General features: G+C 68.5%; 47 protein-coding genes (2 of these 47 cut by a window edge). 26 read left to right on the top strand and 21 right to left on the bottom strand.

Features of this window, described 5'->3' with window-relative positions; all coding sequences use genetic code 11:
- Positions 1 to 471 carry the beginning of an AraC family transcriptional regulator gene (locus HWX39_RS15795; protein ID WP_175968936.1) on the bottom strand. It extends 564 nt beyond the left edge of the window, so 471 of the gene's 1,035 nt are visible here — the first part of the coding sequence; the start codon lies at positions 469 to 471; its stop codon lies beyond the left edge, outside the window.
- 137 nt (positions 472 to 608) lie between these two features.
- Between HWX39_RS15795 and HWX39_RS15790 the strand changes: the two genes are divergently transcribed.
- From HWX39_RS15790 to HWX39_RS15765, 6 genes are all read left to right on the top strand, one after another.
- Positions 609 to 1,742 (top strand): acyl-CoA dehydrogenase family protein, encoded by a 1,134-nt coding sequence (locus HWX39_RS15790; RefSeq protein ID WP_175968935.1) that lies wholly within the window; start codon positions 609 to 611, stop codon positions 1,740 to 1,742.
- Positions 1,743 to 1,902: 160 nt separating this feature from the next.
- A complete protein-coding gene (locus tag HWX39_RS15785) occupies positions 1,903 to 3,609 on the top strand; it encodes an AMP-binding protein (RefSeq protein ID WP_175968934.1) in 1,707 nt (568 codons plus the stop codon).
- Positions 3,610 to 3,710: 101 nt separating this feature from the next.
- Positions 3,711 to 5,234, top strand: coding sequence for a CoA-acylating methylmalonate-semialdehyde dehydrogenase (locus tag HWX39_RS15780; protein ID WP_175968933.1), 1,524 nt, complete (start codon positions 3,711 to 3,713; stop codon positions 5,232 to 5,234).
- A gap of 18 nt (positions 5,235 to 5,252) precedes the next feature.
- The gene (gene mmsB, locus HWX39_RS15775; RefSeq protein WP_011354325.1) at positions 5,253 to 6,152 is read left to right on the top strand and encodes a 3-hydroxyisobutyrate dehydrogenase; all 900 of its coding nucleotides are present in this window, start codon (positions 5,253 to 5,255) and stop codon (positions 6,150 to 6,152) included.
- A complete protein-coding gene (locus HWX39_RS15770; protein ID WP_175968996.1) occupies positions 6,152 to 6,943 on the top strand; it encodes an enoyl-CoA hydratase in 792 nt (263 codons plus the stop codon). The genes mmsB and HWX39_RS15770 overlap by 1 nt, the downstream gene beginning before the upstream one ends.
- Positions 6,940 to 8,079 (top strand): enoyl-CoA hydratase/isomerase family protein, encoded by a 1,140-nt coding sequence (locus tag HWX39_RS15765; protein ID WP_175968932.1) that lies wholly within the window; start codon positions 6,940 to 6,942, stop codon positions 8,077 to 8,079. The genes HWX39_RS15770 and HWX39_RS15765 overlap by 4 nt, the downstream gene beginning before the upstream one ends.
- Positions 8,080 to 8,109: 30 nt before the next feature.
- Here the strand turns inward: HWX39_RS15765 and HWX39_RS15760 are convergent, their stop codons facing one another.
- Positions 8,110 to 9,039 carry a LysR family transcriptional regulator gene (locus HWX39_RS15760; protein WP_175953217.1) on the bottom strand — a complete coding sequence of 310 codons (930 nt, stop codon included), beginning with the start codon at positions 9,037 to 9,039 and terminating at the stop codon, positions 8,110 to 8,112.
- A 178-nt stretch (positions 9,040 to 9,217) separates the two neighbouring features.
- Here HWX39_RS15760 and HWX39_RS15755 point away from each other — a divergent pair, with 178 nt between their 5' ends.
- Entirely contained in the window at positions 9,218 to 10,756 is a 1,539-nt protein-coding gene (locus HWX39_RS15755; protein WP_175968931.1) for an MFS transporter, read from the top strand.
- A gap of 51 nt (positions 10,757 to 10,807) precedes the next feature.
- Here HWX39_RS15755 and HWX39_RS15750 read toward each other — a convergent pair whose 3' ends face one another.
- The 7 genes from HWX39_RS15750 to HWX39_RS15720 all read right to left on the bottom strand — a co-directional run bounded on the left by HWX39_RS15750 (position 10,808) and on the right by HWX39_RS15720 (position 18,123).
- Positions 10,808 to 12,181: an efflux transporter outer membrane subunit gene (locus HWX39_RS15750; RefSeq protein WP_175968930.1), complete on the bottom strand. Its 1,374-nt coding sequence runs from the start codon at positions 12,179 to 12,181 to the stop codon at positions 10,808 to 10,810.
- 13 nt (positions 12,182 to 12,194) lie between these two features.
- On the bottom strand, positions 12,195 to 14,267 hold the full coding sequence (locus HWX39_RS15745; protein ID WP_175968929.1) for a MacB family efflux pump subunit: 2,073 nt from the start codon (positions 14,265 to 14,267) through the stop codon (positions 12,195 to 12,197).
- Between the two features lie 2 nt (positions 14,268 to 14,269).
- Positions 14,270 to 15,463 (bottom strand): efflux RND transporter periplasmic adaptor subunit, encoded by a 1,194-nt coding sequence (locus HWX39_RS15740; RefSeq protein ID WP_175968928.1) that lies wholly within the window; start codon positions 15,461 to 15,463, stop codon positions 14,270 to 14,272.
- A gap of 334 nt (positions 15,464 to 15,797) precedes the next feature.
- On the bottom strand, positions 15,798 to 16,379 hold the full coding sequence (locus HWX39_RS15735) for an HD domain-containing protein (protein ID WP_175968927.1): 582 nt from the start codon (positions 16,377 to 16,379) through the stop codon (positions 15,798 to 15,800).
- Positions 16,380 to 16,486: 107 nt separating this feature from the next.
- Complete coding sequence (locus HWX39_RS15730; protein WP_175968926.1) at positions 16,487 to 16,696, bottom strand: hypothetical protein; 210 nt, start codon at positions 16,694 to 16,696, stop codon at positions 16,487 to 16,489.
- A 116-nt stretch (positions 16,697 to 16,812) separates the two neighbouring features.
- Positions 16,813 to 17,379, bottom strand: a complete 567-nt coding sequence (locus tag HWX39_RS15725) for a helix-turn-helix transcriptional regulator (RefSeq protein ID WP_175968925.1) — start codon at positions 17,377 to 17,379, stop codon at positions 16,813 to 16,815.
- Between the two features lie 84 nt (positions 17,380 to 17,463).
- Positions 17,464 to 18,123, bottom strand: a complete 660-nt coding sequence (locus tag HWX39_RS15720; RefSeq protein ID WP_175968924.1) for a hypothetical protein — start codon at positions 18,121 to 18,123, stop codon at positions 17,464 to 17,466.
- Between the two features lie 347 nt (positions 18,124 to 18,470).
- Between HWX39_RS15720 and HWX39_RS15715 the strand changes: the two genes are divergently transcribed.
- The 3 genes from HWX39_RS15715 (at position 18,471) to HWX39_RS15700 (ending at position 21,548) form a co-directional block, all read left to right on the top strand.
- The gene (locus HWX39_RS15715; RefSeq protein WP_175968923.1) at positions 18,471 to 19,874 is read left to right on the top strand and encodes a DUF308 domain-containing protein; all 1,404 of its coding nucleotides are present in this window, start codon (positions 18,471 to 18,473) and stop codon (positions 19,872 to 19,874) included.
- Between the two features lie 96 nt (positions 19,875 to 19,970).
- Positions 19,971 to 20,549 carry a hypothetical protein gene (locus HWX39_RS15710; RefSeq protein ID WP_175968922.1) on the top strand — a complete coding sequence of 193 codons (579 nt, stop codon included), beginning with the start codon at positions 19,971 to 19,973 and terminating at the stop codon, positions 20,547 to 20,549.
- Positions 20,550 to 20,816: 267 nt separating this feature from the next.
- Entirely contained in the window at positions 20,817 to 21,548 is a 732-nt protein-coding gene (locus HWX39_RS15700) for a ribonuclease T2 (protein ID WP_175968921.1), read from the top strand.
- A gap of 46 nt (positions 21,549 to 21,594) precedes the next feature.
- On the opposite strand, the gene HWX39_RS15695 is transcribed toward HWX39_RS15700, so the two are convergent.
- Positions 21,595 to 23,055 (bottom strand): fatty acid desaturase family protein, encoded by a 1,461-nt coding sequence (locus tag HWX39_RS15695; protein WP_175968920.1) that lies wholly within the window; start codon positions 23,053 to 23,055, stop codon positions 21,595 to 21,597.
- A 61-nt stretch (positions 23,056 to 23,116) separates the two neighbouring features.
- Between HWX39_RS15695 and HWX39_RS15690 the strand changes: the two genes are divergently transcribed.
- Together HWX39_RS15690 and HWX39_RS15685 are read left to right on the top strand one after the other, a co-directional pair.
- Positions 23,117 to 23,827, top strand: coding sequence for a hypothetical protein (locus tag HWX39_RS15690; protein WP_175968919.1), 711 nt, complete (start codon positions 23,117 to 23,119; stop codon positions 23,825 to 23,827).
- Positions 23,828 to 23,834: 7 nt separating this feature from the next.
- Complete coding sequence (locus tag HWX39_RS15685; protein WP_175968918.1) at positions 23,835 to 24,950, top strand: hypothetical protein; 1,116 nt, start codon at positions 23,835 to 23,837, stop codon at positions 24,948 to 24,950.
- Here the strand turns inward: HWX39_RS15685 and HWX39_RS15680 are convergent.
- Together HWX39_RS15680 and HWX39_RS15675 are read right to left on the bottom strand one after the other, a co-directional pair.
- Positions 24,938 to 25,837: a hypothetical protein gene (locus tag HWX39_RS15680; protein WP_175968917.1), complete on the bottom strand. Its 900-nt coding sequence runs from the start codon at positions 25,835 to 25,837 to the stop codon at positions 24,938 to 24,940. The genes HWX39_RS15685 and HWX39_RS15680 overlap by 13 nt on opposite strands.
- Complete coding sequence (locus tag HWX39_RS15675; protein WP_175968916.1) at positions 25,834 to 26,721, bottom strand: metal-dependent hydrolase; 888 nt, start codon at positions 26,719 to 26,721, stop codon at positions 25,834 to 25,836. The genes HWX39_RS15680 and HWX39_RS15675 overlap by 4 nt, the downstream gene beginning before the upstream one ends.
- Positions 26,722 to 26,816: 95 nt before the next feature.
- Between HWX39_RS15675 and HWX39_RS15670 the strand changes: the two genes are divergently transcribed.
- From HWX39_RS15670 to HWX39_RS15660, 3 genes are read left to right on the top strand one after another with little or no spacing between them, the layout of a single operon-like run.
- On the top strand, positions 26,817 to 27,755 hold the full coding sequence (locus HWX39_RS15670; protein WP_175968915.1) for a fatty acid desaturase: 939 nt from the start codon (positions 26,817 to 26,819) through the stop codon (positions 27,753 to 27,755).
- Positions 27,755 to 29,353 carry a GH3 auxin-responsive promoter family protein gene (locus tag HWX39_RS15665; RefSeq protein WP_175968914.1) on the top strand — a complete coding sequence of 533 codons (1,599 nt, stop codon included), beginning with the start codon at positions 27,755 to 27,757 and terminating at the stop codon, positions 29,351 to 29,353. The genes HWX39_RS15670 and HWX39_RS15665 overlap by 1 nt, the downstream gene beginning before the upstream one ends.
- 4 nt (positions 29,354 to 29,357) lie before the next feature.
- A complete protein-coding gene (locus tag HWX39_RS15660; RefSeq protein WP_244135011.1) occupies positions 29,358 to 30,494 on the top strand; it encodes an aromatic ring-hydroxylating dioxygenase subunit alpha in 1,137 nt (378 codons plus the stop codon).
- A gap of 21 nt (positions 30,495 to 30,515) precedes the next feature.
- On the opposite strand, the gene HWX39_RS15655 is transcribed toward HWX39_RS15660, so the two are convergent.
- A complete protein-coding gene (locus HWX39_RS15655) occupies positions 30,516 to 31,469 on the bottom strand; it encodes a fatty acid desaturase family protein (protein WP_175968913.1) in 954 nt (317 codons plus the stop codon).
- 91 nt (positions 31,470 to 31,560) lie between these two features.
- A complete protein-coding gene (locus HWX39_RS15650) occupies positions 31,561 to 33,090 on the bottom strand; it encodes an FAD-dependent monooxygenase (RefSeq protein WP_175968912.1) in 1,530 nt (509 codons plus the stop codon).
- Positions 33,091 to 33,239: 149 nt separating this feature from the next.
- Between HWX39_RS15650 and HWX39_RS15645 the strand changes: the two genes are divergently transcribed.
- Complete coding sequence (locus HWX39_RS15645; protein ID WP_175968911.1) at positions 33,240 to 33,914, top strand: TetR/AcrR family transcriptional regulator; 675 nt, start codon at positions 33,240 to 33,242, stop codon at positions 33,912 to 33,914.
- A 63-nt stretch (positions 33,915 to 33,977) separates the two neighbouring features.
- Here HWX39_RS15645 and HWX39_RS15640 read toward each other — a convergent pair whose 3' ends face one another.
- Entirely contained in the window at positions 33,978 to 34,613 is a 636-nt protein-coding gene (locus tag HWX39_RS15640; protein ID WP_175968910.1) for an isochorismatase family cysteine hydrolase, read from the bottom strand.
- Between the two features lie 334 nt (positions 34,614 to 34,947).
- On the opposite strand from HWX39_RS15640, the gene HWX39_RS15635 reads away from it, so the two are divergent.
- Together HWX39_RS15635 and HWX39_RS15630 are read left to right on the top strand one after the other, a co-directional pair.
- Positions 34,948 to 35,334, top strand: coding sequence for a VOC family protein (locus HWX39_RS15635; RefSeq protein ID WP_175968994.1), 387 nt, complete (start codon positions 34,948 to 34,950; stop codon positions 35,332 to 35,334).
- 60 nt (positions 35,335 to 35,394) lie between these two features.
- A complete protein-coding gene (locus tag HWX39_RS15630) occupies positions 35,395 to 35,808 on the top strand; it encodes an AAA family ATPase (protein ID WP_175968909.1) in 414 nt (137 codons plus the stop codon).
- 199 nt (positions 35,809 to 36,007) lie between these two features.
- Here the strand turns inward: HWX39_RS15630 and HWX39_RS15625 are convergent, their stop codons facing one another.
- Both HWX39_RS15625 and HWX39_RS15620 read right to left on the bottom strand, forming a co-directional pair.
- Positions 36,008 to 36,385: a cytochrome c gene (locus HWX39_RS15625; RefSeq protein WP_175968993.1), complete on the bottom strand. Its 378-nt coding sequence runs from the start codon at positions 36,383 to 36,385 to the stop codon at positions 36,008 to 36,010.
- 136 nt (positions 36,386 to 36,521) lie between these two features.
- Positions 36,522 to 37,436 (bottom strand): glutaminase, encoded by a 915-nt coding sequence (locus tag HWX39_RS15620; RefSeq protein ID WP_175968908.1) that lies wholly within the window; start codon positions 37,434 to 37,436, stop codon positions 36,522 to 36,524.
- A gap of 219 nt (positions 37,437 to 37,655) precedes the next feature.
- Here HWX39_RS15620 and HWX39_RS15615 point away from each other — a divergent pair, with 219 nt between their 5' ends.
- Both HWX39_RS15615 and HWX39_RS15610 read left to right on the top strand, forming a co-directional pair.
- Positions 37,656 to 38,366 (top strand): response regulator, encoded by a 711-nt coding sequence (locus HWX39_RS15615; RefSeq protein WP_175968907.1) that lies wholly within the window; start codon positions 37,656 to 37,658, stop codon positions 38,364 to 38,366.
- 64 nt (positions 38,367 to 38,430) lie between these two features.
- A complete protein-coding gene (locus HWX39_RS15610; protein WP_175015217.1) occupies positions 38,431 to 39,561 on the top strand; it encodes an ATP-binding protein in 1,131 nt (376 codons plus the stop codon).
- A 32-nt stretch (positions 39,562 to 39,593) separates the two neighbouring features.
- Here the strand turns inward: HWX39_RS15610 and HWX39_RS15605 are convergent, their stop codons facing one another.
- Positions 39,594 to 39,830: a hypothetical protein gene (locus tag HWX39_RS15605; protein WP_175968906.1), complete on the bottom strand. Its 237-nt coding sequence runs from the start codon at positions 39,828 to 39,830 to the stop codon at positions 39,594 to 39,596.
- Positions 39,831 to 39,854: 24 nt separating this feature from the next.
- On the opposite strand from HWX39_RS15605, the gene HWX39_RS15600 reads away from it, so the two are divergent.
- Positions 39,855 to 40,478 carry an NAD(P)H-dependent oxidoreductase gene (locus HWX39_RS15600; protein ID WP_175968905.1) on the top strand — a complete coding sequence of 208 codons (624 nt, stop codon included), beginning with the start codon at positions 39,855 to 39,857 and terminating at the stop codon, positions 40,476 to 40,478.
- 57 nt (positions 40,479 to 40,535) lie between these two features.
- Here HWX39_RS15600 and HWX39_RS15595 read toward each other — a convergent pair whose 3' ends face one another.
- Positions 40,536 to 42,932 (bottom strand): patatin-like phospholipase family protein, encoded by a 2,397-nt coding sequence (locus HWX39_RS15595; RefSeq protein ID WP_175968904.1) that lies wholly within the window; start codon positions 42,930 to 42,932, stop codon positions 40,536 to 40,538.
- A 271-nt stretch (positions 42,933 to 43,203) separates the two neighbouring features.
- Between HWX39_RS15595 and HWX39_RS15590 the strand changes: the two genes are divergently transcribed.
- Positions 43,204 to 44,244 carry a rod shape-determining protein gene (locus HWX39_RS15590; RefSeq protein ID WP_175968903.1) on the top strand — a complete coding sequence of 347 codons (1,041 nt, stop codon included), beginning with the start codon at positions 43,204 to 43,206 and terminating at the stop codon, positions 44,242 to 44,244.
- 235 nt (positions 44,245 to 44,479) lie between these two features.
- Positions 44,480 to 45,139 (top strand): YdcF family protein, encoded by a 660-nt coding sequence (locus HWX39_RS15585; RefSeq protein ID WP_175968902.1) that lies wholly within the window; start codon positions 44,480 to 44,482, stop codon positions 45,137 to 45,139.
- A 542-nt stretch (positions 45,140 to 45,681) separates the two neighbouring features.
- On the opposite strand, the gene HWX39_RS15580 is transcribed toward HWX39_RS15585, so the two are convergent.
- Positions 45,682 to 45,873 (bottom strand): hypothetical protein, encoded by a 192-nt coding sequence (locus HWX39_RS15580; RefSeq protein WP_175968531.1) that lies wholly within the window; start codon positions 45,871 to 45,873, stop codon positions 45,682 to 45,684.
- On the opposite strand from HWX39_RS15580, the gene HWX39_RS15575 reads away from it, so the two are divergent.
- The 3 genes from HWX39_RS15575 (at position 45,815) to HWX39_RS15565 (ending at position 57,122) form a co-directional block, all read left to right on the top strand.
- Complete coding sequence (locus HWX39_RS15575; RefSeq protein WP_175968901.1) at positions 45,815 to 54,400, top strand: autotransporter-associated beta strand repeat-containing protein; 8,586 nt, start codon at positions 45,815 to 45,817, stop codon at positions 54,398 to 54,400. The genes HWX39_RS15580 and HWX39_RS15575 overlap by 59 nt on opposite strands.
- Positions 54,401 to 54,552: 152 nt before the next feature.
- Positions 54,553 to 56,775, top strand: coding sequence for an amylo-alpha-1,6-glucosidase (locus HWX39_RS15570; protein WP_175968900.1), 2,223 nt, complete (start codon positions 54,553 to 54,555; stop codon positions 56,773 to 56,775).
- A 95-nt stretch (positions 56,776 to 56,870) separates the two neighbouring features.
- A complete protein-coding gene (locus HWX39_RS15565) occupies positions 56,871 to 57,122 on the top strand; it encodes a hypothetical protein (RefSeq protein ID WP_011354368.1) in 252 nt (83 codons plus the stop codon).
- 494 nt (positions 57,123 to 57,616) lie between these two features.
- Here HWX39_RS15565 and penR read toward each other — a convergent pair whose 3' ends face one another.
- A protein-coding gene (gene penR / locus HWX39_RS15560) for a beta-lactamase transcriptional regulator PenR (protein WP_175968899.1) crosses the window boundary here: on the bottom strand, positions 57,617 to 57,671 show its end. Its footprint extends 836 nt past the window's final position; 55 of the gene's 891 nt are visible here — the last part of the coding sequence; its start codon lies off the right edge, out of view; its stop codon occupies positions 57,617 to 57,619.

Here is a 57,671-nt window from a genome sequence, read left to right as displayed (position 1 = left end):
GATCAGCCAGCAGGTGAGCCCGTAGACGATGATGAAATAGGTCGCGTACGTGAACATCGCGGGCGTCGCGCCGTTGTTGCGGTGCACGAAGCGCAGCCGCACGCGCTGCGGGTTCACGTCGAGTTCCGCGTGCAGGTCGTCGAGCACGCAATGCATGAAATTCACCGCGCGCGCCATCGCATGCAGGCCGTCGCGCGCGGACAGCGCCGCCTGGCTCATCGCGATGAAGCTGCCGCTGCGCATCGGGTGGCGATCCTGCCCGAAAAACTCGTCGTCGAGCGCGCGCGCGATCGCGTTCCACAGCGCGCCGTATTGCTGCGCGGACACGCGTGCGCGCGGCTGCCCGAGCAGCGCGGGTGCGATGCCGGCTTGCGCGAGCAGCGGCTCGGCCGCGACGCCGCGCCGGGTTGCGAGCGCGACGCTGTAAGCGACGAGGCTGATCGCGACGGTTCCCTTGTCTTCCTGCTTCATCCGTGCCGCCGGTATGGCAAAAACGCTCAGTGTAAATGAGCGACGCGAGCATCGAACAGTCGCGCCTGCTTGCCTACACTTGTTGCATCGAAACGCAAGGACGGTCGCGCCCGGCGGCCGCGGGAGACAGCAGCACCATGGACGAGCTTTACACCGAAGACCAGCGGATGATCCGCGACGCGGCGCGCGCGTTTGCCACCGAGATGCTGGCGCCGAACGCGGCGCAATGGGACCACGATGCGCACCTGCCCGACGCGATCGTCGCGCAGCTCGGCGAACTCGGCCTGCTCGGGATGATCGTGCCGCAGGAGCTGGGCGGCTCGTATACGGATTACGTGGCCTATGCGCTGGCGATGGAAGAGGTCGCCGCGGGCGACGCCGCGTGCGCGACGATGATGAGCGTGCACAACTCGGTCGGCTGCGGGCCGATCCTGGGCTTCGGCACGCCGGCGCAGAAGGATCGCTGGCTGGCCGACATGGCGTCCGGCCGCGTGATCGGCGCGTTCTGCCTGACCGAGCCGCAGGCCGGCTCCGAGGCGAACAACCTGCGCACGCGTGCGGAACTGCGCGACGGCAAATGGGTGCTGAACGGCGCGAAGCAGTTCGTGACCAACGGCCAGCGCGCCGGCGTCGCGATCGTTTTTGCCATGACCGATCCGGAAGCCGGCAAGCGCGGCATTTCCGCGTTCCTGGTGCCGACCGACACGCCGGGCTTCATCGTCGGCAAACCCGAGAAGAAGATGGGCATCCGCGCGTCGGATACGTGCCCGATCACGTTCGAGAACTGCGCGATCCCGGAAGAAAACCTGCTGGGCAATCGCGGCGAAGGGCTGAAGATCGCGCTGTCGAATCTCGAGGGCGGCCGCATCGGCATCGCCGCGCAGGCGCTCGGCATCGCGCGCGCCGCGTTCGACAAGGCGCGCCGCTATGCGGGTGAGCGCGTGCAGTTCGGCAAGCCGATCGCCGAGCACCAGGCGATCCAGCAGAAGCTCGCCGACATGGCCGTGCAGATCAACGCCGCGCGCCTGCTCGTGCATCACGCGGCGAAGCTGCGCACGGCCGGGCTGCCGTGCCTGTCGGAAGCATCGCAGGCGAAGCTGTTCGCATCGGAGATGGCCGAGCGCGTGTGTTCGGACGCGATCCAGATCCACGGCGGCTACGGCTACCTGGTCGATTACGAAGTCGAGCGTCACTATCGCGACGCGCGCATCACGCAGATTTACGAAGGCACCAGCGAAGTGCAGCGGATGGTGATCGCGCGGCAGCTTTGAGCCGCGGCGGTCGCGCCGACAGAAACATCGCGCAGGGCACGAGGGCAGCGCGGTGAACGCGGCACGCAACGACGTGACCGTGCGCCGCGTACAAGGGAATCGGGCATGCGCCGCAGCGTGTGCGCCGGTTGACCGCGAGGCATGGAGACTGGAGACAACGATGACGGTACAGGCATTCCTGGACGCACGCGACTTTCTGCTGCGCCATCGCACCGACTACGACACCGCGTATCGCGAGTTCGAGTGGCCGGTGCTCGACGCGTTCAACTGGGCGCTCGACTACTTCGACCCGATGGCGCGCGGCAACGACCAGCCCGCGCTGTGGATCGTCGACGCGGCGACCGGCACGGGCGATCCGTATTCGTTCGCGCAGATGTCCGAGCGTTCGTCGCGGATCGCGAACTGGCTGCGCTCGATCGGCGTCGTGCGCGGCGACCGGATCCTGCTGATGCTGCCGAACCGCGTCGAGCTGTGGGACGCGATGCTCGCCGCGATGAAGCTCGGCGCGATCGTGCTGCCTGCCACCACGCAACTGTCGCCGGACGACGTGCGCGACCGCGTGCGGATCGGCGGCGCGAAATACGCGATCGTCGACGAGAACGAAACCGTGAAATTCGAACAGCCGGATCTCGGTCTCGCGCAGAGGATCGTCGCCGGTGCGCCGCGCGCAGGCTGGCTCCCGATGAACGACGGCTACGCGGCGAGCGCCGCATTCAACCCCGACGCCGTCACGCAGTCGAACGAAGCGATGCTGCTGTACTTCACGTCGGGCACGACGTCGAAGCCGAAGCTCGTCGAGCATACGCACCGCACCTATCCGGTCGGCCATCTGTCGACGATGTACTGGGTCGGCCTGCAGCCGGGCGACATCCACTGGAACATCAGCTCGCCGGGCTGGGCGAAGCACGCGTGGAGCTGCTTCTTCGCGCCGTGGAACGCGCAGGCGTGCGTGTTCGCGTTCAACTACGCGCGCTTCGAGCCGAAGGTGGTGCTCGATGCGCTCGTCAAGTACCAGGTGACGACACTGTGCGCGCCGCCGACGGTGTGGCGCATGCTCGTGCAGCAGCCGCTCGCGTCGTTCGACGTGAAGCTGCGCGAGATCGTCGGCGCGGGCGAGCCGCTGAATCCCGAGATCATCGAGCGTGTGAAGAAGGCGTGGGGTATCACGATTCGCGACGGCTACGGCCAGACCGAGACGACCTGCCTGATCGGCAACTCGCCGGGCCAGCCGGTCGTCGCGGGCTCGATGGGCCGGCCGCTGCCCGGCTACCGGATCGAACTGCTCGATCCGGACGGCGCGCCCGTGACCGAAGGCGAGGTCGCGCTGCCGATCGGCGCCGACGTGACGCGCCCGGTGGGGCTGATGACAGGCTATGCGAACAATCCCGACGCGACGGCCTACGCGATGCGCGACGGCCACTACCGCACGTCGGACATCGCGATGCGCCGCGACGACGGTTACTACGTCTATATCGGCCGCGCGGACGACGTGTTCAAGTCGTCCGACTACCGGCTGAGCCCGTTCGAACTCGAGAGCGTGCTGATCGAGCATCCGGCGATCGCCGAGGCGGCCGTCGTGCCGAGCCCCGACCCCGTCCGGCTGTCGGTGCCGAAGACCTTCGTCGCGCTGCGGCAGGGCTACGAGGAAAGCCCGGAACTCGCGCTGGACATCTTCCGCTTCTCGCGCGAGAAGCTCGCGCCGTACAAGCGCATTCGCCGCCTGCAGTTCGCGGAGCTGCCGAAGACGATCTCGGGAAAGATCCGCCGCGTCGAGCTGCGCCGCCGCGAGATCGAGCGCGGCGACGACGCAAGCGAACGGATGCCCGGCGAATACTGGGAAGAGGATTTCGCCGCCGAACTGAAGTGACGTGAGCGCGGGCCGCGCGCGCCGCCACTCGCGGCGGCCGCCCGCAGCCGAATTGAACCGGCCGCGCGGCGATATCGCGCTTCGCGGCCCCCTGCAAGGAGATGGGATCGATGAACGCGAATTCGAAAGACGTGCCGACGGTCAAGCTGCTGATCGACGGCGCCTTCGTCGAGTCCGCCACGAACGAGTGGCGTGACATCGTCAACCCGGCGACGCAGCAGGTGCTCGCACGCGTGCCGTTCGCGACCGTCGCGGAAGTCGACGCGGCCGTGCAGGCCGCGCACACCGCGTACGCGACCTGGAAGAACACGCCGATCGCCGCGCGCATGCGCATCATGCTGAAGTTCCAGGATCTCGTGCGCACGAACCAGCAGCGCATCGCGAAGACGCTGACGGCCGAGCAGGGCAAGACGATTCCCGATGCCGAAGGCGACATCTTCCGCGGCCTCGAAGTGGTCGAGCACGCCTGCTCGATCGGTTCGCTGCAGCTTGGCGAATTCGCGGAGAACGTCGCGGGTGGTGTGGATACCTACACGCTGCGCCAGCCGCTCGGCGTGTGCGCGGGCATCACGCCGTTCAACTTCCCCGCGATGATTCCGCTGTGGATGTTCCCGATGGCGATCGTGTGCGGCAACACGTTCGTGCTGAAGCCGTCGGAACAGGATCCGCTGTCGACGATGGAGCTCGTCGAGCTCGCGATCGAGGCCGGCGTACCGAAAGGCGTGCTGAACGTCGTGCACGGCGGCAAGGAAGTCGTCGATGCGATCTGCACGCATCCGCTCGTGAAGGCGATCTCGTTCGTCGGCTCGACTGCCGTCGGCACGCACGTGTACAACCTCGGCAGCGCGCACGGCAAGCGCGTGCAGTCGATGATGGGCGCGAAGAACCACGCGGTCGTGCTGCCCGATGCGAACCGCGAACAGGCGATCAACGCGCTCGTCGGTGCGGGCTTCGGCGCGGCCGGGCAGCGCTGCATGGCGACGTCGGTCGCGGTGCTGGTCGGCGAAGCGCGCGACTGGTTGCCCGATCTCGTCGCCAAGGCGAAGCTCTTGAAGGTGAATGCGGGCGCGGAATCCGGCACCGACGTCGGCCCGGTCGTGTCGAAGGCGGCGAAGGAACGCATCCTGTCGCTGATCGACGCAGGCGTGAAGGAAGGCGCGAAGCTCGAACTCGACGGCCGCGACGTGAAGGTGCCCGGCTACGAGCAGGGCAACTTCGTCGGCCCGACGATCTTCTCGGGCGTGACGACCGACATGTCGATCTACACGCATGAAATCTTCGGGCCGGTGCTCGTCGTGATGGAAGCCGACTCGCTCGACGAAGCGATCGCGCTCGTCAACGCGAACCCGTTCGGCAACGGCGTGGGGCTGTTCACGCAGAGCGGCGCGGCCGCGCGCAAGTTCCAGAGCGAAATCGACATCGGCCAGGTCGGCATCAACATCCCGATCCCGGTGCCGGTGCCGTTCTTCAGCTTCACGGGTTCGCGCGGCTCGAAGCTCGGCGATCTCGGCCCGTACGGCAAGCAGGTCGTGCAGTTCTACACGCAGACCAAGACCGTCACCGCGCGCTGGTTCGACGACGACACGACGGCCGCCCCGGTGAATACGACGATCCGGCTGCACTGAGCGGCGGAGGACACGAACATGAAAATCGGTTTTATTGGCCTCGGCCACATGGGCGCGCCGATGGCGCTGAACCTGCTGAAAGCGGGCCACGAAGTGCACGCGTTCGACCTGAGCGCCGACGCATTGCGCGCGCTGCAGGACGCCGGCGCACAGGTGGCCGCGTCGCCGCGCGATGCGGCATCGGGTGCGACGTTCGTCATCACGATGCTGCCGGCCGCGCCGCACGTGCGCTCGGTGCTGTCCGGCGAGAACGGCGTGCTCGCCGGCCTCGGCGCGGGCGCGACCGTGATCGATTCGAGCACGATCGACCCGGCGAGCGCGCAGGCGTTCGGCGCGCTCGTGCGCGAGCACGGCGGCGCGTTCGTCGATGCGCCCGTGTCGGGTGGCACGGGCGGCGCGGCGGCCGGCACGCTGACCTTCATGGTCGGCGGCAGCGATGCGGATTTCGAGCGCGTGAAGCCGGTGCTCGCGGGCATGGGCAAGAACATCGTCCACTGCGGCGCGACGGGGATGGGGCAGGTCGCGAAGGTCTGCAACAACCTCGTGCTCGGCATCTCGATGGCGGCCGTGTCGGAGGCGATGTCGCTCGGTGTCGCGCTCGGCATCGACCCGAAGGTGCTGGCCGGCATCGTCAACACGTCGACGGGCCGCTGCTGGAGTTCCGATACGTACAACCCGTATCCGGGCGTGATCGATACCGCGCCGTCGTCGCGCGGCTACTCGGGCGGCTTCGGCACCGACCTGATGCTGAAGGATCTCGGCCTCGCGAACGACGCGGCGAAGCAGGCCCGCCAGCCCGTCTATCTCGGCGCGCTCGCGCAGCAGCTGTACCAGACGATGAGCAGCCGCGGCGACGGCCAGCTCGATTTCTCGGCGGTGATCCGCCTGTACCAACCGGCAACGAAGAAGGACGCGTGATGATCGAACTGGACTACGTCGACGATGGCGCGATCGCGTGCGCGACGCTCAAGCGTCCGCCCGCGAACGCCTTTACCGCCGACGGGCTTCGGCAACTGCAGGACACCGTCGCCGAACTGAATGCGAGCCCGCGCGTGCGCGCGCTGGTGATCACCGGTGACGGCCCGAAGTTCTTCAGCGCGGGCGCCGACCTGAACACGTTCGCCGAAGGCGATCGCGCGGTTGCGCGCGCGATGGCGTCGCGCTTCGGCGCGGCGTTCGAGGCGCTGCACGACGCGCGCGTCGTGACGATCGCGGCGATCAACGGCTATGCGATGGGCGGCGGGCTCGAATGCGCGCTCGCGTGCGACCTGCGGATCGCGGAGACGCATGCGCAGATGGCGCTGCCCGAGCCGTCGGTCGGCCTGCTGCCGTGCGGCCTTGGCACGCAGACGCTGCCCTGGCTGGTCGGCGAAGGCTGGGCGAAGAAGATCATCCTGACCGGCGCGCGTGTCGACGCGGCCACGGCGCTGCGGATCGGCCTCGTCGAGGACGTCGTGGCGTCGGGCGCGTCGCGCGATGCGGCGCTGGCGCTCGCGCGCAACGTCGTGCGGCAGAGCCCGCACGCGGTCGCGTACAGCAAGGAGCTGATCGGCCTCGCGCGCCGCGGCGTGCCGCGCGGCGCGGCGCTCGCGGTCGAGCGGGAACGCTTCGTCGACCTGTTCGATACGAACGATCCGCGCGAGGGCGTGGCTGCGTTTCTCGGCAAGCGCGCGCCGCAGTGGCGCACCGACGGAGAGTCGCAACGATGAGCACGCCGGTGACGAATCACGACGCGTTCGCGGAGCGCGCACCCGAGGTGCTGTTCCGCGTGGTGAACCGCGTGGCGCTGATCACGCTGAACCGGCCGGCCGCGCTCAACGCGCTGTCGTACGCGATGATCGGCGAGCTGGCCGCGCGCCTCGAGCGCTGCCGCGACGACGACCAGATCGTCGCGGTCGTGCTGCGCGGTGCCGGCGAGAAGGGCTTCTGCGCGGGTGGCGACGTGCGCGCGCTCTACAGGATGGTCGCGCAGCGCGAAACCTGGCTGCCGTTCTTCGTCGACGAATATCGTCTCGACTACGCGATTCATACGTTCCCGAAGCCGGTGGTCGCGCTGATGGACGGCGTGACGATGGGCGGCGGCATGGGCCTCGCGCAGGGCGCGGCGCTGCGCGTCGCGACCGAGCGCAGCAAGATCGCGATGCCGGAGACGCGCATCGGCCTCGTGCCCGACGTCGGCGCGACGCATTTCCTGTCGCGCATGCCGGTCGAACTCGAGCTGTACGTCGGGCTGACCGGCGCGATGCTGTCGGGCGCCGACGCGCTGACCGCGAAGCTCGCCGATCTGTGCGTGCCGTCCGCATGGCTCGACACGTTCGAGACGCGCATCGAAAGCGTCAAGTGGGAAGGCGATGTGCTGGCGTTGCTGCGCAAGGTGTTCGAGCCGCCGTGCAACGTCGTGCCGCACGCGGCGCTCGACAGCCAGATGCCGTGGATCGTGCGTCACTTCGACAAGCGCTCGACCGTCGAGCGGATCGTCGCGACGCTGACGCAGGATCTTGCGCGCGAGGAGCTGTCGCGCGAGCACCGCCAATGGCTGCAGGCGACGCTCGAAGCGCTCACCGGCCACTCGCCGACGATGCTGTTCGTGACACGCGAGGCGCTGCTGCGCGGCCGCCAGATGACGCTGGCCGAATCGTTCCGGATGGAGCTGGGCATCGTCGCGCGCGCGATCGAGGAAGGGGACTTCTGCGAAGGCGTGCGCGCGCATCTCGTCGACAAGGATCGCAAGCCGCGCTGGGCGCCCGCGTCGCTCGTCGAACTGCGCGCCGAACGCGTGCGGCATTTCCTGACGTCGCCGTGGAAGCTGTTCGCGCATCCGCTGGCCGATCTCGGCGCTGCGTGACGGCCCGACGCGCAGCGGGGCGCGTCGGTTTCATTTCATCTCGTTGACCTCATCCCGGCGCTCGATCATCGGCGGAATCGCCTGCGCGAGCGCGTCGATCACGCAGCGCGTCTTGCGCGGCAGGTAGCGCGTCTTCGGCCAGATCGCGTGGATGTCGCCTTCGCAGACGAAGCAGCGGTCGAGCACGACCGTCATCTCGCCGCGCTTCACGTAGTGATCGAGCAGCCAGCTCGGCAGCCAGGCGATCCCGAACCCCGATGCGCCGGCCGCCGCAATCGCCTGCACGTCGTCGAAACTGAGTTGGTGCGGCATGTCGACACGCACCGTCGAGCCGTCCGGCGCGCGCAAGTCCCACGGTTGAATCACGCCCGAACGTGAATACGCGATCGTCCGGTGGTCTTTCAGATCGTCGAGTGTCTTCGGCATCCCGTAGCGGGCGAGATACGACGGCGCCGCGCCCAGGCTGCCGTACTGCGTGCCGAGCCGCCGCACCGCGAGGCTCGTGCTGTCCGCGAGCGTGCCGATGCGCACCGCGAGGTCGATGCCTTCCTCGACGAGATCGACGAAACGGTCGGTGATCGACACGTCAATCCGCAAATGCGGATAGGTGCGCGCGAGATCGAGCACGATGGGCGTCACGCAGTGGTGCCCGAACGCGAGCGGCACGCTCAGGCGCAACTTGCCGCGCGGCTCGTTGCGGCCGCAGTCGAGGTCGGCTTCGGCCGCTTCCAGTTCCGCGAGCGCACGCACGCAGCGGTCGTAGTACGCCTGGCCGTCGTCGGTCAGGCTCTGGCTGCGCGTCGTGCGCTGCAGCAGCCGCGCGCCGAGCCGCTTCTCGAGCCGCGCGACCGCCTTGCCGACGGCCGAGCGCGTCATGTCGAGCCGCTCCGCGGCGAGCGCGAAGCTGCCCGATTCCACTACCTGGACGAAGGTCGTCACGCCGTCGAGTCTGTCGGTCATGGGAGGGGGAGGTGATTGAGTCCTACAGTTCCCCAGTCTGGAGAAATGCGTACGCCAATGGGGATGGCAATTCTCACTATAGTACCGATTCCCGCCCAGCGTGCGTCGCCGGCCGCACGCGGCGAATCTTTCTCACCTGGAGGCGCGCGGCCCGTTCCCGGGCCGTGGCGCAAAACGCATGACGCTATCCGACTCCCGCAGGAATGCGGTCGCACTCGCGGCCGTCTGTCTCACGTCGCTGATGTTCGGCCTTGAAATCTCGAGCGTGCCGGTGATCCTGCCGACGCTCGAACACGTGTTGCATGGCGATTTCAACGGCATGCAGTGGATCATGAATGCGTACACGATCGCGTGCACGACCGTGCTGATGGCGGCCGGCGCGCTCGCCGACCGGTTCGGCCGCAAGCGCGTGTACGTGATCGGCACCGCGCTGTTCGGCGCGACATCGCTGCTGTGCGGGCTCGCGCCGAACGTGCCGGTGCTCGTCGCGGGCCGGCTGCTGCAGGGCGCCAGCGGCGGCGCGATGCTGATCTGCCAGATTGCGGTGCTGTCGCACCAGTTTCGCGAGGGCCGCGAGCGTGGCCGCGCATTCGGGATCTGGGGGATCGTGTTCGGCATCGGGCTCGGTTTCGGGCCGATCGTCGGCGGCGCGATCGTCGCGCTGGCAAGCTGGCCGTGGGTGTTCCTCGTCCATGCGCCGCTCGCGGCCATCGCGCTCGTGCTGATCGGCGGCGCGGTGCGGGAGTCGCGCGATCCGCATGCGGGCCGGCTCGACGTGGCAGGCATCGTCACGCTGTCGCTCGCGGTGTTCGGCCTGGCGTTCAGCATCACGCAAAGCGCGGAACTCGGGCTGACCAGCGCCGCCGGCCTCGGCGTGCTCGGCGCGACCATGCTGGCGCTGGTCGGCTTCTTCATCGCGGAACGCGCCAGCGCGCGGCCGATGTTCGACTTCTCGGTATTCCGGATTCGCGCGTTTACCGGCGCGATCTTCGGTTCGATGGGGATGAACTTCAGCTTCTGGCCGTTCATGATCTACCTGCCGATCTGGTTCCAGGTCGCGCTCGGCTACGACAGCGTGACGGCCGGCCTCGCGTTGCTCGCGTACACGTTGCCGACGCTGGTCGCGCCGCCGCTTGGCGAACGGCTCGCGTTGCGCTACGGGCCGGGCGTCGTGATCCCGGGCGGCCTGTTCACGATCGCGGCGGGTTTCGCGCTGATGCGGATCGGCAGCGCGGCCGACCATGCAAGCTGGATCACGATGCTGCCCGGCTGCGTGATCGCCGGCATCGGGCTCGGGCTCACGAACACGCCCGTGACCAATACCACCACGGGTGCGGTGCCGAGCTCGCGTGCCGGAATGGCGTCGGGTATCGACATGAGCGCGCGGATGATCTCGCTCGCGCTGAACATCGCGGCGATGGGCTTCGTGCTGGTCGCGGGAATCGTCGCGAGCCTGAAGGCCGGTATCGCGGGCACGATCGGCGACGCGGCGCTGCGCCGGCTCGCGCAGGAAATCGCATCCGGCCGAACCGACGCGCTGCACGAGATCGCACCGGCGCTCGCGCAGGCCGACCCGACCGGCGCGGCGCTGCACGCGGCGCTCGTGCACGGATTCGGTTGGGTGATGATGTACGGCGCGGCGGGCGTGGCTGTGCTCGCGACGGCGAGCGCGGTGGCGTTCGCACCGGCGCGGCGCGGGGCACCCGTGTGCGAATGATGCCGCGCGCGGCTGGTACGGCTGGCGCGGCCGGCCCGGTGCGCGCCGCGGTCAGGACGTCCCGCCGCCGAGCGCGCGGTACAGCGTCATCTGGTTGTTGAGCCGGTTCAGGCGCGTTTGCGCGTCGGCGCTTTGCGCGTCCCGCAGCAGCCGCTGCTGGTCGAGCCATGGCTGCACGGCGGTCGCGCCGGCTGCGAAGCGCGCGGCGGCAAGCCGCTCGGCGCGCTGCGCCTGGGCCAGCGACAGCGCGCGCTGTTCGGCTTCGCGTTCGAGCTGCACGCGCGCCGACAGCGCGTTCTCGACTTCCGCGAGCGCCGTGTAGAGCTTCTGGCGGAATCCGACCACGGCTTCCTCGTACTGTGTCTTCGATACCTTGATCTGCAGCTGCATCGTGTTCCACTGGATGAACGGCAGTGCCAGGCCGAGCCCGAGCGTGCCGACCGGATTCGCGAGCACGCGCTCGAGGCTCGTGCTCGACGTGCCGGCCTGGCCGGTCAGCGTGAAGGTTGGGTAGAAGCTCGTGCGCGTCGCGTCGATCTGCGCGAGCGACTCGCGCAGCCGGAATTCCGCCGCGCGCAGGTCGGGGCGCCGGCCGAGCAGGCTCGCCGGCAGGCCGGCCGCCACGTCCGGCGGTGCCGCATCGGGCAGTGCCGACGGTTCCGCCGCGCGTTGCTGAGGCGGCCGGTCGAACAGGATTGCGAGGGCGTGGCGGTTCTCGGTGCGCTGCTGGATCAGTTGCGTCTGCGCTGCGCGCTGCGCGGCGAGGCTCTGTTCGGCCTGCGCAAGGTCGAGCCCCGACACGGCACCGGCCGCGTGCCGCGACCGGACGATCGCGAGCGTGCGGACCGCATACGCGATGTTCGCGTCGCCGAGCGCGATCTGCCGGTTCAGATAGCCGATCTGCCAGTACAGCGATGCCGTCGTGCCGATCAGCGACAGCCGCGCGGCCTCGAGATCGGCGGCCGTCGCGTCGGCCTCCCAGCGTGCGGCGTCGCGCAGCGCGGCCAGCCGGCCCCACAGGTCGATTTCATAGCTGAGCGAGCCGGTCACGCCGCTCGTCCGGCTCGTCCGGTGCGTATCGAGCGTGCGCGACACGGCGCCGTTCGCGCCGAGCGATACGGCGGGCGTCAGGTTCGTGTCGGCGAGCCCGGCCTGCAGTTGCGCGCGGTACACGCGGATCGCGGCGATCGCGAGGTCGTTGTTGGCGCGCAGCGCGTCGTCGATCAGCGCGTCGAGCTGCGGATCGCCGAAGCTGCGCCACCAGTCGCGCGTCGTGGCCGGTGCGCCGGCCGCGACCGGTGCTGCCCAGTTCGCGGGCATCGCGACGGCGGGCAGCGGTTCATGGCGCGCACCCGCACAGCCGGCGAGCAATGCGGCCGCGCACGCGAATGCGCCCAGGCGGTGAAGCGGTGAGGAATGCGTCATGGCAGGCCTTGCGTCAGTCGCGCGCGAGCGCATCGATCGGATCGAGCCGCGACGCGTTGCGCGCGGGCATGAAGCCGAAGATCACACCGGTGAGCGTCGAGCAGACGAACGCGGTCACGATCGCGCCGGCCGAGAACACCATCTTCCACTGCGCGACGAACATCGAGAACAGCGCGCCGAGCCCGAACGACAGCGCGATGCCGATCGTGCCGCCGAGCAGGCAGACGAGCACGGCTTCGACGAGGAACTGCTGCAGGATGTCGGACTGGCGCGCGCCGACCGCCATCCGGATGCCGATTTCGCGCGTGCGCTCGGTGACCGACACCAGCATGATGTTCATCACGCCGATCCCGCCGACGACGAGCGAGATCACGGCGATCAGCGACAGCAGCAAGGTGAGCGACTGGCCGGTCTTCTCGACGGTCTTCACCACGCTGTCCATGTTGTACGTGAAGAAGTCCTTGCGGCCGTGGCGCTGGGTCATCAGCTTTTCGAGGCTTTTCTCGGCGGCGGCGCTCGGCTGCCCGTCACGCACGCGCACGGTGATGCTGTCGAGATAGCGCTGCCCGAAGAGACGCCCGCTCGCGGTCGTGTACGGCACCCACACGTTCAGGCTCTTCACGCTGCCGAACGCGCTCTTCTTGTCGGCCGTCACGCCGATCACGACGCACGGCACGTTGTCGACCAGGATCACTTCGCCGATCGGGTTGCGCGTCGCGCCGAACAGCTTGCGGCGCGTGTTCTGGTCGATCACGGCCACCTGCGCCTGGCGGCGTACCGCGTCCTCGTCGAACGCGACACCCAGCGCGAAACGCATCCCGCGCGCCTGGAAGAAGCGGTCGCCGACGCCGCTCACGAGCGCGTTCACGTCGATGTTGCGGTAGCGCAGCAGCAGCGTGCGCGACGTTTCGGGCGTCGCGCTGTCGACGTACGGCTGCTCGGCGAGCGCGGCGACATCGGCGGGCACGAGCGTCTGGATCGTGTCGGCGCGGCTGTCGCCCCAGTCGGTGCCCGGATAGAGGTTGATCGTGTTCGTGCCGATGCTGCCGATCTCGTCGAGCATGTAGCGCTTCGCGCCTTCGCCGATCGCGACGATCGACACGACCGACGTGATGCCGATGATGATGCCGAGCATCGTCAGCAGCGTGCGCAACCGGTGCGACACGAGCGCGATCGACGCCATCCGGCAGGCCTCGGCGAAGCGGCCGGAGCCGGCGGCGAAGCGTCGCGTGCGGGTGCCGTTGTCGGTATCGATGTCGGAACGCGCATCGGTGTCGACGGCTGCGGGCGGCGGCGTGTCGTGGCGACCGCGTGCGGGTGATTCGCCGGCTGCAGCTTCGGTCGCTTCCTCAGCGTCTGCCGCGTCCGCGCCCGCTTCCGCGAGGGCTTCCGCATAGTGCCGGTTCGGCCGGTCGGCGACGATCTCGCCGTCGCTGATCTCGATGATGCGCTTCGCATGGCGCGCGACGGCCTTGTCGTGCGTGACGATGACGATCGTATGGCCGAGCGCGTTCAGCTCGTGCAGGATGCGGATCACGTCCTGGCCGCTTTTCGTGTCGAGCGCGCCGGTCGGTTCGTCGGCGAGGATCACCTGGCCGCCGTTCATCAGCGCACGCGCGATGCTCACGCGCTGCTGCTGGCCACCGGACAGTTGCCCGGGGCGATGGTGCGCGCGATCCGCGAGCCCGAGGCGCGCGAGCAGCTCGCGGGCGCGTGCGTGCCGCTCGGCGCGCGGCGTGCCGGCATAGATCGCGGGCATTTCGAGGTTCGCGACGGCGTCGACGTGCGGCAGCAGGTGGTAGCGCTGGAACACGAAGCCGAAGTGTTCGCGGCGCAGTTGCGCGAGCTCGTCGGTGTCGAGCATGTGCGTGTCGCGTCCGCCGACCGTGTAGGTGCCTTCGCTCGGGTGATCGAGGCAGCCGAGGATGTTCATCAGCGTCGACTTCCCGGAGCCCGACGCGCCGACGATCGCGACGATCTCGCCCGCGTGGATCGACAGGTTGACATTGTTCAGGACAACGACATCCTTGTCGCCGGCCGGAAAGCGTCGGGTGACGGCCGCGAGTTTCAGCAGGGGCTGGCTCATCGTCACACCACGTCCGACAGCGGCGCATGGTCGTCCCCGGCCGCTTCGCCGATCACGACGCGCTCGCCGTCCTTCAGACCGGCCAGCACTTCGACGCGCACGTTGTTGTTGATGCCGATGCGGACGCTGCGCGTTTCCGTGCTGCCGTCGGCGCGCAGCACGCGCACCGCGTAGGTGCCGTCCTTGCGTTTTTCGCCGAGCGCGGCCGCCGGAATGCTGAGCGCATTGCGCGCGTTGCCGAGCACGATGTTGACTTGCGCGGTCATCGAGATGCGCAGCCGATGCTCGGGATTCGGCACTTCGAACAGCGCGTTGTAGAACACGGCCGAGTTCGGCTTCGTGCCGCCGCCCGCGCCGCCGCCGAGCGCGCTCTGCGCTTCGGCGTAGTTCTGCGGCGCCGGCTCGATCGCGCGCAGCTTGCCGTAGTGGCGCTTGTCCGGTTCGCCGAGGATCGTGAAATACGCGGTCTGGCCGGCGCTCACGCGGATCACGTCGGCTTCCGACACCTGCGCCTTCACGGTCATCGTGTCGAGATCGGCGAGCTTCAGGATCACCGGCGCCTGTTGCTGCGCGATCACGGTCTGGCCTTCCTGCGTGACGACCGCGACGACCTCGCCGTCGATCGGTGCGACGATGCGCGTGTAGCCGAGGTTGGCCTGCGCGGTCTCGATCTGGATGCGGGCCGAGCGGATCTGCGCGGCGAGGGACGCGAGCGTCGCGCGCTGCACATCGAGCGTCGCGCGTGCGGCCTCGAACGATTCGCGCGACGTCGCGTCGTCGGGCAGCATCGCCTGCTGGCGCCGGAACGCGAGTTCCGCTTGCGTGAGTTGCGCGGCGGTCGATTGCTGTTGCGCGCGCAGGCTATCCTCGCTGGCGCGCGCCTGGCGCAGCGCGTTTTCCGAGATCACGGGATCGATCTCGGCGAGCCACTGGCCCTTCGTGACCTTGTCGCCGAGCTTGACCTTCAGCGACTTCAATTGTCCCGATACCTGCGCGCCGACGTCGACCTGCTTGAACGCCTGCAGCGCGCCGGTCGCGAGCACCGCGTTCTCGAGATCGCCGCGCGTGACGGGCGCGGACAGGTATTGCGGATGCTTGTCGGGCGCGCAGGCCTTCAGCGTGACGCCGGCGGCGATCGCGACGACGGCGAGGGAAGCCAGCACAATGCGCCGGCGGCGATGGGTCTTCTGAGTCATGAGCGTGCGGCGAGGATCAAGCGGTGCCGGCGATGCGTGCGGCCGGGCGGGACGATCCGGTCGGCGTCGCCTGTCGGGCGGGTTGCCCGCGACGGTATCCGCGTGCGCATCGCGCGGGCGTGCCGAGTCGAATCAGCCGCTCATGGTAAGCGAGGAAATCACGCCAAATCGTGTGGAAATTGTGCTGAATTGTGCGAACGCCGCACGGGAACAGGGGCCGTGCGGCGTCATCGTTGCGATCCGGGAGAACGGCGGGTGAAGCCCCGCGCGTATGGTGCGGCGTGCGTTTGCGTGCGTTAGCGCTGCGCGGCGACGAGCGCCCGATCCCGCGCGCTTACGCGTGCGGTCCGCCCGCGTCGATCCGGCGTTGCGTGTCGGTGTCGACGATGTCGCGGATCGCGCTGAACAGCGGCGCGGCGTCGGTGTAGCGGTGACCGTAGCCGAGATTGAATGCGTAGTCGAAGTCGGGCGGATTGCAGCCCTGGTTGTGCTGCAGGATCGTTTCGAGCTTGTCGAGCGCCTTTGCCGCGCGCGCTTCCGGCGTAGCCGCCGCCTCGTATTCATCCCACAGAGCGACGATCTCGTCGCGCGGGGCGGCGTCGAGCGGCGCGGTCAGCGTCAGCAGGTCGTCGCGTTCGTGCGCGCTTTTGTCCGGGTGCGCGGCCTGTTCGATCGCGGGGATGTCGCCGTGCAGCGCCTCGCCGAGATCGTGGACGACGCACAGCTTCAGCAGCTTCAGCGTGTCGATGCCGGGCAGCGCGTCCGCGAACACGAGCGCCATCAGGCACAGCCGCCAGCTGTGCTCGGCCGTGCTTTCCGCTCGCCCGGACGACGTGTAGCCGCTGCGCAGTACATCCTTCATGCGTTCGGCTTCGCGCAGGAAAGCGAGCCGCGCGTGGATCGTATCGGGGGGCATGGTCGGCGTCCTTGCGATGAGCCGCCAAGCGTAGTGCGGGTGGGCGCGGTTCGTCCACGCATGAAATATGCGTGGTGTGTGCGGGATCGGGGCGCTTCGTCGCGCGCCTACCTCGCGAAAAGCCCGGCCCAGCAGAACAGGGCGAAGAAGCCCGTCTGTACAACGACGATCAGGGTGAACAGGTAGGGGCTGCTGCGGCGCGCCACGCGCCTGCCACCGGCGTTCGCCACCCCCGAGCGAAGCGCGACCAGCACGGCGGCGCCCGTATAGACAATGAACGCGATGATCACGAGTTCTCGCATGACATCCGTCGGCATGTGGCATGTCCCCTGGGCGTGCCGCCCTTTACGTTCGCATCTTTTGCGTTGCGTGCCGGACACGTCGAAGCAGCCGTGCCGTTGCCGGCGTGCGGTTCTTCATCGCGACCCCGCAATCACGCATCCTGGAGCGTCTCGACGAGCCGCGCGGCCGAGCCATCCGACAGCGTCATCCGTGTCCATCGGCACACGCTGCCGCGGATCGGCACGACATGCGACGCATTCGCGCCGGTGTCGAATTCGACGCTCGGCGGCCCTGCATGGTCGTGCCAGCCGAGCGTGTCGAGCGCGGCTTCCATGCGGACGATCTCCGGCGTCGCGTAGCGCCACAGCGACGCGCCGAGCAGCATCGGCAGCGGCTGCGAGAATTCGGCCGCGCGCGCGGGCGAACAAGCGAGCAGGCGGTGCGTGAGGTCGCACACGAGATGCATGCGGCCCGCGCTGCCCGCGATGAGCCGCGCGAGTGCGTAGTCGCCCGCGGAATCGAGGCGCGCGGCGAGCAGCCGCTCGGCGGTCGCGCGCTCGTCGGGCGACATCTGCTGAATGCCGGCTTCCCAGCGCGAGATCGTCGATTGCGCCACGCCGAACAGTTCGGCCGCATGGCTTTGCTTGACGCGATGCAGCGCGCGCCAGCGCTTGAGTTGCGGGCCGAGCGGGGGCGTGTGAAGCGGTGATCCGGTCATGGCGATGCTCCGGTTGCGGTCGTTGTGTGCGCTCGCGTGACTCGGGCTGTCGACGCTGGCACGGCAGGCGCACCGCGCGCGCCGTTACATGATCCGCAGGCCGCCGTTTGCGTGGATCGCGATGGCCGCGAACGGCACGAGCACGATGCCGCCCAGCACGAGCACGATGCCGCCCAGCACGAGCACGCCGTCGGCCGCAACGGTGATCGGCGTGGCGAGAATTCGCAGGCCCATGCCGACGACGGACGGCGATTCCTGGATGTACACCGAGTACTGCTTGTTGAACGGCTGCGTGACGCCTTTGTCCTTCGCGGCGAAGCCTTCCGTCGAGTAGCGTTTGCCGTCGATGTCGCCTTCGAGCACGAGACCGGCTGGTTCGGCGACGAATCCGTCGGCGGCGGCCGCCTGTCGATCGTCGTCCGACGCGTCCTTCGGCAACACGATCCGGTAGTGGCCGGTGACGCTGCCGCCGCTCGCATGGAAGCCGGCGAACGTCGTGTGCAGCGATTTCCGGTAGCCGGACAGCAGTACCGGCCGCAATTGGGCCGGCAGATCGAAGATGTAGTGGTAGCGCATGCCGAGGACGACCAGTTTCTTGCCGTCCTCGGAAATCATGAATCCGGATACGTATTCGCTGTATGCGTCGTCCTTGTACAGCTTCGGCGTGAAGCAGCCCGACAGCGCGAGGCTGCTGGCGGCCACGCCGGCGGCCAGCAGGCGCCGGCGCGTGATCGATGCGGTCATTGTTGTTGTCCCGTCTGGTGCGGCTCGGTTCAGTTCAGTGGCTTTCGCCCTCGGAAGCCGGATTCTCGCGTATCCGCCGCGCGTTGTCGAACGGGGTATCTGCCACGGCAGCAGTCGGTGGCCGCTGCCCGCACGGTGCCGACAACGGTACGGTCGTGCTTTCAAGCGTCTCCGCCATATCTTATGATTCGGCCAGTGCGGGGGGATTCCGGCCGCCAACGGTCATGTCGACGCATGACGCGCCGGTACGAATTACCGCCTTTCGGCTTGCGCGTCGCACGATGCTCGGTCGAAACGACAGGAAACGCGTGACCAGCGCGTTTCCCGAAAAATGACGAGAGGGCGCGATGGTACGGCTGGTCTTGCTGCTGCTGGGCATCGAATACTTGCGCACCCGCTGGCGCGGGCTGACCGTGCTCGGCTGGGTGTGGGTCGTCGCAGGCGTCGTGATCTTCGTCGATGCGCTCGACGGCGCGCTGCACTTCCCGATCCAGATCTTTGCGTGGCTGTTCCTGATCGAGGGGCTCGCGACGCTCGCGGTGGCCGGCAGCGGCGTCGGCGGGCAGCGCATCCTGCGCTACGTGAAGGGGATCGTGGTCGTGGTTGCCGCCGGGCTCGTGTTCGCGGGGCATCACCACGGCCATTTCCTGCTGTCGATGATCTTCGGCACGCTGTTTCTCGTCGACGGGCTGCTGCAGTGCACGGCAGCGTGGATGGTGCGCTATCGCCGCTGGAACGTCGCATTCGCATGGGGCGTCGTCGAGATCCTGCTGGCAATCTTCTTCTATCAGCCGTACCCGACGCACTACGTGGGCACCGTGCCGTACTGCCTCGGCCTGCTGCTGATGTTCGGCGGGATGCACATGCTGAGCCTCGCCGCGCGCGTGCGGCGGCTGACGCGCAATCCGGCGTTCGCGGCATCGCCGGCGCCGGCGCTCGCGCCGGATCTCGACGATACGCGCGACCGGCCGCATGTCGCGCAGTCCGAATGGGACGGCCCGCCGGCCGACGGCGAGCACGCGCTCACCGTGCACGTGTGGACGCCGACCGGCACGTCGAAGGCCGAAGCGCAGCGCTATCCGGTGATCGACCGCTATATCGCGGCGGTGGACGTGAACGGCGTGATCTCGACCGGGCACGCGGCGCTGGAGGCGCCCGAGGGCATCTATATCAGCCTGTATCCGGGTGTCGAAATCGATCGTTCTCCGGACGAATTCACGCGCATCCTGCGCGCGACACCCGAAAACGACGTGCCGGGGCTGTTCCAGCCCGACTACGCAACCGAGTCGAAGGCGTGGTGCCCGTCGACCGTACGCGTGCGGATCCGCAACTACGATCCGGCGAAGCTGGACGCCTTCTGGTCGTCGTACCGGCAGGACGCAACGTACAACCTGACGCACCGCAACTGTTCGAGCACGGTATCGAACGCGCTGGAAGCCGCGCTCGACGGTGCGGTGTGGCGGTTGAAGGGCGCGCGCGCCGGGTGGGGCGCGTTCGTGCGGTTGCTGCTCACGCCGGAGCTGTGGGTCGCCGCGCAGATCCGCAAGCGCGCGGTGACGATGGCATGGACCCCCGGGCTCACGCTCGACTATGCACGCGCGCTCAGCATGCTCGCCGATCCGCGGCCGTTCGCGTGGTGGAAGGTCGCGCGCTCGGCCGTGAAGGCGATCATGGTGTCGCGCCGCACGTGGCGCGAGCAGGACAACGCGGCGCTGTCGCCCGGCGGATCGGAGGCTGCGTCGATGAAGTGATCGCGTGCCGCCGGGCGCGGGCCCGGCGTCACTGCGGCTGCCACCGCGCGGTCGCGCGATGTTGCCCGCCACGAGAACCCCCATACGCAAACAACAATGAACAAGACGAGCGCATTCCGCATCCTGATTCCCGCCGCGCTGGCGCTGACCAGCGCCGGCTTCGCGCAGGCGAGCGTGGACGAAGTGCCGCGCATGAGCGACGACGTGTACCGGACGTCGGTGTCGTTCTGCTCGAACGTCGCGGCCGCCGAGAAGATCGAGTGCCAGGGCGACATGATTGCCGCAGGCAGCCGGATCGTCGCGGCGATCGGCGGCCTGCCGCCGGCATCCGCCACGTCGATCGACGAAGGCGCGCGCAACAAGCTGCCGGCCGCGGAGCGCAAGGGGCTCGCACCGGTCGTGCCGGGTGCGATCGACAAGGACGACGACCTTGCCGGCCTCGCCGGCATGGTGCGCCTGTGCGACGTGTACGAATCGGAGCCGGCGTCGCGCGCGCGACATCACGCGGCGCTGAAGCAGCAGGCGCCGGAAGCCGCACCGCGCGTCGAGGCGTTGCTGGCCGATGCGTCGACGGCGGCGCGCCAGCGCGTCAGCATCGGCGTGTGGCAGATCCTCGCGCTCGAAGGCCCCGAATCGATCACACGCGCGTGCACGCAGCTGGGCGCCGGATCGTGACGGGCGGCGTGCCGCATGCGTGCGCGAGCCGGTGTCGATAGTGCGATGTCCGCGGTGGCACCGGGCGGTCAGTCGCGCACGATCGTGGCCGGCCTGATCCGCATCGGCTTGCCCAGCGTGCGGGCGACCGGCGAGGCCCGCGCCGCACCGCGAGTTCTTTCGTCCACCTTCACATTCGTGCCATGTTGCGTCGGCAACAATCGCGGACAGACATTCGACAACCTTGCGGCGCATCCCGCGACCGCAAGCCTTTTCCGAGGAAACGCCATGCTCAAGACGCTCGCCCGCGCCGCTGCCGCACTCGCCGTCGCTTCCGCTTCACTGCACGCCGCCGCGCAGACCAGCTACGACTACCTGTTGCTCGCCGCGTCGTGGGAGCCCGGCTTCTGCGCGTCGCACGACACGCCCGAATGCACGAACCTCGCCGGCACGTACGCGGCGACGAGCCTGTCGCTGCATGGCCTGTGGCCGAACAACTACGACGGCAACCAGCCGTTCTACTGCGGCGTGCCGCAGAACGACATCGACCTCGACAACGCGCACCAGTGGTGCAGCATGGATGCGTATCCGATCAGCAGCGCGACTCGCAACACGCTCGCGACGTACATGCCGGGCGTCGCGTCGTGCCTCGACAAGCACGAGTGGTTCAAGCACGGCACCTGCTCGAACTCGGCGACGCCCGATGCGTACTGGAACCAGGCGTCCGGCATGATCAGCCGGCTCGGCAACACGTCGTTCAACACGTTCCTGCAGGCGAACGCGGGCAAGACGGTCACGCGTAACCAGCTGCTGTCGGCGTTCGAAGGCGCATTCGGCAGCAATACGCGCAGCGCGGTGTCGCTGAAGTGCACGAAGACGAATGGCGTCAGCTACTTCACCGAAGCGTGGATCGCGGTGAAGACCAATGCGACCGCGCAATTCCCGAGCGCCGCATCGCTCGTGACGGACGGCAATACGCAGGGCACGTGCCCGACGTCGGGCGTGTACATCGCGAAGTAACGGGGCAGGGGGCGACGGCGCGCGACATCGCGCACGCCGTCGCCGGTCACGGCTTCGGCGGGATGCCCGACCACAGCAGCCGGGCCAGCTCCGGTGCGTCGAGCTGCGGCTCGTGTGCGTCGATAGCGTCGGGCAGCGCATGCCACGGCACGGCCGGGTTCCGGTGATGTTGCAGATGCAGGTTGATGTGATATGGCCACACGAACACGCGGCCGATCCAGCCCGTGCGCCACGAATACGTCCAGTCGGCCCAGCCGGGCGTGGCCTGCGGGCCGCCGCTGTGCTCGGCCATGCTGCGGATCTTCTGCAGCAGCACCGACAGCGTGAGCAGCGGCACGAACCACAGCGCCGCGACCAGCAGGATCGTTCGCGCGGAACAGGCCCACACGAGCAGCGCGACGATCACCGCCCATACGGCCGCGGCCGCCTGGAACGGCAGGCCGAGCCGCGTGTTCTGCCCGCCCGCGCGCCGAAATGCCGCCATGTTGCGCACCATGTTCAGCACGAACAGATCGCCGAGCAACTGCCGCGCGAGCGGCCACGCGTCGAGCGGCCGGAACCGCCACGGCTGGCCGTGATAGAGAAACCGGCGCTCCGGATCCTGCGCGGTGCCGAGATGCCGGTGATGCGCGAGATGCAGCGGCCGGTAGAACTCGACGGGGACGAGCCCCGGCACGCCGATTGCGACGTTGATCAGGAAGTCGTTGAAACCGCGACGGCGCGTGAGGTGATAGTGGGTCGCGTCGTGATACAGGATGAACAGCGCATGCTGCCGCGTCGCGACGACGAGCACCGCAAGCGCATACAGGTACCACGCGCCGAGCGCGACGGCCACGCGGATCGCAACGACGATGCACGCCCATTCGAGCAGTGCGGCCGCCACCGTGCGCAGGTCGACCTTGACGCGCAGCAACGCGAGCGTGAACGTGCCGGCCGCGATACCGGTCGTGCTGCCCCATGCGACATCGGCGGCGCGATGCTGGCCGGTGGTCAGTACCGTCACCATCAGCAGCGCGCTCCACGCGGCGAACAGCACGGCTGAGCGTTGCCGGAGCGCCAGCAGCACGATCGCGATCGCGACCGGCAGCGCGACGTGCCCGCTCGGCGATGCGGCAAGCGGCGCATCGATTCGCTGCAGCCATGCGATCCAGCCGTCATGAGCGGGCGGCCATGCGACGGCGGTCGGATGCAGCAGATGGCACACGAGGCAAACACCGGCCGCGAGCGCGCCGGCGAAGAACGCCGGCAGCAGCCATGCGCGGCCGCGCCCGAGCCAGACGAGCGCGGGCATCGCGAGCAGGTAGCTGAGGTAGAGCGGTACGGTGCCGGGCAGCAGCGGAACCGCGCGATCGAGCGCGCTCGCCGGAATGAGCGTGACCGGCCCGAGCGGCAGGTGCGTGACGAATGCGTAGAACGCACCCGTCACGACGAGATAGGCGGCGAGCAGCAGCCATGGCCGGGCAATCGGCGCGTCGTTCGCATCCTGGCGGAAAACGGCGTGGGACATGGCGGGAGCGGGCGGGTGACGGGCTATCATAGCAAGCTGTTCAGTCTTGCAGGAGGAGCCGATGGAGTTGCGTGCCACCGCCGTCGAACGAACGGCCCTGGGCCCGGACGACATCGACCGGATGTTCTCGTTGTATGCGGCGTCCTATTGCGACACGGTTCGTGCGCAGTTCGACCGCGACCTCGGCGACAAGACACACTGCATCGTGCTGCGCGACGGCGGCGGCGCGATCCAGGGCTTCTCGACGCTCAAGCAGTACGAGACACGCTGGCGCGGCGCGTCGATCCGCGTGATCTTTTCCGGCGATACGATCATCGATCCCGCGCATTGGGGCACGCAGCATCTCGCGTTCGCGTGGATCCGCCACGCGGGCGACGTGTGGCGGCAGGCGCCCGCCGTGCCGCTGTACTGGTTCCTGATCTGCAAGGGGCATCGCACCTATCGCTACCTGCGCGCGTTCGCGCGCGACTACGCGCCGCGTGCCGACAACCTGACCGCACCGGCCACGCAGGACCTGATGGATTACCTGGCCGCGAGCCGCTACGGGCACGCGTACGATTCCGCTACCGGCCTGCTGTCGTTCGACACGCCGCAGGGCCGGCTCACGCCCGCGCTCGCGGAGGTGCCGGCCGCGCACCGACGGCTGGCCGACGTCGACTATTTCCTCGCACGCAACCCCGGCTATGCGCAGGGCGACGAGCTCGTGTGCCTGTGCGAACTGTCGGCGTCGAACCTGCGGCCGCTCGCGCGCCGGCTGTTCGACGGCAGGTGAGCCGCGCATGCGGATCCGACTCGCGCATCCGGCCGACAACGCGCGCATCCTCGATTTCCAGTCCCGCCATGCGATGCAGGGCAGCCTGCCGCTGCGCTTCGATCGCGCGCCCGACTACTTCGCGCTGCATCGCTGCCACGCGCCGCATCACGAGGTCTGGCTCGCGGAGGATGAGCGCGCGTCGCTGAAGGGGCTCGCGAGCCTCGTCGTGCGCGACGGCTATCTCGGCGAACGCGCGCAGCCGGTCGCCTATCTCGGCGACCTGCGGCTGATGCCCGACCGGCGGCTGTCGCGCGAGTGGACCGACTCGGTGCGCGAACGCTTCGCGACGCTGCGCGCCGACGCCGGCGTGCAGCATGCGTATTGCTGCATGATCCGCGACAACCGGCTCGCGGTGCAGTCGTTGGCACGATCGCGGCGCGAGAATCGGCTGCGTTTCGCGCACTGGCACGGCTACGAGAACGTGTCGATCTATGCGCAGCGCGGGCTGTCGTCGGCGCCGCGCAGCGTGCCGGGCGTGCGGATCGTCGAGGCGCAGCCGCATCATGCGGACGCACTGCGCGCGTTTCTCGATGCCGAATCGTGCCGCCAGCCGTTTGGCGGCGTGTTCTCCGCGGACGAATTCGCGCGCCGGCTCGACACGTGGCCGTCGTTCGGCATCGGCGCGTTCCTGCTGGCGCTCGATGCGCACGACAACCTGCTCGGCTGCGTCGCGCCGTGGGATGCCGGCGATATCAAACGGATCGTGCTCGAACGGCTGCCGTTGCCGCTGCAGGCGGTCCGTGCCGCATTCAATGCAGTCGCGCCCGCATTGCGCCGCCCGCGTATCGCCGCGCCCGGCGAGCCGTTGCGCGACGTCTACCTGACGCACCTGCAGGTGCGCGACCGCGATCCGTCCGTGTTCGCGGCGCTGCTCGATGCCGCGTGGCTGCGCGTGCGCAACAGTCATGCGCTGATGCAGTTGTGCCTGTACGACGGCGATCCGCTCCGGCCGGCGCTTGCGCGCTACTACGCGGCGCGTACGCCGATGGATCTCTATACACTGTCGACCGGCGAGCCGGCCGCACCGATCGACGGCCTGCTGGCCGGCCGCGTGCCGGGCTTCGAGATCTACCTGGTCTGAGCGCGCGTGACGTGCAGCAGGTCGGCGAGCGCGAGCCAGAAGCGGCCGGCGTCGAAGCCGAGCCCGCCGAGCACGGGCTGGCCGTGGTCGAGCCGCGGCAGGCAGACCTGCCGGATGCCGGCCATCACCTGGTGTTCGAGATAGAACTGTCCGTCGTGCGCGCAGCCGGGACGATGCCCGTTCAGCCGCCCATGATGCGAATCGAAGCGCGTGGATGCCTCGACGGACCAGCTCACGCCATGCACGAGATGGAGGTCGCGCGGCAGCGCGGCAAGCATGGCGCCGACGCGCGGATCGCGCCGGCTGCTGATGTCGCGCGTGCCGGCGTCGGCCCAGCGCGTGCGCAGCATGCGGCGCGCGATGCGGTCAGGCCACGGCGCGGCCGCATGCGGCGCGATGCCGTGTCGGAAGATCGTATCGACGATCGCGGACGGGCCGCACGGCGGCTGCATGAGCGCGAGGCCCGCGCAACGCGCGGCCAGCGCCGGATCGCCGACGAGCGCGGCGAGCGTGTCGATGCCGCCCTTGCTGTGCGCGAGCGCGACGAATTCGCCGCCGGCCGGCAGGTGCGTGCGCAGGTACGTCCCGATATGCGCGCCCTGATCGAACACGCCGCGCGCGGATCGCACCGGCACCGTCAGCACGCGATAGCCGGCCGCGCCGAGCGTTTGCCGCGCCCCGCGATTGCAGCCGGGCAGCCATTCCGAATACAGCCCGGCGACGAGCACGACCGTCGTCGTCAACGGCAGGCGGGCGGTGCGCCGCGTCCAGCCGTCGATGAACGCATCGGTTCGGTCGAGGTTCGCCGCGGCCCGCGCGAACGGCGTTGCCGGATAGTGGCGCCGCCAGTCGTCGAACCCGTCGGGCGTCCACGGCGCGCGTGTCATGCGTGCGACTCCGGTTCGCGTTCGGCGCCGGCCAGGTACGGTGCGAGCGCGGCGCGTGCCGCGCGCAGCGCCGCGTCGCTGTCGAGGCGATCGGGATGGAAGCGCGGCGAGAACCAGCACAGCCACATCGGCATCACGCGCGTGAAGATGCCCGGCGCGACGAACAGCCAGCGCAGCAGTTGCAGCCAGCCGCGCAGGTTCCAGGTCTGCCCGTCGACGGCGACGAGGCGGTGCACGAAATAGATCAGGTCGATCACGAAGTAGACGGAGATCCCGAGCATGGCCGCGCAGCGCACCACATAGCGCCGCGCCGCGTTCGGCATGGCCGCCTCGAACACGTCGAACGCGACCGTCTTGTGCTCGGTTTCCTCGATTGCATGCCAGCGCCATACGGCCGCCATCGTCGGATCGGCGCCGTCGAGGATCGCCGGGTCGCTCAGCAGCCGGTGCGCGAGGATCGTCGTGTAGTGCTCGAGGCACGCGGTCAGCGCGAGCCGCGTGACGGGCGATACCTGCCGCGCGGCATTGCGCTGGCGTTTCTCGAGCAGCGCTTCGAGCGCGTCGACCGGCACCCGCTGCGACGCGAGGCGCGCGTTGTAGAGCCGGTGCACGCGGATATGCGATGCTTCCTGCCGCACGAACGCATCGACGTCGGCCGCGAGCGCCGCGTCGCCGCCAACCCGGTCGCGAAACGGCCGCACGCTTTCGATGAAGAAGCGCTCGCCGAGCGGAAACATCACGGAAAACGCGTCGAAGAAGCGCGTGACATGGCACGCGCCGCGATACCAGAAGCGCGGAATGCGTGCGTCGATAGCGAAGCGCACGTCGCGGGTCGGCATGCGCGACGCGGTGCGGTCGGCGGGCGCGCGGCGAAACGGCCGCATGCTAGTTCCGCCCCGTCAGGGAAGGGGCGCGGGCCGTTACCGGCGGCTGACGCATCTGTTGTATCCTCCCGTGCAAACAACCGCCATTCCGAGCCATGAACCGACCGAGTGCGCAAGCCGCTGCCGCGCAGACCCGACGTTACGACCGTGCGAACCTGCTCGTGCTCGCGCTGCAGAGCGCGGTGTGGGCCGGTATGCTCACCTGGCTCTCGCATACCGGCATTGGCGCGATCAAGTGGCTCGCGCTCGTGCCGTTCTGCCTCGTGATGCAGGGCGTGTTCTCGATGATGCACGAAACCTTCCACGGGTTCGGGCATCGCCGGCCGATCGCGAATTATATGATGATGTGGTGGGCGTCCACGATGTTCGGCGCGGCCGCGACGCTCATTCACGTGAACCATCTCGGCCATCACGTGCGCAACCGCACGCGCGCCGAGCGAGCGGATTTCGCGACCGCGGACGAATCGCTGCTGCGCAAGTGCATCGAATACTACGCCGCGATCCTCGGCGGCATCTGGCTCGGCGGTTTTGTCGGCAGCTTCGTGCTCGCACTGGTGCCCGGCCGAACGATGCAGCGGCTCGCCGCGCGCGGCGACGACAACACCTACGCGGCCGCGTTCAAGGAATTCACGACGGCCGATTTCCGGCGCATCCGCTACGAGGCGCTCGCCGCAGTCGGTGCATGGCTGCTGGCCGGCTGGCTGCTCGACTGGTCGGTGTCGGCGGTGCTGGTCGCGTATGTCGCGTTCGCGTTCTCGTGGTCGTCGCTGCAGTGGGTGTACCACATGCGCACGCCGCTCGACGTCGTCGAAGGCACGTACAACATGCGCGCGCCGACGCCGGTGCGCTGGCTGTTGCTGAACTTCAACTACAACCTCACGCATCATCGCCGCCCCGCGCTGCGCTGGCAGGACATGCACGCGGTGTCGGACCTGCGCGAGACGCGGCCGCTGTGGTACGGCTGGCTCACGATCTTCGCGCCGCCGCGCCGGCTGCCCGACGATCTCGCGCAACTCGACAAGACCTATTTCTGATGGACGCTCCAGCGCGCAGCCCGTTCGACGCATGGCGCACGTTCGCGCGCGCCGCGCGGCCGGACCTCGATCGCTGGCAGGCCGGCCTCGAAGCGCCGGGCGATGCGCAGGCGCGGCGGCTCATGGCGCTGCTCGCCGCGAACCGCGATACGGCGTTCGGCCGCCGGTTCGGCTTCGACCGGATCGATGGCCCCGCGCAGTTCCGTGAGCGCGTGCCCGTGCAGGCGGCCGCCGATTTCCTGCCGTGGCTCGATCGCGTGTCGCACGAAACGGAACCGGTGCTGACCGCCGAGCGCCCGGTGTTCCTCGAACGGACCAGCGGCAGTACCGCGCACCAGAAGCGGATTCCTTATACGCCCGCGTTCCTGCGCGAACTGCAGGCCGCGATGATCGTATGGCTGGCCGACATGTATCGCGCTTGTCCGGCGCTCTGCGAGGGGCGTGCGTACTGGTCGATGTCGCCGCCGCTGCAGGCGCCGGGTGTTGCGCCCAACGGGATTCCGGTCGGCTCGGCGAGCGATCTCGACTACCTCGGCGACAGCAGCGCGGCCGCGCTCGCGTCGACGCTGCTCGTGCCGCCGCTGACCGGCAACGCGGCGACGTGGCGGCGCGAGACGCTGCGCGCGCTCGTCGCGGACGAAGCGCTCGCGTTCATCAGCGTATGGAGCCCGACCTTCCTGACGAGCGTGCTGCGCCCGCTGTTCGACCGCGACGATGCGGGCAGCGCATGCGATCTCGCATGGGTCGAGGCGTCGTTGCCGGCCGACCGCCGCGCGGCGCTGCGCGGTGCGATCGGGGATGGCGACTGCCGTGCGCTGTGGCCGCGCCTGGCCGCCGTGAGCTGCTGGCTGGACGGCCCGAGCAAGCATTACGCCGACGCGTTGCGCGTGCGGTTTCCGCAGGTGCAATGGCTGCCGAAGGGGCTGTTCGCGACGGAAGGCGTCGCGAGCATTCCGTTCGGCGCCGGTGACGGTTGCCCGCTAGCGATCGGCAGCCACTACCTTGAGTTCGTGCGCGACGACGGCAGCGTGTGCGACGTCGAAGGGCTGCGACCCGGCGACGAGGCGCAGGTGCTGCTGACTACCGGCGGTGGCCTGTATCGCTATGCACTCGGCGATCGCGTGCGCGTGGTCGGCATGACCGCGCGCACGCCGCGCATTGCGTTCGTCGGGCGCGCGGCGGCGAGCGCCGATCTCGTCGGCGAGAAGCTCGACGAACGGATGGCGGCTGATGCGCTGAATCGCGCGCGCGGGCAGCATGGCGAAGTCGGCGCGTGCATCGTGCCGTGTGTCGCGAAAGAAGGGCTGCCGCATTACGTGCTGTGCGTCGCCGGCGAGATCGGCGACGACGCGGCCGGCGCCATGTGTGCAGCCGTCGAGACCGGACTGGTGCAGGCGTTCCACTATGCGCACGCACGCCGCCTCGGCCAGCTCGGCACGCTGCGCGTACGACGGCTGGGCCGCTCGCCGGAGCGGCTCGGCGACCTGCTGCAACAGGCGGCCGAACGGGCCGGCATCCGTGCGGGCGACGTGAAGCCGTGCGCACTCGTGACGCGGCTGCCGGTGGCCGATGCGCTGCTGGCGATGACGAATGAATGACGCGATGAACGACATGATCGAACCACGCGGATGCGGGCAGGATTGCCCGTCGCACGATGCGGCGGGCTCGCGCGAGCCTGCACCGCCGGCCGACGGCCTGCACGAGCAATGGTTCGTCGCCTGCACCGAACGCGAACTCCCGCGTGACAAGCCGCTCGGCGTGCGGATCCTCGATACCGGCATCGTGCTGTTCCGGCAACGCGACGGCCGCGTCGCCGCGCTGATCGACCAGTGCGTGCATCGCGGCACGCGGCTATCGGCCGGCAAGGTCTACCGCGACACGCTCGTGTGCCCGTATCACGGCTGGCGCTACGACGGCGAAGGTCAGGTCGTCCACGTGCCGAGCATCGACGGCACGCAGGCGACCGGCACGCCCGGCCGCTATCCGTTCCGGCAGCGCACGCTGCCCGTGCGGTTGCTCGACGGGCTCGTGTGGGTGTATCTCGGCACGGGCGATCCGTCGGCGCGCGCGATTTTCCGGATGCCGTTTTGCGACGTCGCGCCGTGGCAGTCGTACTTCATGGTGAACACGTTCGACGGCGACATCGCGATGCTCGCGCAGAACTTCATGGACGTGCCGCATACGGTATTCGTGCACGACGGGATCTTCCGCAGCAGCCGTGGCCAGGCGATGGAAGCGACGGTCGCGACGACTCCGGACAGCGTCGCCGTCACGTATCACGACGGCGACGACAAGATCGGCTTCTGTCTCGACTGGCTCACGAACCCCGATCGCGTGCCGCTCGCGCACATCGACCGCTTCATCGCGCCGAACGTGACGCGCTGCGACTATCTGTGGGGCGAACGTTCCGGTTTCCTGATCGTCAGCCAGATCACGCCGATCGATGCGCGCCGCTCGCGCGTCTACACGTACATCGCGTATCGCTTCCGGCTGCCGCGCTGGATGTTGCGCGCGCTGCGTCCGCTGCTGAACCTGTACACGCATCTCGTGATCCAGCAGGATGTGCGGATCATGCGCGCGCACCGGCAGGGCCTCGACAACGCGCCGGGCTTCCGTCCGCATAACGTGCGCGCCGACATCGTGCATGTCGCGATCGACCGGCTGCTCGATGCGGTGAAGCGCGACGAGCCGCTGCCGGCCGCGCAGTGCGGCGAAAAGGTGATGCGCTTCGAGCTGTAGGCGCCGCGCGACGCAGGGCGGCTAGCGTGTGGAGCCGGCCTGGCCGGGTGCGGGCGGCGCGAATGCGGCGCCGTCCGTCAGGTAGCGGTGCACGGCCGGCAGATGTTCGAGCGCGAGCGCCGGATACGCGTGATGCACCTGGTGATAGCCGATGTTGCGCGGATACAGCACCAGCTTGCCGATCCAGCCGAACGTCATCGTGCGTGTCATCCGCCAGATCGATTCCGGCGCGCGTTCGTCGATCTCGACGTGCTGGTGTTCGAGCAGCACGCGGTTCGCGTTCATGATGCCGCCGACGATCCACGGCAGTCCGTAGTAAGTGAAGAACGGCAGATCCCAGTGCACGACGGCCGCAATCGCGAGCAGATAGCCCGCACAATGCGGCAGGTCGGCGCGCGCGCATGCGATGACTTCAGGGTGACGGCGCAGATCCTGGCGCGAGCGGTCCTGCATGAAGCCGCGCGCATACCACGGCCGGAACGCGGGCCACGCGAGCGCAAGCGGCGCCATCAGCGCGCGCAGCGGCCACCAGACCGGCAGCAGCGCGCCGCGCAGCATCATCACGCGCTGCACCCAGCCGCCGCGCGCGGCCAGCCGGTGCAGGTACGGATCCTCGGCGGTGCCGACCGCACGGTGATGACGCAGGTGGTGATAGCGCATCGCGGCGATCGACGAACCGATCGTCCAGCCGGCGAGCGCTTCGACGAGCGCCAGCGGCAGCGTCATGCGCCGCATCGGGAGATGGCAGGCATCGTGCAGGATCACGCCGAATGCCTGCAGCCGGCCCGCGATCAGCAACACGGCTGCGACATGGACGAACGGATTCGGCACGAAGCGGATCGCGGCCCAGCACAGCAGGATGCCGAGCCAGTCGATGCACGCATAGCGCACGAGCCGCCACGGCCGCGCGCCGGCTGCGAACGGCAGCGTGCGGTTCAGTTCGGCAGGGGTCGGCAGGGCGGATGGCGTGGGCATTCGATGAGGTCGGGCGCACCGGCGACGGCGCGCATGCAGGCGTATCGGTCGGCAATATACACCGGATTCCCCAGGTGACGAGCGGCCGCATTCAACGCGTGGCGCAGGGCTTGCCGAACCATCGCGTTGCAGCGTGCGCGGCTTCGTCGGCGTTTGCAGCTTCGTCACCGGCCCACGCGACGACACCGTCGGGCCGCACGAGCACGGCGCGCAATCCCAACCGGTCTTTCGCATCGCCGGCGAGATAGGCGATCCGGTCGCGCCAGCGATTGGCGAGCGCCTGAAACGGCCCTCCGCCATCGAAGTCCAGCAGCACACCTTTGCCGTGCGTGACGTGTTCGCCGAGCCGGGTTCCGTCGACCAGTTCGAAGTCGGGAACGCTGCGCCCCACGAGCGGATGGCCGCCGCCGAGATCGTACGCAACGGACATCCCCCATACACGCTCGGCGAAGTAAGTCGCGCCGTCGCGCGTGTCGACCAGATCGCGGACGATCGCCTCGAGCGCGCGCGAACTCCGGGCCGGCCGCATCAGCGCGACCTGCGCGCGCGACCAGTCGAGTACGCTGGCACCCACCGGATGCCGCTCGTCCGTATAGCTGTCGAGCAGGCCGGCCGGCGCGTCGCCGCGAATCGTGGCGGCCAGCTTCCAGCCGAGATTCATCGCGTCGCCGATCCCAAGGTTGAGCCCCTGGCCGCCGAGCGGCGAGTGGATGTGCGCGGCGTCGCCCGCGAGCAGCACGCGGCCGTTGCGATAGGTGCTCGCCTGGTGCGCGCGGTCCGTCCACGTGGTGGCGAGCCGCAGCGCCGTCAGCGTGACGCCGGTGCCGGACACGCGGCGCAACACCGCCTGCGCATGATCGAGCAGGACCGGCCCGCGCCGGTGGAACGCGCCGCCGTCGAATTCGACCATCGCGATGGTCCCGGGCGGCGTGTACGTATACATGCCGGTGGCGGTGTAGTGACGGCCGGGCTGCAGCGCGCCGGGATCGGCGAGTTCGACCTCGATCGTGTAGCCGGTGAATTCGGGATCGGTGCCGGCGAACGTGAAGCCGCCGGCCTTGCGGACCGTGCTGCGGCCGCCGTCGCAGCCGACGAGCCAGCGTCCGCGCCACGCGTTGCCGCTTGCGTGCAGCGTGACCGCATCGTCGTCGTCCGACTGGTCGAAGCCCTCGACGCGGATGCCGCGTCGGATCTCGACGCCCGTCGCGTTCGCGCGGGCGGCCAACGCGGTTTCGACGCGTTCGAGATCGGTCGGCATGGGCGTGTCGGCCGGGCCGGGCAGGCGGTACGGCCATCGGGATGTATCGATGCGGTCATGGAAGAACGGGATGCCGGCGAAATGGCCGCCCGGGCGGCGCGATTGCTTCATCCAGTGCGCGGTGTCGAATGTACCGGGCGGCATCGTGATGTCGTCGAGCAGGCCACGACGATAGAACGCTTCGAGGGTGGGCGCCGACAAGCCGCGCATGCCGAACGGCAGCCGCTTCAGCGGAGAGGCCGGATCGCCGGCCTGCTCGACCACCAGCACCGACAGGCCGGCAAGGCGCAACTCGCACGCGAGAAAGAGGCCGACAGGGCCGGCGCCGGCAATCAGGACATCATGGGTAACGGGCTGGGTCATCGAGGGCTCGGTTTCCGGCCAGGGCGGGCCGATGTCGGTAAGAAGGGCCGCACCTGACTGCGGGCGTGCGCCAGGAATGGGAATGATGTGGAACGCCGTTCCATTTCGAGATATTGGAACGTTGTTCCAGGTGTGTCAAGCTACCGCGCATGACAACCCGGAACCGAACCGAGCGACGCGCCGACGCGCTGTCGAAAGAGCGGATCGTCGATGCCGCGATCGACATCCTGGACAACGACGGCGAAGGCGCACTGACGTTTCGCACGCTTGCCGCGCATCTGGCGACCGGAAGCGGCGCGATCTACTGGTATGTCGCCGACAAGCACGACCTGCTCGCCGCGGCCGCGGATCGGGTGATCGCGGGCGCGATGGCGGACGAGTCGACGACGCCTGACGGCGATGCGGCGGAGGCGATCCGTCGTGTCGCGTTGCGTCTGTTCGATGCGTTCCGCGCACATCCGTGGGTGGGCGCGCAATTGTTCCGCGCGCCGTGGCAGGACGCGGTGCTGCGGATTCTCGAAAGCGTCGGCGGGCATCTGCAGGCGCTGGGCGTGCCGGAGCCCGCGCAATTCAACGCGGCGTCCGCGCTGATGCACTACATCTTCGGGCTGGCCGGCCAGTACGCGGCCGGCGCCCGCCTGCATCCGCGCGATCCGGCGCAGCCGGAGATCGTCGCGGCCGTCGCCGGCCGGTGGACGCAACTCGATCCCGCGGACTATCCGTTCGTGCGCAAGGTGGCGGCGCAACTGGCCGCGCACGACGAGCGCGAGCAGTTCGTGGCCGGCGTCGACCTCATCCTGAAAGGGATCGGAACGGCCCGGTAGGTGTTATTCCGCGGGCCGATTCGCGTGAAGCCGCTGGCCTGTCACGCTCGCGCGTGCGCTGGTTTACTCGATCAACTGCAATGCGTCCGCGAGCGACAGTACCGTCGTGCGCGATTCGAACGCGGTGGAGAACAGGTGCTCATGCACCACCGGGTCCGGGTCGTAACAGCAGTCCTTGACCGTGTACAGGCGGAAGTCCGCGTCGCTCGCGTGGGCGATCGACGACAGCATGACGCCCGTCGACGCGATGCCGACCATGATCAGCGAATCGACACCGTGTTCAACCAGCCGCGCCTGCAGATCGGTGCCGAAGAACACGCTGGCGCGGTGCGCAACGATCAGCGGCTCGTCGGGCTGCCGGCCGAGTTCCGGCGACGGGCCGTCGTCGACGAAGAGGCCGAGCTGCTTGATGCCCTGGCCGTTCTTGTTGCGCGGGCTGACTTCCGGATAGCCGGGGCTGAACCGGAGGTTCGCGAACCAGACGCCGATGCCGCTTGCCCGGGCCGCGTCGCAGAGCCGGCGCGTATTGGCGAGCAACCCGGGCGCGACGGACGGGAAGAGGCCGAGGATGTCGGTCTGGTAATGCATGACGAGCAGCGCGGTGCTTGACGGCACGATGGCGGGAATCGGCGCGGATGGGCTGTCGCCGGGAGTCGTGGGGGTTACCGTTGCGATATCCGGTGCGTTTTGCCGAGTCATGAACGAGAGTCTCCGATTGCGCGCGGGGAATTTCAGCGTGCCCGATTTGTACCGGAAAATCGGGGCGCTTGCCGATGCGATTTTCGTAGGGGCGTTTTGCCGCGTCGCGCGGCCATCCCCGCCAAACCGGCGCCACGTCCTTGCGCCGCCGCAATATACTGGCGTGCGCTTTATCGACCCACGGTCGTTCGCGGCAGTGCGATGTCCATGTCGATGGTCGGCCGCGATTGCTCGCCCCTGCCGGCTTGCCGTTTTCGCGCGGAGCGTGCCCGAAGCGGCAATGCCCGGCGCGATGCCATTTTCTGTCACGTTGCGCCAACACGAGCTAAACGTCATGCCAGTTACCGGATTCAGTCACTACAATTTGCGGGCGGATCGGCAGACACTCGATTCGCTTCGCGATTTCTACGTCGACATCGTCGGCTTGCGGGAAGGGTTTCGTCCGCCGTTCGAGCGCTTCGGGTACTGGTTGTATGCGGGCACGCAGGCCGTGTTGCATCTGTCGGAAGCGCGGCCGGGCGAGTCGCGTCCGTCAAACGTTGCCAATACGTTCGATCATGTTGCGTTCTCCTGTGCGGACGCCGACGAAATGGCGCGTCATCTGACCGACGCCCAGGTGGCGTTCACGCGTGCCCACGTTCCGCTCACCGGCCAGGTGCAGATTTTCTTCCGCGATCCGGCAGGCAATGGCGTCGAGCTGAATTTCGCGCCGGCCGAGTGACCGAGCCGAGAACCATGACAAGGCGCCGCGACGGCGCTCGACCTCGAGGAAGGGGATTTCATGGCAGCGGTACCAATCGTTTTCGGGCCGCAAGGTGCCGGCAAGTCTACTGACGCGCGGACGCTCGCGGCCTTGTCCGGCGCAACGCGTTTCTCGATCTGGGGCACGGCCGAACAGATCGCCAAAAATGGCGGGAACGTCGTTCTGGATCTCGGTTTCATGAAGGCGCGAAATCGTTCGGCGTTTGCCGAACGCGCCCGGGACGCCGGCATTTCGAGTGAACTGCACTTTGTCGCCGCACCGCATGACATTCGTCGCGGTCGTGTCCTGACCAGGAATGCGGCACAGGGCGAAACGTTTTCGTTCGAGGTATCGCCTGCCATGTTCGACTTCATGAAAAAGGAATTCGAAGTGCCGACGGATATCGAACTCGCGTCTGCAACCGTGTTCCATTCTGATGGCACGGCTGCATGATCGTGCGATCGGGCCGGCACTTGCCGGCCGGCGCAGGTCGCAGAGCGGCACGGGCCAGAGCCGGCGGAACTTGCCGATCCCCAGTGCGCGAAACCGACTGCGGGCAAAACCGGGCCCGGATGCTCGCGGCTCGTAGCCTCGTGTCAGGATCTGGGTGATCCCGGCGGCATTCCGGCAATATGAACTCGCATCAAGGTATTCATTTATTTAAAATCAATCCGCTCATGTATTGATTCAAATCGCGAAAATCCTTGACCGTCCAGGGGTGGGGTGGCAGTTTTACGCCATTTTCTCGCAGCGTTTTTGGAATCAGGTCCCCGTTTGGACGAAGGATGACTGACGAGACAATAACGCCCGGATAATCGTTGAGTCGTTTTTTGAAGGCGGGCGTCGTAAGATCGGGCGTGGGTGGGTTGCTTTTATTGGCCAATGGTCCTGTTCCTTTGGCATCTGCTCCGTGGCACATGGCACATCTCGCCAGGAAGATCTTTTTCCCGTTGTCACTATCCGCGAAGGCAGGTGACGTTTGAGCAAGCAATGACATTCCTAATAATGAAGCGACGAGGACTATTTTCATTTTTCGTGGTCTCGTTGTGTGAACCGGTGCATGTCTCGGTGGGGTCGATTGCTGTCGAATGGCGAGTTTTCCGTTGAGCGCGCCGAGATTCACCTGCCGGCATTGCGTCAGATGAGGCACGCCCGACTCCGCCGCCTCAAAAAATCGACCGCCCCGAATAAGTCGTCAACCACTCCAGCGCCAGCGTCCCCGCCAGCGAGTTCCCGTTCGCATCGAGCCCCGGCGCCCACACGCACACGGCCATCTCGCCGGGCAGCACCGCGACGATGCCGCCGCCGACACCGCTTTTCGCGGGCAGTCCGACGCGATACACGAAATCGCCGGCCGCATCGTAGGTGCCGCAGGTCAGCATCAGCGCCGACAGCCTTTTCGCGGAACTCGAATCGACGATCCGCTCGCCGGTGACCGGCGCGACGCCGCCGTTCGCAAGGAACAGCGCGGCGCGCGCCAGCTCGACGCAGTTCATCGTGATCGCGCACTGGCGGCAGTACGCGTCGATCACCGTGTCGGGCGGCATCTGCATGTTGCCGAAGCTCGCCATGAAGTGCGCCATCGCGCGGTTGCGCTCCGCGTGCTGCAGCTCCGACTGCGCGACGCGCGAATCGTAGTCGATGTCGTTCGCGCCGATCAGCCGCCGCACGAATTCGACGAGCGCCGTCTCGGCCCGCACGAAGCGGCGGCACAGCACGTCGGTGACGACCAGCGCGCCGGCGTTGATGAACGGGTTGCGCGGCTTGCCGCGCTCGCTTTCGAGCTGCACCAGCGAATTGAACGCGGTGCCGGACGGCTCGCGTCCGACCCGCTCCCACAGCGCGTCGCCCAGCAGCTGGAAGGCGAGCGTGCACGCAAACAGCTTCGAGATGCTCTGGATCGAGAAGCGCTCGTACGCGTCGCCCACCGTGCAAACGTTTCCGTCCAGCGTCACGACGGCCATCCCGAACTTGTCGGCGGGCACTTTCGCGAGCTCGGGAATGTAGTCGGCAACCCGTCCCCGGCCAATCCAGGGGGTGAGTTCGGTATGGATGCGTTCGAGGATAGTCTGGTAATTCATCGAGTCAGGCGGGTAGGTAAGCGGCCGGGATTCCGGCGAGCCCGTATGGAACCGTCCCGGCGCCGATTCGTCAAGCGCGGACGATATCGCACCCTTATTTTCAAGACCGCTGAACAGCCAATCTGCGGGCGCAGTATCATGCGGTACGTTTCGGCCAACGGCCGGCGTCCGGCACCGGCCGGCGCCGCCGCGGCTTCTCCGATGACCCGACCGCTGCCCATGTCTTTTCGCATCCTGCTCGTCGAAGACGATACCCGCCTGTCCACGCTGATCGCCGGCTACCTGCGCAAGAACGACTATGAAGTCGACACTGTGCTGCATGGTGACGCCGCGGTGCCGGCGATCCTGTCCATTCGTCCCGATCTCGTCATTCTCGACGTGAACCTGCCGGGCAAGGACGGCTTCGAAATCTGCCGCGAGGCGCGCAAGCAGTACGACGGCGTGATCATCATGGTGACGGCGCGCGACGAGCCGTTCGATGAACTGCTCGGCCTCGAGTTCGGTGCGGACGACTACGTACACAAGCCGGTCGAGCCGCGCATCCTGCTCGCGCGGATCAAGGCCCAACTGCGCCGTGCGCCCGCGCGCGCGGCCGAGAGCGCCGCGCCGCAGCCCGAGCGCTACGCGTTCGGCAAGTTCTCGATCGACCGCACCGACCGCTCCGTCGTGCTGCCCGACGGCAGCACGCCCGACCTGACGTCGGCCGAATTCGACCTGTTGTGGGCGCTCGTGTGCCATGCGGGCGAAGTCGTCAGCCGCGACGACCTGATGCTGCAGTTGCGCGGCGTCGAGTTCGACGGCCTCGACCGCACGATCGACGGGCGCATCTCGAAGCTGCGCCGCAAGCTGCGCGACGACGCGAGCAACCCGCAGCGGATCAAGACGATCCGCAGCAAGGGCTATCAATTCAGCAAGCACGCGTGGGAATGACTCGGCGTTCGTACGACGCCGTCATGTTTCGCGCGGGCATTCCACCCGCCGGCCGGGAGCCGAGATGATCCGACGAACCCGTTCGCACCCCGATGCACCGCCGCTGCCGACGCTGCGCTACGTCAAATGGCGCTGGCTGCATTTCCGCCGCGCGTGGACCGATACGCGCGCCGATCGCATCCCGAGCTGGTCGCGCCTTTACGTGCGCACCTACCTGCATCTACTCGGCCTCGTGCTGCTGACCGCGCTCGTGCCGGCACTCGCGCTGTGCGTCGAATTGTCGCCGCAGGTCGTGTGGCATGCGTTCGATTCGCTGCCCGGCGACATCTGGATCGTGCTCGTGTTCGTGTTCGCCGCACCCGCGCTCGCGGCGTACCGGTGGATGCGGCCGGTGTGGTCGGATCTCGTGATGGTGCGCGAGCGCGCGATCGATTTCACGGGCGGGCGCTTCAACACGCGCGCGCGCGAATCGCACAGCGTGATCATCGGCCCGCTCGCGCGGACGCTGAATGCGCTCGCGATGCGCATGGAACGGCTGATCGCCGCGCAGCGCGATCTGACGAACGGCATCTCGCACGAGCTGCGCACGCCGCTCGCACGTGTGCGCTTCGCGCTCGAAATGCTGCGCGAACCGGGTTCCGCGGCCGAATACCAGGGTGCGCTCGAGAGCATCGCGCAGGACGTGACCGAGCTTGAAGAGCTGATCGACATGAGCCTCACGTACGCGCGGCTCGAATACAGCTCGCTGCAGTCGAACCTCGAGATGACGGCCCCCGTCGCGTGGTTCGAGCATCAGGTCAACGATGCGCAGCTGCTGTATCCGGAGCGCGCGATCGAGTCGCGCATCGCGATCGCGTCGGATCTGCGCGTGAAGATGGACCGGCGGCTGATGTCGTATGCGATGCGCAACCTGTTGCGCAACGCGAGCAAGTACGCGAAATCGCGGATCGTCGTCGGGATCTCGCTCGTGCACGGCAATATCGGGATCTTCGTCGAGGACGACGGCCCCGGCGTGCCGGAGAGCGAACGCGAGCGGATCTTCGACGCATTCGTACGCCTCGACCGCCGCACCGGCGGCTATGGCCTTGGCCTGTCGATCACGCGGCAGGTGCTCCATGCGCACAACGGCCGGATCGCGGTCGTCGATCCCGTCGAACTCGGCGGCGCGCGCTTCGAGATCAGCTGGCCGGTCTAGCGAGTCGCCGCACGGGCGCCGAGCCTCGACGGTCACAGCAGCACGACAGCACGCAGCCGCGCGCGCCGGATTCGAGTGCGTCGCCGGTCATTCACGCCGTACCTTTCCCGCACCGCAATCGCGTGACGATTCGGTTGCCGCGCGTGCGCGCTTTGCATTACGATTGCAATTGCAACTATATGGGCGGGCCGATCCATGACAATGAAGACCTGCGGCCCGCGACGCAGCAGTGAAGCCGGGGCCGCCACGCCGGCCGCCTCGTTGATCATGCATTCCTGTCCGGGTCTCACATCATGCGGCTTTTGAATATCGTGTCTTCTCCTCGCGGCGCCAGGTCGGCTTCGATCGCGGTTGCCAATACCTTTGTCGATGCGTACCGGGAGACGGGCGCAACGCTCGACGTCGATACGCTGAATGTCTGGGAAGAAGACTTGCCGGATTTTGGCAGCGACGCGATCGGCGCCAAGTACAAGGGCGTCGCAAACGCGCCGATGGACGAGGCCGAGCAGTCGATCTGGCGGCGAATCCAGTCGCTCGTGAAGCGTTTTCAGGAGGCGGACCGGATCGTCGTCGGCGTGCCGATGTGGAATTTCGGCTATCCGTACAAGCTCAAGCAACTGATCGATCTCGTCAGCCAGCGCAACATGCTGTTTACGTTCGACGGCAACGCATACGCGCCGCTGCTGGAAATTCCGCGCGCGCTGGTGATCCATGTTCGCGGGCAAAGCCGGGAAACCGGCGCGGGCGCCGACAACCCCGGGTTCCAGTACCAGGCCGACTACATCGAATTCTGGTTGAGGTTCATCGGCGTGAGCGAGGTCAGAAGCCTGACCGTCGAACACACGTGGAGTGCGCGGGCAAGCGACAGCATCGAGCGGGCGCAAGCGCGCGCGGTCGCGATGGCGGCGGAGTTCTGATCCAGGCGGGCGGCGCGAGGCAGACGCGGATGCCGCCGAAGCGGCATCCGCGCACGCTCAGTACGTGCGGCCGAGCTGCAGGTAGAAGTTGCGGCGGCCGCTGGGCGCGAGCGCTACGCCGATGTAGACAGGCCCGAATGCGGTCGACAGGCTCGTGAAGAACGTATAGCTCTGCTTGAGCGCGCCGCCGCCGATCTGCTGGCCGCTCGACCAGACGTTGCCGACTTCCGCGCTGGCGCCCACCGACAGCGCCTTGATCGGCGATGCGTTGAACGTCATCAGCTGGTTCATGTAGGTCACCTGCGCGTACGCGAGCTCGTTGCCGTTCAGCTGGTCGGCCGCATACGCGGACAGATGCTGAAAACCGCCGAGCGTGAAGTTGAACGCGTTGATCAGGTTGGTGCCGCCGATGCTCTTGCCGCCTTCGATCGTCGCGCTGACGCTGTGCCGGCCGAACTGCTGCGCAACCATCGCCTTGCCGTAGATCTCGGTGTAGGGCGCGTTGTTGATGCTGTCGTCGAACTCCGACGCCGACCCCCCGTTGCGCGACACCAGCGAGCGTTCGACGCGCAGCTCGGTGAAATAGCCCTTGCGCGGGAACAGCGGATCGTCGAGCTGGTCGATGACGAGCCGCGCGCGCGCGGTCAGCGCCTGCGACGTGAAGCTTGGCCACAGCAGCGCCTGGCCGTCGCCGTCGTCGAACGGCAGGTTGTAGGTCGGCGAGCCGTGCCCGGTCACATAACCGATCCCGATGCGGAAATCGCCGAGCCGCGCAATCGGCAGGCCGAGATCGAGCCCGGCGCGCGCGGTCTGCATCAGGTACTGCGTGATCTTCACGTTGCCGCTGTCGTCGTACAGGTTCGCGTAGCGGCGCTGGTATTCCGCGTACGGCGACAGATAGACGCCGTACGCCATCGACAGCGGCTGGCGGAACTCGATGCGCGCCGATTGCAGGTCGCTGCCGATCGTCGTGTCCGCGCGGAATTCGAGCCCCGATTCGGTGAGCCACGGCCGCCGGTAGCCGACGTGCAGGCGGAAGCCGCCCTCGTCGGTCGAGCTGCTCGACATGCCGAGCCCGAACAGCAGGAAATTCGGCCCCCAGTATTTTTCGCGCGCGTTGATCTCGAGCACGTTTTCGTCGCCGTGGCTCACGATCTGCTGCGTGACGCTCTCGAAGTTGCCGCCCGTCGTGAGCCCGAGCAGATCCTGGCTGACGGTATCCGGATCGTAGGTGTCGCCGGGCTTCACGTGCAGCGCGTTGCTGACGACCCGCTTCGGCACGCCGCCGCTGGTCTTGATGTCGATGCGCGTGATCCGGATCGGCGGCGGCAGCGGCTGCGCGTGCGCCGACCGGTAGGCCGCGTACTGTTCCGGCGTGAGCGCGAAGCGTTGCAGCTTCGGCAGCGCCGCGGTCGCGGCGGCCGCGCCGGCGGCGATCGCCTGCTTCGCGTTCTGGAAGTCGGTGAACGCGAGCGAGCCGAGGTCCGGCGTGAGCAGCACGTCCTGCGCGTCGAGCTGCTTGCGCTGCGCGGTCACGTTCTGGCGGATCAGGATGCCGACCATCTGCTGCATCACGTCGGCGGGCGACGCGAGCGCGTCGAGCGGGCGCAGTTGCGAGCCGATGTCGACCGCGATCACGACGTTCGCGCCCATCTGCCGCGCGGTGTCGACGGGCAGGTTGCTGACGAGCCCGCCGTCCACGAGCGCGCGCCCGTTGATCTCGGCCGGCGCGAACAGGCCCGGCATCGCCATGCTCGCGCGGATCGCGAGCGGCAGCGAGCCGTGGTCGAGCACCACCATCTGGCCCGTCTGCAGGTCGGTCGCGACCGCATGGAACGGGATCGGCAGGCGGTCGAACGGCTGGTTGGTCGGCACGGCGGCGGTCCATCTCGCGAGCAGCGCCTGCAGCCGGTTGCCCTGCACGAGGCCGACCGGCGCCTTCACGCCTTTCTTGCCGAAGCCGAGCGTCAGCCCGTTGATGTACAGGCGCTCGTCCTCGCGGCTGGTTTGCGGCAGGTCCGCGCGCTCCGTCACGTCGAACGCGATGTCCGCGAGGTTGACCTCCGACAGCCGCTGCTGCATCTCGCCGGCGGCCATGCCGCTCGCGTACAGGCCGCCGACCACGGCGCCCATGCTGGTGCCGGCGATGCAGTCGATCGGGATGCGGTTGTCCTCCAGCACCTTGAGGACGCCGAGGTGCGCATAGCCGCGCGCGCCGCCGCCGGACAGCACGAGGCCGATCGACGGCCGGCCGGCCGGGCCGCCGTCGGCTTCGCAGGTGTGCCCGGCTGGCGCGGGCGCCGCAGCCGGCGCGCTGGCGGCAGCGGCCGGGGCCGCGGCGGCGGAGCCGGTGGCCGGCAGCGGTTGCGCGGCGACCGTGCAGCACCAGAAGGCGACGAGCGTCGTGCAAAGCGGGCGCAACCGCGCCCAGCGGAAGGAAACGGTCGCTGTCATGGTGGAAAATACCTGGCGTGATCGGGCGTCTGAGGCCTGCCGGGAGCAGGCAAGACCGAGAGATTACCGTGTTTTACAGGCGCAATGCGAGCGGCTGTTGCGTAGCCGGATGCGTCCGGAACGGCACTTTTGACAATTCAGTCGCGAAAAAATCATCGGAATTGCCTAAAGTATCGGAACGATTTGCCGCTAAGTTCGTGATGGGGCGGCATGGACGGGCCGCGGAAATGCGGCCCGGCTGCCCTGGCCTGTTCGATTACAAAGGTTTGATATGTCGACACCGCTGTTCGGAAAGTTGTTTGCGCAACCCGTTGCGATCGATCCCGGAACGGCGAGTACGCGGATTTATACGCATGAACGCGGGGTGGTGCTGAACCAGCCGTCGGTCGTCTGCTTCCGCAAGGCCGGCGCCGGTGCGACCGACGCGCGGCCGACGCTCGAGGCCGTCGGCGAGCTCGCGAAGGCGCTGCTCGGCCGCGAACCGGGGCATCTCGAAGCCGTGCGGCCGATGCGGCACGGCGTGATCGCCGACGCGCACGCAGCCGAGCAGATGATCCGCAGCTTCATCGACATGTCGCGCACGCGTTCGCGCTTCGGCCGCCGCGTCGAGGTCACGTTGTGCGTGCCGTCCGATGCGACGGCCGTCGAGCGCCGCGCGCTCCGCGAGGCCGCGTTCGCCGCGGGTGTATCGGAGGTCGAACTGATCGAGGAATCGCTGGCGGCCGGGCTCGGCGCGGGCCTGCCGGTGACCGAGCCGGTGGGCTCGATGGTCGTCGATATCGGCGGCGGGACGACCGAAGTCGCGGTGATCGCGCTCGGCGGCATCGTCTACCGTGAAGCGATTCGCGTGGGCGGCAACCAGTTCGACGCGGCGATCGTCAACCATGTGCGCAACCTGTATGGCGTGCTGCTCGGCGAACAGACGGCCGAGCACGTCAAGCAGACGATCGGCTCGGCCACCAGCGCGGTGCCGCGCAGGTCGACGCGCGCGGTCGGGCGGGGTGTCGGCGACGGCCTGCCGCGCTCGATCGAGCTGTCCAACCACGACGTGGCGGACGCGCTGGCCGCGCCGCTCAAGCAGGTGATCGGCGCGGTGAAGTCGGTGCTGGAGAACGCGCCGGCCGAGCTCGTGACCGACATCGCGAATCGTGGCGTGGTGCTGACGGGCGGCGGTGCGCTGCTCGCGGATCTCGAGCGCCTGCTGTACGACGAGACGGGGCTCGTCGCCCGGATCGCCGACGAGCCGGCCACCTGCGCGGTGCGCGGTGCGGGCGAGGCGATGGGGCGGCTCACGATGTGCCAGGTCGATTGACGCGGTTCGGGCCAGGCCGGGCACCGCCGTGTTGCGGCGCCATTTCCATTCTTTCGATCTCCGTAAGGCCGACCCGCCTTTCCGGGCACGCTTCGTCGATCGTCTCGCCGAAAGGTCGGTAACAGTCCCGTCTCGATCCGCAGCGTGGACGCACGCGAGCGTGCCGTGCTAGCGTTACGCGCCCATGCTGGGCGGGGCCAGCCGGTACGCCCGACGACCTGAGAGATCAAGAACCTTGAAATACCAATCCAAACGGGGCTTTGCGGCCCGAGTTGGCCGCGTGCTGGCCATCGTCGCGTGCATCTGGGTTGCCGCGGCAGTCGTGCTCGTCGCGTACGGGATGCGGATGCCGAGCGAGCCGGCCGACGTCGCCGTGATCTTCGGCAACGCACTCGACGAGAAGGGCGTGCCGAAGCCCGTGCTCGCGGCCCGGCTCGACGTCGGCGTGCGCTGCTACCGCACGGGGCAGTGCCCGGCGTTTCTGGTCAGCGGCGCGATCGACGGCCCCGGGCTGAACGAAGCGACGGCCATGCGCGACTATCTCGTGGCGCGCGGCGTGCCGGCCGACCGGATCACGGTCGACGACCAGGGCGACAACACGCTCGCGACCGCGCAGCACACGCTTGCGTACCTGCAGGCGCACCGCCTGTCGCGCGTGCTGATCGTCAGTCAGTACTACCATCTTGCACGGGCGCGCCTCGCGTTCGAGCGCGTCGGCATCGCGCGGGAGAACATCTACGCCGCATATCCGCGCCGCTTCCAGTTGCGCGATGTCTATTCGAGCTGGCGCGAAGTGCCGGCCTACGCGGTGTATGCGATGCGCCTGTGGGTGAATCCCGATGCGCGGCCGGTCTCGTTCCGGCCGATGCTTTACCTGATGAGCCTGTTTTCGTAACGCGATGCACGGGGGCGAACGCCCCCGGTGTCTGATTTTCTCCGACCTTCCTTCGTGCCGCTTCACGCCGGACCCGCGATAACGATTCGCGTTTCAGGTCTGATGCAAGACGGAATTCGAAGCGATTTTTCCGGGCACGTGAAAATCCGGTTTCTGTTTGATTATTAAATGGATGCTTATTATCGATGTCGGCGGTTTCCTGGAATGAAAATATCGCACCGCAAAATTCACGTTTCTTGAATCAAGGCCGTATGTTAGCGTTTCCACGGATGCGTCGATTCAGATGTTTTTGCGAAAGATCAAAATAAACCCGCAGAAAAACTGCTGAATGCTACTGCCATACACGCAACGGCGGGTAAGAAATGCACGCTCGTTTGGCGTTGATCTGATGGGTAAAAATCGACTGGAAAACGGCTGGACTTTGATATAGTCTTGTCTGACAAAAGCGGGGCAGGAACCAAATCAACCAGAAAGTCGCTGCATAAAATCAGGGGCCGCCATCATGTCTTTCGACTAGCTTCGCGTTCGCAACCCGGGGTTTATCAAAAATTCATCCGTGAATAAGTCGACGTCGCATTGCGATCGCCGGCGGGCACGCTATTGTCCGTGATTTTCTGCTGCGTGCCGTCGGGCGTGGGCGCAATACCAATACCAAAGTGAAAAGCGAGGGAAAGCATGAATCTTGCGCGTTCGAAAAAAACCGGCGAGCCGTTTCCGAGATTGCTGTTGCCCACGGGGGTTTTCCTGGCGCTGTCCGGCGCGGGCATCGTTCCCGCCCAGGCGACCTGCAGCACGGCAGGCACCACGGTGACCTGTTCCGGCGTCGCGAACCCGCTGGCTCCCAGTTACGCGAACAGCGCGAACAACCTGAACGCGACGGTCAACCCCGGCGGGAGCGTCGGCGTGCTGCTCGGCGTCGGCGGCACGGCGATGTCGTTGACCGGCAACGGCGTCAGGCTGACCAACAACGGCACGATCGATCCTTCCGCGCTCGGCTCGGGGCTCGGCGTGCTGTCGAGCGGGGCCGTGGTCGGCAACGCGGCGGCGAGCACGACGACCGTGACCAACAACGGCACGATGAACGGCTCGACCGGCGTGGCGATCAGCGGTGTGACGGGCATGGCGCTGTCGGTCCAGAACGGCACGGGCGGCACGTCGAACATCACGAACACCGGCACGATCGGGTCCAACCCGCTGGTCGGTGCGACCCTCGTCGGCGCGGACGCGCCCGTGGTCGCCGCCTACGGCGGCGGCCAGGTCAATATGTCGAACAGCGGAACGATCAATGGCCGCGTCTCGTTCGACACGAACGGCACGCCCGGGCAGGGCAATACGTTTACCAACTCGGGAACGATCAACGGCGGCGTGTCGATGGGCGCGAACAGCACCAACACGTTCAATGCCGTGACCGGTTCGTCGGTCAACACGGCGGGCGGCACCGGCAGCGCGTTCAACATTACGGTCGGCCCGGTCACGCTCGGCGTGGCCGCGACTGGCGTCGTCGACGGCGGCGCGGGCGGCAACAACACGCTCAATCTGCAGCAGGGTGCCACCGCGAACGGCACGATCGCGGCCAACAACTACATCAACTTCAACCACCTCGACGTCAACAGCGGCAACTGGACGATCAACGGTGCGTCCACCGCGCAGGACGCGACGCTGAACGGCGGCGTCGCGATCATCAACAACAACGCGTCGCTCGGCACCGGGAACATCACGGCCAATGGCGGTGCGCTGCAGGCGGGTACGACAGGGCTCAACGTCGCCAACAACGTGACGCTCACCGGCGGCGGGATGACGGTGCAGGGCGCGACCGGGGTCACGCTGTCGGGCACGGTGTCGGGCGTCGGCGCGCTGACGAAGAACGATGGCGGCACGCTGACGCTGTCCGGTGCGAACGCGTACACGGGCGGCACGAACCTGAACGGCGGCGGTCTGGTCGTCGGCAACAATACGTCGCTTGGCACGGGTGCGCTGAACGTCAATACGAACGCGTCGATCGACACGAGCGCAAACGTGACGCTCAACAACACGGTCAATCTCGCCACGGGCTCGACGCTGACGATCGGCGGCAGCAACGATCTCGGGCTGGCCGGCACGATCAGTGGAAACGGCGGCCTCGTGAAGAACGGCGCGGCGACGACCACGCTGACCGGCGCGAACACCTACACCGGCGACACGACGATCAACAGCGGGACGCTCGCGCTGGGCGCGGGCGGCAGTCTGTCGGCGACGGGCACGGTCAACCTGACCGGCGGGGGCGCGACGTTCGACATGAGCAACGCGTCGGGCGCACAGACGATCGGCGCGCTGGCGGGCGCGGCCGGTACGAACGTGAGCCTCGGCGGCAATTCGCTGACGCTCGACGGCAGCGTCAATGCGACCTATGCCGGCACGATCGGCGGGGCGGGCAGCGTCACGCTGTCAGGCACCGGCACGCAAACGCTGACGGGCACGAACACGTATACGGGCGGCACGAACCTGAACGGCGGCAACCTCGTCGTCGGCAGCAATACGTCGCTCGGCGCCGGCGCGGTGAACGTGAACGGTTCGTCGACGCTCGATGCGACCACCAACGTGTCGCTCGCGAACGGCGTCAATATCGCGACGGGCACCACGCTGACGCTGGGCGGCAGCACCGGTCTCGGCCTGGGCGGCGTGATCGCCGGCGGCGGCGGTCTCGTGAAGAACGGCGCGGCGGCGGTGACGCTGTCCGGCGCGAACACCTATACGGGCGGCACGACGCTGAATGCCGGCGGGCTCGTGCTCGGCAACGGCTCGGCGCTCGGCACCGGCGCGCTGACCGTCGGCGGCGCGGCGACGCTCGATACGAATACGAACCTGTCGGTCGGCAACGCGATCGATCTGGGCACGGGCGCCGCGCTGACGCTCGGCGGCAGCAACGCACTCGGGTTGCGCGGCGCGATTTCCGGCGCGGGCAGCCTCGTGAAGAATGGCGCGGCGACCACGACATTGACCGGTGCGAACACCTACACCGGCGGCACGACGATCAACGCGGGCACGCTGGCGCTCGGCACGGGCGGCAGTCTCGCGGCAACGGGCACGGTGAATCTCGCCAACGCCGGTGCGGCGCTCGACATCAGCGCGGGCGGCGCGCAGGCGATCGGCGCACTGTCGGGCGCCGCGGGTACGAGCGTGATCCTCGGCGGCAATGCGCTGACGCTCGGCGGCACGGCCAGCGGCACGTTCAGCGGCGCGATCGGCGGCACCGGCGGCCTGACGCTGGCGGGCACCGGCACGCAGACATTGAACGGCGCGAGCACCTACTCGGGCGGCACGAACCTGAACAGCGGCAGCGTCGTGCTCGGCAACAACGCGTCGCTCGGCACCGGCGCGCTGACCGTCGGCGGCGCGGCGACACTCGATACGAATACGAACGTGACGGTCGCCAACGCGGTCAATCTCGCCGGTACCGGCTCGACGCTGACGCTCGGCGGCAGCAACGCCCTCGCGCTGAGCGGTGGGATCTCCGGCGCGGGCAACCTCGTGAAGAACGGCGCGGCGACCACCACGCTGACCGGCGCGAACACGTACTCGGGCACCACGACGATCAACAGCGGCACGCTCGCGCTCGGCACGGGCGGCAGCTTCGCGACGACCGGCGCGGTGAACCTGGCCGGCGCGGGCGCGGCGCTCGACCTGAGCGGCGCGACGGGCGCGCAGTCGTTCGGCGCGCTGTCGGGTGTCGCGGGAACGAACCTCAACCTTGGCGGTAACGCACTGACGCTGGGCGGGACTGCCAGCGGCACGTTCAGCGGCCTGATCGGCGGCACGGGCAGCCTGACGCTGGCCGGCACCGGCACGCAGACGCTGAACGGTGCGAATACCTATACCGGCGGCACGAACCTGAACAGCGGCGGCCTCGTGCTCGGCAACGGCTCGGCACTCGGCACCGGCGCGCTGAACGTCGGCGGTGCCGCGACGCTGGATACGAACGCGAGCCTGACGGTCGGCAACGCGGTCAATCTCGGCACGGGCGCGGCGCTCACGGTGGGCGGCAGCAACGCGCTCGGGTTGAGCGGCCCGATCGCCGGCGCGGGCAGCCTCGTGAAGAACGGCGCGGCGACCACCACGCTGACCGGCGCGAACACCTACACCGGCGGCACGACGATCAACGCCGGCACGTTGGCGCTCGGCGCGGGCGGCAGCTTTGCGACGACCGGCGCGATGAACCTGGCCGGCGCGGGTGCGGCGCTCGACCTGAGCGGTGCAACGGGTACGCAGACGATCGGCGCGCTGAGCGGCGTCGCCGGCACGAACGTGAGCCTCGGCGGCAACGGGCTGACGCTGAGCGGGACTGCCAGCGGCACCTTCGGCGGCGCGATCGGCGGCACGGGCGGCCTGACGCTGGCGGGCACGGGCACGCAAACGCTGACGGGCGCGAACACGTACACGGGCGGCACGACGATCAACGGCGGGAGCACGCTCGCGCTGGGTGCGGGCGGCAGCCTTGCAGCGAGCGGCACGGTGAATCTCGCCGGCGCGGGTGCGACGTTCAACCTGAGCGGCGCATCGGGCGCGCAGACGATCGGCGCGCTGTCGGGCGCGGCCGGTACGAACGTGAACCTGGGCGGCAACGGACTGACGTTGAGCGGCGGCGGTAATCATACGTTCGGCGGCGCGATCGGCGGCACCGGTAGTGTGACGCTGGCCGGTACGGGCACGCAAACGCTGACGGGTACGAACACGTACACAGGCGGCACGACAATCAACGGCGGCAGCACGCTCGCGCTGGGTGCGGGCGGCAGCCTCGCGTCGACGGGCGCGGTGAATCTCGCGGGCACGGGGGCGGCATTCGACGTGAGCGGCGCATCGGGCGCGCAGACGATCGGCGCGCTGTCGGGCGCGGCCGGGACGAACGTGAACCTCGGCAGCAACGGGCTGACGCTCGGCGGCACGGCCAGCGGCACCTTCGGCGGCGTGATCGGCGGCACCGGCGGCGTGACGTTCGCCGGTGCCGGCACGCAAACGCTGACGGGTGCGAACACCTACACCGGCGGCACGACGATCAACGGTGGCAGCACGCTCGCGCTGGGCGCGGGCGGCAGCCTCGCGTCGGGCAGCGCGGTGAATCTGGCCGGCGCGGGCGCGACGTTCAACCTGAGCGGCGCATCGGGCGCGCAGACGATCGGTACGCTGTCGGGCGCGGCGGGCACGAACGTCGATCTCGGCGCGAATGCGCTGACGCTGAACGGCAGCGGCAGCGGCACGTTCGGCGGCGCGATCGGCGGCACCGGTAGTGTGACGCTGGCCGGTACGGGCACGCAAACGCTGACGGGCGCGAACACCTACACCGGCGGCACGACGATCAACGGCGGGAGCACGCTCGCGCTCGGCGCGGGCGGCAGCCTCGCAGCGAGCGGCGCGGTGAATCTGGCAGGCGCGGGCGCGACGTTCAACCTGGGCGGCGCATCGGGCGCGCAGACGATCGGTGCGCTGACCGGTGCGGCCGGCACGAACGTGAACCTGGGCGCCAACGCGCTGACGCTGAGCGGCAGCGGCGGGACCTTCGGTGGCGCGATCGGCGGCACCGGCGGCGTGACGTTCGCCGGTGCCGGCACGCAAACACTGACGGGCGCGAACACGTACACGGGCGGCACGACGATCAACGGCGGCAGCACGTTGGCGCTGGGTGCGGGCGGCAGCCTCGCGTCGGGCAGTGCGGTGAATCTGGCCGGCGCGGGTGCGACGTTCAACCTGAGCGGCGCATCGGGCGCGCAGACGATCGGCGCGCTGACCGGCGCGACCGGAACGAACGTGAACCTGGGCACCAACGCGCTGACGCTGAGCGGCAACGGCGCTAGCACGTTCGGCGGGACGATCGGCGGCGCCGGCGGCCTGACGCTGGCCGGTACGGGCACGCAAACGCTGACGGGCGCGAACACGTACACGGGCGGCACGACGATCAACGGCGGGAGCACGCTCGCGCTGGGTGCGGGCGGCAGCCTCGCGGCGAGCGGCGCGGTGAATCTGGCCGGCGCGGGTGCGACGTTCAACCTGGGCGGCGCATCGGGCGCGCAGACGATCGGTGCGCTGACCGGTGCGGCCGGCACGAACGTGAACCTGGGCGCCAACGCGCTGACGCTGAGCGGCAGCGGCGGGACCTTCGGTGGCGCGATCGGCGGCACCGGCGGCGTGACGTTCGCCGGTGCCGGCACGCAAACACTGACGGGCGCGAACACGTACACGGGCGGCACGACGATCAACGGCGGCAGCACGTTGGCGCTGGGCGCGGGCGGCAGCCTCGCGTCGGGCAGCGCGGTGAATCTGGCTGGCGCAGGCGCGACGTTCAACCTGAGCGGCGCGACGGGCGCGCAGACGATCGGCACGCTGTCCGGTGGCACCGGCACGAACGTGAACCTGGGTGCCAACGCGCTGACGCTGAGCGGCAGCGGCGGGACCTTCGGTGGCGCGATCGGCGGCACCGGCGGCGTGACGTTCGCCGGTGCCGGCACGCAAACGCTGACGGGTGCGAACACCTACAGCGGCGGCACGACGATCAACGGTGGCAGCACGCTCGCGCTCGGCGCGGGCGGCAGCCTCGCGTCGGGCAGCGCGGTGAATCTGGCTGGCGCAGGCGCGACGTTCAACCTGAGCGGCGCGACGGGCGCGCAGACGATCGGCACGCTGTCCGGTGGCACCGGCACGAACGTGAACCTGGGTGCCAACGCGCTGACGCTGAGCGGTAGCGGCGGGACATTCGGCGGCGCGATCGGCGGCACCGGTGGTGTGACGCTGGCCGGTACGGGCACGCAAACGCTGACGGGCGCAAATACGTATACCGGCGGCACGACGGTCAACGGCGGCAGCACGTTGGCGCTGGGCGCGGGCGGCAGCCTCGCATCGACGGGCGCGGTGAATCTCGCGGGCACGGGTGCGACCTTCGACGTGAGCGGCGCGACGGGTGCGCAGACGATCGGTACGCTGTCCGGCGGCGCGGGCACCAGCGTGAGCCTCGGCACGAATGCGTTGACACTGAACGGCAGCGGTGCCGGCACGTTCGGCGGGACGATCGGCGGTGCGGGCAGCGTGACGGTCGCAGGCACCGGAACGCAAACACTGACGGGCGCGAACACATACACCGGCGGCACGACGATCAACGGTGGCAGTACGCTTGCGCTGGGTGCGGGCGGCAGCCTCGCAGCGACGGGCGCGGTGAATCTCGCGGGCACGGGTGCGACCTTCGACGCGAGCGGCGCGACGGGCGCGCAGGCGATCGGCGCGCTGTCAGGCGGCGCCGGCACCAGCGTGAATCTCGGCACGAATGCATTGACATTGAACGGCGGCGGCACCGCATTCGGCGGCACGATCGGCGGCTCGGGCAGCGTCACGGTGGCGAGCGGCATGCAGGTGCTGACCGGCAGCAACACGTACACGGGCGGTACCACGATCGCGGCAGGCGGCACGCTGCAACTCGGCAACGGCGGCACGTCGGGCAGCATCGCAGGCAATGTCGTCGACAACGGCGCGCTGATCGTCAATCAATCCGGTAACGTGACGATCGCAAGCGTGCTGTCCGGTGCCGGCTCGCTGACGCAGACCGGCAGCGGGCAACTGACGTTGACGGGCACCAGCACGCTGAGCGGCCCGACCACGGTCAGCGCGGGCACGCTCGCCGTCAACGGTTCGCTCGGCCAGTCGACCGTGACCGTGCAGAACGGTGCGACGGTCACGGGCACCGGCACGATCGGCGGCCTCGTGGTGCAGGGCGGCGCGACGGCTGCCGCGTCGCAGCCGGGCGCGGCGCTGAACGTGGGCGGCAACGTCACGTTCCAGCCGGGCTCGACGTTCCAGGTCGCGGCCACGCCGCAGCAAAGCGGCAGCCTCGCGGCGGGCGGCACGGCGACGCTGAACGGCGGCACCGTGCAGGTGCTCGCGAACCAGAGCGGCTACCAGCCGAGCACGACCTATACGATCCTCTCCGCATCGTCGGGCGTGCAGGGCACGTTCAGCCAGGTAAATGCGAACTATGCGTTCCTCGCGCCGACGCTCAGCTACGATCCGGATCACGTGTACCTGCGGCTGGTCTCGAACGGTACCGCGTTTCCCGACGTCGCGACGACGCCGAACCAGCGCTCCGTCGCGGCCGCGCTCGGCGGGCTCGGCGCGGGCAACCCGCTGTACGACGCCGTGGTGACGACCGACGCGGCGACCGCGCGCCGCGCCTACGGGCTGCTCGACGGCGAACTGCAGGCAAGCCTGAAGAGCATGCTGCTGCTCGACAGCCGCTATGTGCGCGACGCGGTGACCGATCGTGTCCGCCAGGGCCTCGCGCCCGGATCGGGCCCGCTCGCCGCGCTGTCGTCGGGCGGCGCGGCCTTGTGCGGCGACAACACGGCTGGTGCGGTCGACCCGACGCTGCCGCCGGAACGCCGGATCGGCTCGCGCGACGGCTGCTACGGCGGCACACCTTACCAGCCGGTCGTCTGGGGGCAGGCGTTCGGCGGCCGCAGCCGGCTCACCGGCGACGGCAACGCGTCGACGATCAACCGCAGCATGACGGGCTTCATCGCCGGTGCCGACATGGCGCTCAACGACAAGTGGCGTGCGGGCCTGGCCGCCGGTGTCACGCACAGCTCGCTCGACAACGACCAGAGTTCGTCGGCGTCGGTGAACAGCTACTACCTGTCGCTGTACGGCGGTGCGCAGTATGGTGCACTCGGCGTGCGCGGCGGCGCGTCGTACACGTGGTACCGGATCAACAGCGACCGTTCCCCGGGCTTCGCGGGCTTCACCGATCACGATTCGGCCGGCTACGACGCGAATTCGGCGCAGGTGTTCGGCGAAATCGGCTACGCGCTGCCGGTCGGGCCCGTGGCGATCGAACCGTTCGCGGGCCTCGCGTATGTGAACCTGCATACCGACGGCTATACGGAAACCGGGGGCGCGGCCGCGCTGCGCGCGGGCGGCGAGACGACGCATGTCGGCTTCTCGACCCTCGGCTTGCGCGCGGCGTCGCAACTCGGCTCGATCGCGAGCGGCACGTTCACCGCGCGCGGGACGGTCGGCTGGCGGCATGCGTTCGGCAACGTGAGTCCGTCGTCGGCGTTCACGTTCACGAATGGCGGCACGTCGTTCCAGGTATCGGGCGTGCCGATTGCCCGCGACAGCGCCGTGCTCGAGGCCGGCATCGACGCGAACATCACGAAGCGGCTGACGCTCGGCCTCACGTACAGCGGCCAGTACGGCAGCGGCGTGCGCGACAACGCGATTCTCGGCAACATCCTGTGGAAGTTCTGACCGGCGCCTGACGTGCGCGCGCGATGGCATGCGGCGACGGCAACGTCGCAGGCCATCGCGTCGGTATCGTCGCTGCGCGCGTCCCCCGTTCTGTCCTATCCTGTGCGAAACACGCGACGCGCCGCGCGTTGCGACCCGACACAGGAGCATCGATGCCGAATCACGCTGAAGCCACGACGACCCAGGCGCCGCAAGTCGCGCCTGTTGCCCCGAACCCGACGTCGGGCCCCGCATTCATCGCGCCCGAAGCCGATCCGCAGGGACTGGCGCGCAACAACCAGTACGTCCTGAAATCCGGCGATGCGTTCGTGGTCAGCGACGCGCTCGGCGACATCGGCGGCCATGACGACGGCCTGTTCGTCGACGACATGCGCGTGCTGTCGAAGTGGCGCCTGACCTTCGGCGGCCGAGCGCCGTCGCTGCTGTCGGGCGCGACGAGCGCCGACAACGCGTCGTTTACCGCGCACCTGACGAATCGCCCGCTGCCGCCGCTCGGGGGCCACGAAACGCCGGAGGGCGTGATCCATATCGAGCGGATGCGCGTGCTCGCGGGCGACGTGCTTTACGAAGCGCTGACGCTGACGAACTACGGCGCGAGCGAAGCCGAGGTGCCGCTGTCGGTGTCGTTCGCGGCAGATTTCAAGGACATGTTCGAAGTGCGCGGCACGCAGCGCCCGAAGCGGGGCACCGTGGCGGCGCCGCGCGTCGACGCGGGCGCGGTGCGGCTGCGCTACGACGGCCTCGACGGCGTCGAGCGCAACGTGACCGTGCATTTCTCGCCGGCGCCCGATGCGCTGTCGGTCGATCGTGCCGATTACACGCTGACGATCGCCGCGCAGGCCTGCGTGTCGATCTACCTGACCGTCGATGCGACGCTCGGCCCGGCGCATGCGGAAGGGCCGGGATGTGGCCGCGTCGTGCTGCGCACCGCGCTCGTCGGCGTGCACCGCGAGATGCGCGCGCGGCGCGAATCGACGGCGCGCGTGAACACCGGCAATCCGCTGTTCGATGCGTGGCTCGACCGTTCGCTCGCGGATCTCGGGCTGCTCACGACGCAGCTCGACACGGGGCCGTACCCGTATGCGGGCATTCCATGGTTTTCGACGCCGTTCGGCCGCGACGCGGTGATCACGTCGCTGCAGATGCTGTGGCTGCAGCCGTCGCTCGCGCGCGGCGTGCTGCGCTTCCTGGCCGAGCATCAGGCGCGCGAGACTTCCGCGTTCCGCGATGCGGAGCCCGGCAAGATCATGCACGAGTTCCGCCGCAGCGAGATGGCCGCGACGGGTGAAGTGCCGTTCGCGCTGTACTACGGCGGGGTCGATACGACGCCGCTGTTCATCGTGCTCGCGGGCGCGTATGTCGAGCGCACCGGCGACGATGCGCTGATCGACGAGCTGTGGCCCGCGCTCGAGCGCGCCGCGCAATGGGTGATCGACAAGTGCGACCGCAATCCTTACGGACTGCTTGATTATCAGCGAACGTCGGAGCGCGGCCTCGCGAACCAGGGCTGGAAGGACAGCCACGATTCGGTGTTCCACGCGGACGGCCGCTTTCCGGATGGGCCGATCGCGCTCGTCGAAGTGCAGGCGTATGCGTGCGCGGCGCTCGATGCGATGTCGGTGTGCTCGCAGCGGCGTGGCCACGCAGCCGATGCGACCCGCTATGCGTTGCGCGCGAAGACGCTGCGCGAGCAGGTCGACGCGCTGTTCTGGATGCCGGAAGGCAATTTCTACGGCATCGCGCTCGATGGTCATGGCGACCTCTGCCGCGTGTTCGCGTCGAACGCGGGCCACCTGCTCGCGTTCGGGCTGCCCGACGCCGAGCGCGGCGCGGCGGTCGCCGGCGTGCTCGGCTCGACGCTGTTCCAGACGGGCTGGGGCATCCGCACGCTCGCGGCCGGCCAGCCGCGCTTCAACCCGATGGCGTATCACAACGGCTCGGTGTGGCCGCACGACAATGCGCTGATCGCGCGCGGGCTGGCGCGCTACGGGGACAAGACCGCCGCGGTGAACCTGCTGCGCGCGCTGTTCGAGGCGGCGGTGAGTTTCGAGATGCGCCTGCCCGAGCTGTTCTGCGGGTTCCCGCGCCGGCGCGGCGAACCGCCGACCGCGTATCCGGTGGCTTGCCTGCCGCAGGCGTGGGCGGCCGGTGCGCCGTTCATGATGCTGCAGGCCTGCCTCGGCGTGAGCATCGACGCGTCGCGCCACGAGGTGCGCGTCGAGCGCCCGGCGCTGCCGGAAGGCGTCGACTGGCTGCGGATCGACGCGTTGCGCGTCGGCGAAGAAACCGTGTCGCTCACGTTCCGCCGCGTCGACGGCCAGGTCGTCGCGTCGGCGGAGCAGCCGGGCGGGGTGAAGGTGGTCGCGGTGCTGTAGCGCGGCGCGGCGCGAATGTTGCGCGATGTCGCGCCACGTTTGCGCGCCGCGGCATAGAATCGTGACATGACCCTTGAACGATGCGGAGGTAGACGATGACGACCGACAACCGGCCCGACGACAGCGAGCACAAGCTCGAGAACCTGGAAGCGGCGGTCGACCACCTGCACAAGTCGATCGAATCGCAAAGCATCGCGGTCGGCGCGGCGAAGGGCATCCTGTTCAGCCTGATCGAAACGCTCGGCGCGCTGATCGGCGATCCCGACCTGCCCGAGCATGCGCGCTCGGGCTACGAGGCGTTGCGCGACAAGGCGAGTGAATTGCGCGGCGGGCTCGACCGGCATTGATCCCCGGATGGCGCCGGCGCTCGCCGCACGGGCCGCGCCGGTGCTGCCCGATTCTGCAGATGAAGCACAAAACCCCGTGCGCTCAATGAGTTAGGTGGCCGATGCGCAGGATATCCACAAGCTTGCCAACACAATCTGTGGAGAACCGTCCGGCCCCGGGCCGGGTGCGGCGAGGCCCGTGCGAAAGCACCGGCGCTGCCACAGGGTTGACCTCGCAAGGTCCGTGAATTGAATCCCCTTTTGCATCAGGGCGTTACGCGGCGCATCGGAGGGATATCCACAGGCTTGCCAACATATTCTGTGGACAACTTGCAATCGATTGCGTCGCGCCAGTTGACGATCGGGCCGTTCGGGGCCGGCGCGTGAAGCCCGTGAATGCAGGCTGCCCGATGTCTGCGTCGTCACGCTAATTCGTGCGCGATCAAGGGCTTAGGTCCCGGGTACCCAGGATATCCACATCCTTGCCAACACTTTCTGTGGACAAGCGGGCCGTGTCATTCGGCCGGCGCCGCGGCGGCCGCTTCGGCCACGATCCAGTCGCGAAAGAGC

It is taken from the genome of Burkholderia sp. BCC0322 (assembly GCF_902833045.1).
Classification (GTDB): domain Bacteria; phylum Pseudomonadota; class Gammaproteobacteria; order Burkholderiales; family Burkholderiaceae; genus Burkholderia.
This window is presented reverse-complemented; position numbering and strand designations above follow the sequence as displayed.

Coding starts and splice junctions, on each gene's coding strand:
- HWX39_RS15710 (WP_175968922.1), top strand. CDS start 19,971: ATGAACAAGACGAGCGCATTCCGCATCCTGATTCCCGCCGCGCTGGCG.
- HWX39_RS15745 (WP_175968929.1), bottom strand. CDS start 14,267: ATGAGCCAGCCCCTGCTGAAACTCGCGGCCGTCACCCGACGCTTTCCG.
- HWX39_RS15630 (WP_175968909.1), top strand. CDS start 35,395: ATGGCAGCGGTACCAATCGTTTTCGGGCCGCAAGGTGCCGGCAAGTCT.
- HWX39_RS15755 (WP_175968931.1), top strand. CDS start 9,218: ATGACGCTATCCGACTCCCGCAGGAATGCGGTCGCACTCGCGGCCGTC.
- HWX39_RS15590 (WP_175968903.1), top strand. CDS start 43,204: ATGTCGACACCGCTGTTCGGAAAGTTGTTTGCGCAACCCGTTGCGATC.
- HWX39_RS15730 (WP_175968926.1), bottom strand. CDS start 16,696: ATGCCGACGGATGTCATGCGAGAACTCGTGATCATCGCGTTCATTGTC.
- HWX39_RS15565 (WP_011354368.1), top strand. CDS start 56,871: ATGACGACCGACAACCGGCCCGACGACAGCGAGCACAAGCTCGAGAAC.
- HWX39_RS15760 (WP_175953217.1), bottom strand. CDS start 9,039: ATGACCGACAGACTCGACGGCGTGACGACCTTCGTCCAGGTAGTGGAA.
- HWX39_RS15680 (WP_175968917.1), bottom strand. CDS start 25,837: ATGACACGCGCGCCGTGGACGCCCGACGGGTTCGACGACTGGCGGCGC.
- HWX39_RS15570 (WP_175968900.1), top strand. CDS start 54,553: ATGCCGAATCACGCTGAAGCCACGACGACCCAGGCGCCGCAAGTCGCG.
- HWX39_RS15670 (WP_175968915.1), top strand. CDS start 26,817: ATGAACCGACCGAGTGCGCAAGCCGCTGCCGCGCAGACCCGACGTTAC.
- HWX39_RS15595 (WP_175968904.1), bottom strand. CDS start 42,932: ATGACAGCGACCGTTTCCTTCCGCTGGGCGCGGTTGCGCCCGCTTTGC.
- HWX39_RS15675 (WP_175968916.1), bottom strand. CDS start 26,721: ATGCGGCCGTTTCGCCGCGCGCCCGCCGACCGCACCGCGTCGCGCATG.
- HWX39_RS15575 (WP_175968901.1), top strand. CDS start 45,815: ATGAATCTTGCGCGTTCGAAAAAAACCGGCGAGCCGTTTCCGAGATTG.
- HWX39_RS15725 (WP_175968925.1), bottom strand. CDS start 17,379: ATGACCGGATCACCGCTTCACACGCCCCCGCTCGGCCCGCAACTCAAG.
- HWX39_RS15785 (WP_175968934.1), top strand. CDS start 1,903: ATGACGGTACAGGCATTCCTGGACGCACGCGACTTTCTGCTGCGCCAT.
- HWX39_RS15650 (WP_175968912.1), bottom strand. CDS start 33,090: ATGACCCAGCCCGTTACCCATGATGTCCTGATTGCCGGCGCCGGCCCT.
- HWX39_RS15700 (WP_175968921.1), top strand. CDS start 20,817: ATGCTCAAGACGCTCGCCCGCGCCGCTGCCGCACTCGCCGTCGCTTCC.
- HWX39_RS15720 (WP_175968924.1), bottom strand. CDS start 18,123: ATGACCGCATCGATCACGCGCCGGCGCCTGCTGGCCGCCGGCGTGGCC.
- HWX39_RS15620 (WP_175968908.1), bottom strand. CDS start 37,436: ATGAATTACCAGACTATCCTCGAACGCATCCATACCGAACTCACCCCC.
- HWX39_RS15765 (WP_175968932.1), top strand. CDS start 6,940: ATGAGCACGCCGGTGACGAATCACGACGCGTTCGCGGAGCGCGCACCC.
- HWX39_RS15655 (WP_175968913.1), bottom strand. CDS start 31,469: ATGCCCACGCCATCCGCCCTGCCGACCCCTGCCGAACTGAACCGCACG.
- HWX39_RS15690 (WP_175968919.1), top strand. CDS start 23,117: ATGGAGTTGCGTGCCACCGCCGTCGAACGAACGGCCCTGGGCCCGGAC.
- HWX39_RS15625 (WP_175968993.1), bottom strand. CDS start 36,385: ATGAAAATAGTCCTCGTCGCTTCATTATTAGGAATGTCATTGCTTGCT.
- HWX39_RS15615 (WP_175968907.1), top strand. CDS start 37,656: ATGTCTTTTCGCATCCTGCTCGTCGAAGACGATACCCGCCTGTCCACG.
- HWX39_RS15770 (WP_175968996.1), top strand. CDS start 6,152: ATGATCGAACTGGACTACGTCGACGATGGCGCGATCGCGTGCGCGACG.
- HWX39_RS15665 (WP_175968914.1), top strand. CDS start 27,755: ATGGACGCTCCAGCGCGCAGCCCGTTCGACGCATGGCGCACGTTCGCG.
- HWX39_RS15740 (WP_175968928.1), bottom strand. CDS start 15,463: ATGACTCAGAAGACCCATCGCCGCCGGCGCATTGTGCTGGCTTCCCTC.
- HWX39_RS15715 (WP_175968923.1), top strand. CDS start 18,471: ATGGTACGGCTGGTCTTGCTGCTGCTGGGCATCGAATACTTGCGCACC.
- HWX39_RS15735 (WP_175968927.1), bottom strand. CDS start 16,379: ATGCCCCCCGATACGATCCACGCGCGGCTCGCTTTCCTGCGCGAAGCC.
- HWX39_RS15610 (WP_175015217.1), top strand. CDS start 38,431: ATGATCCGACGAACCCGTTCGCACCCCGATGCACCGCCGCTGCCGACG.
- HWX39_RS15605 (WP_175968906.1), bottom strand. CDS start 39,830: ATGATCAACGAGGCGGCCGGCGTGGCGGCCCCGGCTTCACTGCTGCGT.
- HWX39_RS15695 (WP_175968920.1), bottom strand. CDS start 23,055: ATGTCCCACGCCGTTTTCCGCCAGGATGCGAACGACGCGCCGATTGCC.
- HWX39_RS15790 (WP_175968935.1), top strand. CDS start 609: ATGGACGAGCTTTACACCGAAGACCAGCGGATGATCCGCGACGCGGCG.
- HWX39_RS15640 (WP_175968910.1), bottom strand. CDS start 34,613: ATGACTCGGCAAAACGCACCGGATATCGCAACGGTAACCCCCACGACT.
- mmsB (WP_011354325.1), top strand. CDS start 5,253: ATGAAAATCGGTTTTATTGGCCTCGGCCACATGGGCGCGCCGATGGCG.
- HWX39_RS15600 (WP_175968905.1), top strand. CDS start 39,855: ATGCGGCTTTTGAATATCGTGTCTTCTCCTCGCGGCGCCAGGTCGGCT.
- HWX39_RS15750 (WP_175968930.1), bottom strand. CDS start 12,181: ATGACGCATTCCTCACCGCTTCACCGCCTGGGCGCATTCGCGTGCGCG.
- HWX39_RS15660 (WP_244135011.1), top strand. CDS start 29,358: ATGAACGACATGATCGAACCACGCGGATGCGGGCAGGATTGCCCGTCG.
- HWX39_RS15635 (WP_175968994.1), top strand. CDS start 34,948: ATGCCAGTTACCGGATTCAGTCACTACAATTTGCGGGCGGATCGGCAG.
- HWX39_RS15685 (WP_175968918.1), top strand. CDS start 23,835: ATGCGGATCCGACTCGCGCATCCGGCCGACAACGCGCGCATCCTCGAT.
- HWX39_RS15780 (WP_175968933.1), top strand. CDS start 3,711: ATGGGATCGATGAACGCGAATTCGAAAGACGTGCCGACGGTCAAGCTG.
- HWX39_RS15645 (WP_175968911.1), top strand. CDS start 33,240: ATGACAACCCGGAACCGAACCGAGCGACGCGCCGACGCGCTGTCGAAA.